48 protein-coding genes (2 of these 48 running past the window's edge) are annotated in these 57,503 nt (G+C 66.8%); 11 read left to right on the top strand and 37 right to left on the bottom strand.

Annotation, left to right across the window (positions count from 1 at the left end):
• The 12 genes in view from AC1DW0_RS02610 to AC1DW0_RS02555 are tightly spaced (at most 37 nt apart) and all read right to left on the bottom strand, a layout consistent with a single transcriptional unit that may run on beyond the window.
• Positions 1 to 1,631 carry the 5' portion of an acyltransferase family protein gene (locus AC1DW0_RS02610; protein WP_477944814.1) on the bottom strand. The gene continues 301 nt to the left of window position 1, outside the view, so only the first 1,631 of its 1,932 coding nucleotides appear in the window; its start codon is at positions 1,629 to 1,631; its stop codon lies off the left edge, out of view.
• A 10-nt stretch (positions 1,632 to 1,641) separates the two neighbouring features.
• Positions 1,642 to 2,739 (bottom strand): DegT/DnrJ/EryC1/StrS family aminotransferase, encoded by a 1,098-nt coding sequence (locus AC1DW0_RS02605; RefSeq protein ID WP_477944812.1) that lies wholly within the window; start codon positions 2,737 to 2,739, stop codon positions 1,642 to 1,644.
• Positions 2,739 to 3,320, bottom strand: coding sequence for an acyltransferase (locus AC1DW0_RS02600; protein ID WP_457324022.1), 582 nt, complete (start codon positions 3,318 to 3,320; stop codon positions 2,739 to 2,741). The genes AC1DW0_RS02605 and AC1DW0_RS02600 overlap by 1 nt, the downstream gene beginning before the upstream one ends.
• A gap of 1 nt (position 3,321) precedes the next feature.
• Positions 3,322 to 4,392, bottom strand: a complete 1,071-nt coding sequence (locus tag AC1DW0_RS02595; RefSeq protein WP_056195838.1) for a Gfo/Idh/MocA family protein — start codon at positions 4,390 to 4,392, stop codon at positions 3,322 to 3,324.
• Positions 4,393 to 4,429: 37 nt separating this feature from the next.
• Positions 4,430 to 5,902 carry a lipopolysaccharide biosynthesis protein gene (locus AC1DW0_RS02590; protein WP_056195836.1) on the bottom strand — a complete coding sequence of 491 codons (1,473 nt, stop codon included), beginning with the start codon at positions 5,900 to 5,902 and terminating at the stop codon, positions 4,430 to 4,432.
• The gene (locus tag AC1DW0_RS02585; protein ID WP_056195834.1) at positions 5,899 to 7,173 is read right to left on the bottom strand and encodes a glycosyltransferase; all 1,275 of its coding nucleotides are present in this window, start codon (positions 7,171 to 7,173) and stop codon (positions 5,899 to 5,901) included. Before AC1DW0_RS02585 ends, AC1DW0_RS02590 begins: the two co-directional genes overlap by 4 nt.
• Entirely contained in the window at positions 7,173 to 8,132 is a 960-nt protein-coding gene (locus AC1DW0_RS02580) for a polysaccharide deacetylase family protein (protein ID WP_477944809.1), read from the bottom strand. Before AC1DW0_RS02580 ends, AC1DW0_RS02585 begins: the two co-directional genes overlap by 1 nt.
• On the bottom strand, positions 8,129 to 9,445 hold the full coding sequence (locus tag AC1DW0_RS02575) for a putative O-glycosylation ligase, exosortase A system-associated (protein ID WP_056195828.1): 1,317 nt from the start codon (positions 9,443 to 9,445) through the stop codon (positions 8,129 to 8,131). The genes AC1DW0_RS02580 and AC1DW0_RS02575 overlap by 4 nt, the downstream gene beginning before the upstream one ends.
• Positions 9,438 to 10,634, bottom strand: coding sequence for a glycosyltransferase family 4 protein (locus AC1DW0_RS02570; RefSeq protein ID WP_082532640.1), 1,197 nt, complete (start codon positions 10,632 to 10,634; stop codon positions 9,438 to 9,440). Before AC1DW0_RS02570 ends, AC1DW0_RS02575 begins: the two co-directional genes overlap by 8 nt.
• Positions 10,635 to 10,639: 5 nt before the next feature.
• Positions 10,640 to 11,845, bottom strand: coding sequence for a glycosyltransferase family 4 protein (locus AC1DW0_RS02565; RefSeq protein ID WP_477944807.1), 1,206 nt, complete (start codon positions 11,843 to 11,845; stop codon positions 10,640 to 10,642).
• Positions 11,842 to 13,158, bottom strand: coding sequence for a nucleotide sugar dehydrogenase (locus AC1DW0_RS02560; RefSeq protein ID WP_477944805.1), 1,317 nt, complete (start codon positions 13,156 to 13,158; stop codon positions 11,842 to 11,844). Before AC1DW0_RS02560 ends, AC1DW0_RS02565 begins: the two co-directional genes overlap by 4 nt.
• A gap of 26 nt (positions 13,159 to 13,184) precedes the next feature.
• Entirely contained in the window at positions 13,185 to 15,104 is a 1,920-nt protein-coding gene (locus AC1DW0_RS02555) for an XrtA/PEP-CTERM system amidotransferase (protein ID WP_457445604.1), read from the bottom strand.
• Positions 15,105 to 15,353: 249 nt separating this feature from the next.
• Between AC1DW0_RS02555 and AC1DW0_RS02550 the strand changes: the two genes are divergently transcribed.
• The 3 genes from AC1DW0_RS02550 to AC1DW0_RS02540 are packed head-to-tail and all read left to right on the top strand — an operon-like array spanning position 15,354 to position 18,395.
• The gene (locus tag AC1DW0_RS02550) at positions 15,354 to 15,734 is read left to right on the top strand and encodes a GtrA family protein (RefSeq protein WP_457355975.1); all 381 of its coding nucleotides are present in this window, start codon (positions 15,354 to 15,356) and stop codon (positions 15,732 to 15,734) included.
• 13 nt (positions 15,735 to 15,747) lie between these two features.
• Positions 15,748 to 16,755 (top strand): glycosyltransferase family 2 protein, encoded by a 1,008-nt coding sequence (locus tag AC1DW0_RS02545; RefSeq protein WP_457355976.1) that lies wholly within the window; start codon positions 15,748 to 15,750, stop codon positions 16,753 to 16,755.
• Positions 16,752 to 18,395 (top strand): hypothetical protein, encoded by a 1,644-nt coding sequence (locus tag AC1DW0_RS02540; RefSeq protein ID WP_477944802.1) that lies wholly within the window; start codon positions 16,752 to 16,754, stop codon positions 18,393 to 18,395. The genes AC1DW0_RS02545 and AC1DW0_RS02540 overlap by 4 nt, the downstream gene beginning before the upstream one ends.
• Here the strand turns inward: AC1DW0_RS02540 and AC1DW0_RS02535 are convergent.
• The 12 genes from AC1DW0_RS02535 to AC1DW0_RS02480 form a co-directional block, all read right to left on the bottom strand.
• Complete coding sequence (locus AC1DW0_RS02535; RefSeq protein WP_235531935.1) at positions 18,350 to 19,462, bottom strand: TIGR03088 family PEP-CTERM/XrtA system glycosyltransferase; 1,113 nt, start codon at positions 19,460 to 19,462, stop codon at positions 18,350 to 18,352. The genes AC1DW0_RS02540 and AC1DW0_RS02535 overlap by 46 nt on opposite strands.
• Positions 19,463 to 19,572: 110 nt before the next feature.
• On the bottom strand, positions 19,573 to 20,853 hold the full coding sequence (locus AC1DW0_RS02530) for a nucleotide sugar dehydrogenase (RefSeq protein WP_457355979.1): 1,281 nt from the start codon (positions 20,851 to 20,853) through the stop codon (positions 19,573 to 19,575).
• 42 nt (positions 20,854 to 20,895) lie between these two features.
• Positions 20,896 to 22,455: an exosortase A gene (gene xrtA / locus AC1DW0_RS02525; protein WP_457392820.1), complete on the bottom strand. Its 1,560-nt coding sequence runs from the start codon at positions 22,453 to 22,455 to the stop codon at positions 20,896 to 20,898.
• Complete coding sequence (locus AC1DW0_RS02520; RefSeq protein ID WP_457322865.1) at positions 22,452 to 23,645, bottom strand: TIGR03087 family PEP-CTERM/XrtA system glycosyltransferase; 1,194 nt, start codon at positions 23,643 to 23,645, stop codon at positions 22,452 to 22,454. The genes xrtA and AC1DW0_RS02520 overlap by 4 nt, the downstream gene beginning before the upstream one ends.
• A gap of 10 nt (positions 23,646 to 23,655) precedes the next feature.
• On the bottom strand, positions 23,656 to 24,705 hold the full coding sequence (locus AC1DW0_RS02515; RefSeq protein WP_457322866.1) for a FemAB family XrtA/PEP-CTERM system-associated protein: 1,050 nt from the start codon (positions 24,703 to 24,705) through the stop codon (positions 23,656 to 23,658).
• Positions 24,706 to 25,599 (bottom strand): XrtA system polysaccharide deacetylase, encoded by an 894-nt coding sequence (locus tag AC1DW0_RS02510; RefSeq protein ID WP_457322867.1) that lies wholly within the window; start codon positions 25,597 to 25,599, stop codon positions 24,706 to 24,708.
• Between the two features lie 13 nt (positions 25,600 to 25,612).
• The gene (locus tag AC1DW0_RS02505) at positions 25,613 to 26,710 is read right to left on the bottom strand and encodes an XrtA/PEP-CTERM system-associated ATPase (RefSeq protein ID WP_056195797.1); all 1,098 of its coding nucleotides are present in this window, start codon (positions 26,708 to 26,710) and stop codon (positions 25,613 to 25,615) included.
• 1 nt (position 26,711) lies between these two features.
• Complete coding sequence (locus AC1DW0_RS02500; protein ID WP_477944799.1) at positions 26,712 to 28,259, bottom strand: TIGR03016 family PEP-CTERM system-associated outer membrane protein; 1,548 nt, start codon at positions 28,257 to 28,259, stop codon at positions 26,712 to 26,714.
• A complete protein-coding gene (locus tag AC1DW0_RS02495; RefSeq protein WP_056195792.1) occupies positions 28,240 to 29,229 on the bottom strand; it encodes an XrtA-associated tyrosine autokinase in 990 nt (329 codons plus the stop codon). The genes AC1DW0_RS02500 and AC1DW0_RS02495 overlap by 20 nt, the downstream gene beginning before the upstream one ends.
• Before the next feature lies 1 nt (position 29,230).
• Positions 29,231 to 30,820, bottom strand: coding sequence for an XrtA system polysaccharide chain length determinant (locus tag AC1DW0_RS02490; protein WP_056195789.1), 1,590 nt, complete (start codon positions 30,818 to 30,820; stop codon positions 29,231 to 29,233).
• 69 nt (positions 30,821 to 30,889) lie between these two features.
• Entirely contained in the window at positions 30,890 to 31,468 is a 579-nt protein-coding gene (locus AC1DW0_RS02485) for an XrtA/PEP-CTERM system exopolysaccharide export protein (RefSeq protein ID WP_235531973.1), read from the bottom strand.
• 297 nt (positions 31,469 to 31,765) lie between these two features.
• Entirely contained in the window at positions 31,766 to 33,301 is a 1,536-nt protein-coding gene (locus AC1DW0_RS02480; RefSeq protein WP_477944796.1) for an FAD-binding oxidoreductase, read from the bottom strand.
• A gap of 271 nt (positions 33,302 to 33,572) precedes the next feature.
• Here AC1DW0_RS02480 and AC1DW0_RS02475 point away from each other — a divergent pair, with 271 nt between their 5' ends.
• A complete protein-coding gene (locus AC1DW0_RS02475) occupies positions 33,573 to 34,307 on the top strand; it encodes a PEP-CTERM sorting domain-containing protein (protein WP_477944794.1) in 735 nt (244 codons plus the stop codon).
• Between the two features lie 117 nt (positions 34,308 to 34,424).
• On the opposite strand, the gene AC1DW0_RS02470 is transcribed toward AC1DW0_RS02475, so the two are convergent.
• The 10 genes from AC1DW0_RS02470 to AC1DW0_RS02425 all read right to left on the bottom strand — a co-directional run bounded on the left by AC1DW0_RS02470 (position 34,425) and on the right by AC1DW0_RS02425 (position 48,248).
• A complete protein-coding gene (locus AC1DW0_RS02470) occupies positions 34,425 to 35,204 on the bottom strand; it encodes a S1C family serine protease (RefSeq protein ID WP_457392811.1) in 780 nt (259 codons plus the stop codon).
• Complete coding sequence (locus AC1DW0_RS02465; RefSeq protein WP_457392809.1) at positions 35,201 to 36,484, bottom strand: PilZ domain-containing protein; 1,284 nt, start codon at positions 36,482 to 36,484, stop codon at positions 35,201 to 35,203. The genes AC1DW0_RS02470 and AC1DW0_RS02465 overlap by 4 nt, the downstream gene beginning before the upstream one ends.
• Positions 36,485 to 36,524: 40 nt before the next feature.
• Entirely contained in the window at positions 36,525 to 39,311 is a 2,787-nt protein-coding gene (gene prsT / locus AC1DW0_RS02460) for an XrtA/PEP-CTERM system TPR-repeat protein PrsT (protein WP_457355986.1), read from the bottom strand.
• Complete coding sequence (gene prsR / locus AC1DW0_RS02455; RefSeq protein WP_056197184.1) at positions 39,308 to 40,669, bottom strand: PEP-CTERM-box response regulator transcription factor; 1,362 nt, start codon at positions 40,667 to 40,669, stop codon at positions 39,308 to 39,310. Before prsR ends, prsT begins: the two co-directional genes overlap by 4 nt.
• Positions 40,670 to 40,814: 145 nt before the next feature.
• On the bottom strand, positions 40,815 to 42,899 hold the full coding sequence (gene prsK, locus AC1DW0_RS02450) for an XrtA/PEP-CTERM system histidine kinase PrsK (RefSeq protein ID WP_162247761.1): 2,085 nt from the start codon (positions 42,897 to 42,899) through the stop codon (positions 40,815 to 40,817).
• Positions 42,900 to 43,030: 131 nt separating this feature from the next.
• Complete coding sequence (locus tag AC1DW0_RS02445; protein ID WP_056197181.1) at positions 43,031 to 44,413, bottom strand: TIGR03013 family XrtA/PEP-CTERM system glycosyltransferase; 1,383 nt, start codon at positions 44,411 to 44,413, stop codon at positions 43,031 to 43,033.
• A gap of 270 nt (positions 44,414 to 44,683) precedes the next feature.
• Complete coding sequence (locus tag AC1DW0_RS02440; RefSeq protein WP_457324674.1) at positions 44,684 to 44,947, bottom strand: hypothetical protein; 264 nt, start codon at positions 44,945 to 44,947, stop codon at positions 44,684 to 44,686.
• Between the two features lie 154 nt (positions 44,948 to 45,101).
• Positions 45,102 to 46,244, bottom strand: coding sequence for a branched-chain amino acid ABC transporter substrate-binding protein (locus AC1DW0_RS02435; protein WP_056195771.1), 1,143 nt, complete (start codon positions 46,242 to 46,244; stop codon positions 45,102 to 45,104).
• 117 nt (positions 46,245 to 46,361) lie between these two features.
• Positions 46,362 to 46,784: a DNA polymerase III subunit chi gene (locus tag AC1DW0_RS02430; protein ID WP_056195768.1), complete on the bottom strand. Its 423-nt coding sequence runs from the start codon at positions 46,782 to 46,784 to the stop codon at positions 46,362 to 46,364.
• Positions 46,785 to 48,248, bottom strand: coding sequence for a leucyl aminopeptidase (locus tag AC1DW0_RS02425; RefSeq protein WP_477944789.1), 1,464 nt, complete (start codon positions 48,246 to 48,248; stop codon positions 46,785 to 46,787).
• Positions 48,249 to 48,278: 30 nt separating this feature from the next.
• On the opposite strand from AC1DW0_RS02425, the gene lptF reads away from it, so the two are divergent.
• From lptF to AC1DW0_RS02405, 4 genes are all read left to right on the top strand, one after another.
• Complete coding sequence (gene lptF, locus AC1DW0_RS02420; RefSeq protein ID WP_457355990.1) at positions 48,279 to 49,379, top strand: LPS export ABC transporter permease LptF; 1,101 nt, start codon at positions 48,279 to 48,281, stop codon at positions 49,377 to 49,379.
• Positions 49,376 to 50,503, top strand: a complete 1,128-nt coding sequence (gene lptG / locus AC1DW0_RS02415; RefSeq protein WP_457445615.1) for an LPS export ABC transporter permease LptG — start codon at positions 49,376 to 49,378, stop codon at positions 50,501 to 50,503. Before lptF ends, lptG begins: the two co-directional genes overlap by 4 nt.
• 64 nt (positions 50,504 to 50,567) lie before the next feature.
• Complete coding sequence (locus tag AC1DW0_RS02410) at positions 50,568 to 50,948, top strand: sirohydrochlorin chelatase (protein WP_327082878.1); 381 nt, start codon at positions 50,568 to 50,570, stop codon at positions 50,946 to 50,948.
• A complete protein-coding gene (locus tag AC1DW0_RS02405; protein WP_056195754.1) occupies positions 50,945 to 51,889 on the top strand; it encodes a CysB family HTH-type transcriptional regulator in 945 nt (314 codons plus the stop codon). Before AC1DW0_RS02410 ends, AC1DW0_RS02405 begins: the two co-directional genes overlap by 4 nt.
• Positions 51,890 to 51,901: 12 nt before the next feature.
• Here the strand turns inward: AC1DW0_RS02405 and AC1DW0_RS02400 are convergent, their stop codons facing one another.
• Entirely contained in the window at positions 51,902 to 53,608 is a 1,707-nt protein-coding gene (locus AC1DW0_RS02400; RefSeq protein WP_477944786.1) for a type IV pilus assembly protein FimV, read from the bottom strand.
• A gap of 126 nt (positions 53,609 to 53,734) precedes the next feature.
• Between AC1DW0_RS02400 and AC1DW0_RS02395 the strand changes: the two genes are divergently transcribed.
• Both AC1DW0_RS02395 and AC1DW0_RS02390 read left to right on the top strand, forming a co-directional pair.
• Positions 53,735 to 54,439: a Crp/Fnr family transcriptional regulator gene (locus AC1DW0_RS02395; protein ID WP_056195749.1), complete on the top strand. Its 705-nt coding sequence runs from the start codon at positions 53,735 to 53,737 to the stop codon at positions 54,437 to 54,439.
• A 76-nt stretch (positions 54,440 to 54,515) separates the two neighbouring features.
• On the top strand, positions 54,516 to 55,589 hold the full coding sequence (locus AC1DW0_RS02390; RefSeq protein ID WP_457355994.1) for a phosphotransferase: 1,074 nt from the start codon (positions 54,516 to 54,518) through the stop codon (positions 55,587 to 55,589).
• 14 nt (positions 55,590 to 55,603) lie between these two features.
• On the opposite strand, the gene AC1DW0_RS02385 is transcribed toward AC1DW0_RS02390, so the two are convergent.
• A complete protein-coding gene (locus AC1DW0_RS02385) occupies positions 55,604 to 56,341 on the bottom strand; it encodes a hypothetical protein (RefSeq protein WP_056195743.1) in 738 nt (245 codons plus the stop codon).
• A gap of 61 nt (positions 56,342 to 56,402) precedes the next feature.
• Here AC1DW0_RS02385 and AC1DW0_RS02380 point away from each other — a divergent pair, with 61 nt between their 5' ends.
• Entirely contained in the window at positions 56,403 to 57,095 is a 693-nt protein-coding gene (locus AC1DW0_RS02380; protein WP_457391588.1) for a glutathione binding-like protein, read from the top strand.
• A 9-nt stretch (positions 57,096 to 57,104) separates the two neighbouring features.
• On the opposite strand, the gene AC1DW0_RS02375 is transcribed toward AC1DW0_RS02380, so the two are convergent.
• Positions 57,105 to 57,503, bottom strand: the final stretch of a protein-coding gene (locus tag AC1DW0_RS02375) for a hypothetical protein (protein WP_477944783.1). Its footprint extends 399 nt past the window's final position; only the last 399 of its 798 coding nucleotides appear in the window; its start codon lies beyond the right edge, outside the window; the stop codon is at positions 57,105 to 57,107.

Genomic DNA, 57,503 nt, shown 5'->3' with positions numbered 1-57,503 from the left:
CGCATGGCGAGAGCCGCCGGCACCGGGTAGTGGTAGGTGGGCACCGGGTCCAGCAGCAACACCTGCTTGCCGGCAGCGTGCAGGCGCTGGATGCTTTGCACCAGGCCCGCCTCGAAGGCCGTCGCGCCGGGGCCGTCCAGATAGAACTCGTAGCGCGCCACCAGCAGCACGCTGTCGACGCTGGTGTCAGCCACCAGCCTTTCCAGCAGCGCGCTGTTGACGGCCGCACAGCGTGGCCGGCCGGGGGGCTCGAAGCCCAACGCCGGCGGGCAGGTCGAGCCCGTCAGCTGAGCCACACGCCGGTCCGTCGCCTGGTCGCCCAACGCACGGGCGATCTCGACGCCATGGCTGTCACCCCAGACCGCAAGCGTCTTCGTGGCCGAGCCCGGCCCGAACAGGCAGCGCGCGCCATAGTTCAGCCAGCGGTTGCCGCTGGAGTGGCAGCGCTTGCGGTCGAGGCTGAAGTCGCTCGCGCCGGCACGCAGCACCGCATCGCGGCCCGGCTGGGCGGCACGCTGGTCGGACACGGCCGTCAGCGCCCAGGCCGCGCCCAGGCTGGCCACGATGGTGGACGCCCCCGCCACGAGCATGACCGGCTGCGCCACCTTGGAGCGCCGCACCGGTGCCTCCACCCAGCGCAGCGAGGCCCAGGCCAGCGCGACGGACAAGGCCACGGCCAGCGCGGCCTGCACCGGCGAGGGCTGGTCCAGCACCAGATGCCGCGTCAGCACCAGCACCGGCCAGTGCCAGAGGTAGAGCGAAAACGAATGCGCGCCGATCCAGCGCAGCGGCGCGGCCGACAGCCAGCGCGTCGCGACCGCCCGTTGCGTGGCACCGACCCAGATCAACGCCGCCGTCGCGAGGCAGGGCCACAGCGCCATCGGCCCCGGGAAAGCGTGATCGGCCCGCATCAGCAACAGCGAGGCGACGAGGGCCGCGAGCGCCGTCCAGCCCAGCCCCGAGTCCACCCAGGCCGGGCGCGCGGGCGGTGAATCACTGCGGCTGGACCACCAGGCCAGGCCCGAGCCGATCATCAGCTCGAAGGTGCGCGCTGGTGCCGCGTAGAAGGCCAGCTCGGCGTCATAAGGCATCAACCGCAGGCACCAGGCCAGCGACACGAGGCCCACGCCCAGCAGCATGATGCCGATATGCCGGCGCGCGAAGCGCCACAACAGGGCCAGCAGCGGCGGAAAGACGATGTAGTACTGCTCCTCGACGGCCAGCGACCAGGTGTGCAGCAGGGGCTTGAGCTCGGCGGCTCCTTCGAAATACCCGGTCGTCCGGTACAGCTCGATGTTGGAGACGAACAGCCCCGTGGCCCCCAGCAGTCGCGCAAACTCGCGCAGCGCCTGCGGCTCCAGCAGCAGCAGGCAGGCCGGCGCGACCAAGGCCAGCATCGCGAACAGCGCCGGGAAGATGCGCCGGATGCGCGCCGCATAGAAGGAGGCGATGCTGTAGCTGCCAGCGGCCAGGCGCTGCAGCAGCAGCGTCGTGATCAGATAGCCCGAGATCACGAAGAAGATGTCCACCCCGACAAAGCCGCCGGGCATGGCCGCGGGCCAGGCGTGGAAGACCACGACGGGCACGATGGCCAGGGCCCGAAGTCCCTCGATGTCGGGCCGGAATTTCATCCGCGAATGGTCAGGCCAGTGCCGCGGCCAAAGCCCCGACGACCTGGTCTTGCTGCTCCTCGGTGAGGTCGGCGCTCATGGGCAGGCTCATGACGCGAGCCGCCGCGGCGATGCTGTGCGGGCAGGCGTCCGGCTGGCCGTATTTGGCATAGGCCGGCTGGTGATGCAGCGGGCGCGGGTAATGCACGGCGGTCGGCACGCCGGCGGCCTTGAGCTTGGCCTGCACGGCCTCGCGGTCGTCCACGAAGACGGTGTATTGCGCCCAGACGCAGTCGCGGTCGGGCCGGACTTCCAGCAGCTGCAGGCTCGGGATGGCCGCCTGCAGCTTGGCGCGGTAAGCCTCGCCGAGCTCGAGCCGGCGGCGGACCTCCCACTCGAAGCGATCCAGCTTGCCCAGCACGACCGCGCATTGCAGCGTGTCCATGCGGCCACCCACGCCGACGCGGGTGTGCAGATAGCGCTGGCTCTGGCCATGGATGCGGATCTCGCGGCAGGCCTGGGCCAGCGCGTCGTCGTTGGTGAAGATGGCACCACCGTCGCCATAGCAGCCCAGCGGCTTGCTCGGGAAGAAGCTGGTGCAGCCGAAGGTGGAGGTGTTGCAGCTCTTCTTGCCGTTGTACGACGCGCCGAAACTCTGCGCGGCGTCCTCGATGACGGCCAGGCCATGCTTGCCGGCAATGGCGTTGATCTCGTCCATGTCGGCCACCTGGCCGTACAGGCTGACCGGCATGATGGCCTTGGTCTTCGACGTGATCGCGGCTTCGATGAGCTTGGCGTCGATATTGGCCGTACCGGGCTCGATGTCGACGAAGACCGGCACGCCGCCGGCCAGCACGATCATCTCGGCCGTGGCCGCGAAGGTGAAGGGGCTGGTGATGACTTCATCGCCGGGCTGCAGGTCCAGGGCCATCAGGCAGATCAGCAGCGCCTCGGTGCCGCTGGCGACGCTAATGCAGTGCTTGGCGCCGGTGTAGGTGACGAGGGCCTGCTCCATCTCCTTGACCTCGGGGCCCAGGATGTACTGGCCGTGGTCCAGCACCTTCTGGATGCGGGCGTTGATGTTGTCGCGCAGGGCCGCGTACTGGCTCTTGAGGTCGATGAAGTCCATCAGATGATCTCCAGGCGGTTGCCGCTCAGACGGTAGCGGTCGCCGGTGTGGGGGCAGGTGGCGTCGACGGGCTGTTCGCTCGCGACGGGCAATTCCAGGCGCTCGCCGAAGCGGCTCATCCAGCCGATCTGCTTGGCGGGCACGCCCACCATCAACGCGAAATCGGGCACGTCACGGTTGATGACGGCGCCGGCGCCGATGAAGGCGAAGCGGCCGATGGTGGTGCCGCAGACGATCGTGCTGTTGGCGCCCAGCGTCGCACCCTGCTTCACGAGGGTGCGGCGGTATTCGTCCTTGCGCGTGACTGCCGAGCGCGGGTTGTAGACGTTGGTGAACACCATGCTGGGGCCGCAGAAGACGTCGTCCTCCAGCGTCACGGCGTCGTAGACGGAGACGTTGTTCTGGATCTTGACGTTGTCGCCGATGGCCACGTCGTTGCCGACATAGACGTTCTGGCCGAAGGAGCACTTGCTGCCGATGCGGGCGCCGGCGCTGATGTGCACGAAGTGCCAGACGCGGCAATCGGCGCCCAGCTGGGCGCCTTCGTCGACGATGGCGCTTGGGTGGATGGTGGTGGCCATTTCAGTAGGCCAGCGGCAGGTTGATGCGCTTGCCGTCGCGGGAGCTCATGTACAGCGCGATCAGCAGCTCCAGCGACTTCAGGCCTTCGCGACCGTCGGTCTCGGGGTGGGCCTCGCCGCGCAGCGTCTGGATGACGTTGTCGTAGTAGAGCGGGTGGCCGAAGCCGTAGACCGAGGTGGTCTGGTAGCTCGCGTCCTTGATCAGCGCGTCCATCTCATGGGGGGCATCGAATTCCCAATGCTGGATCTCGTTGACCGCCAGGCCGCCGACGCGCACCGAGCCCTTCTCGCCCAGCAGGGTGATGGAGCCTTCGAGGTTCTTGGGATAGGTCAGCATGCTGACGTTGACAGTGCCCATGGCGCCGCTGCGCCACTTCAGCGCCGCCGCGCCGCTGTCCTCGACCTCGATGTTGCGGGCCAGCGTGCCGGTGTAGGCCATGACACTCTCCACGGGGCCGCAGACCCAGTCGAGCAGGTCGATGTAATGGCTGGCCTGGTTCATGAACGCGCCGCCGTCGAACTCCCACGTGCCGCGCCACTCGGCGCTGTCGTAATAGGCCTGGGGGCGGGTCCAGAAGACGTTGACGGCGACGTTGTAGAGCCGCCCGAAGCGGCCCTCGCTCATCGCGCGCTTGAGCAGTTGCAGCGTGGGGTTGCGGCGGTTCTGTTTAACGACGAAGAGGCGCACGCCGGCGTCGTCGCAGGCCTTGACCATGGCCAGGCCGTCCTGCCAGCGCGTGGCCATGGGCTTCTCGGTCATCACGTCGATGCCGGCGCGGGCCACCTCGATGGCCTGGCGGGGATGCAGGCCGCTGGGCGTGGTCAGCACGACGCAGTCGATGCCGAGTTCGGCCTTGGCAGCCAGCAGCTCGGTCAACGACGCAAAGCCGCGGCCCCCCGTCTTGGCGACGGCGGCCGCCAAGGCCGCGGGGTCGGTGTCGCACACCGCCACGAGCTCGGCGCGCTCGGCGTGCTTCTTGATCGCCTCCATATGGTTCTGGGCGATGCGGCCGCAGCCGATCAGCGCGAAACGGACCAGGCGGCCGATGACGGGAGGGCGGGACTGTTGCATAGGGTTCACCTGTGAGGGTTCGGTCTGTCTTGTCGGTCTAGGCGGCATTGTCGGCAGCTCGCCGCCAGAACCGCGTCAGTCTTGCAAAGGCCGGATCGGCGGCCAGCGGGTGGCGGCACCAGCCCAGCGCCAGCAGCCACGAAACGCAGCAGCTGAGGATGGCCAGCACGAACCAGAGGATAGGCATGGTCTGGCCAGGCTCGCGCGGGTGAAGCACCAGCAGCAGCGCGGGCGGCGCCAGCGCGATCAGCGCCACGGCCATGCTGCGCACGAGCTGGCCACGCAGCACGCGCCAGTCGTTGGGCAGGAACTTGCCCTTCACGACATAGACCAGCGGCAGCTGCAGCAGCATGGCCAGCGCCAGCCCGGCCGCGCAGGCCCAGGGCTCGCGCCAATACGCCGCCGCCGCGACGATGAGCGCCGCTCGCGCCGGCTGGAAGACCACCTCCATGCGCGTCAGCAGGTCCATGCGGCCCATGGCCACCATCAGGTTGCCGATCAGGCTGATCGCCGCGGCCAGCGCGCCGGCCAGGCAGAAGATGGGCACCAGCGGCGCCGCCGCGTCCCACTGCGGGCCGAACAGCAGCCGCAAGGTCTCCAGCCCGTAGAGGGCGACGAAGCCGTAGAAGGGCCAGGCCACCACGCAGACATAGGTGACGCTGGCGATGTAGAGCGGCTCCATGGCCTGCTGCTCGCGCACGGCCTTTGCGAAAGCGGGATAGGCCACGTTGCGCACGGCGCCCATCAGGTCGCGATGGAAGAGGTTCATCAGGCCCTGGGCGCGGCTCAGCAGCGCGACGGGCGTGAAGCCCATCAGCTTGCCCACGGCCAGGTCGTTGATGTCCATGGACACCGACGTGACGACGCCCACGACCGAGCTCTGGGCGCCGAACTTGAACAGGCTGCGCCATTGCGACAGCCCCGGCCGCAGCAACCGCCGCTCGCCCTGGGCCCACCAGGCGGCGAAGCCCGTGGTCGCACTGACGACCAGCGTGCCGGCCACGAGGCCGATGGGCCCCCAGCCGGCCCAGGACAGGCTGACGCTGGTGATGGCACCGGCCAGCGTCGCCACCAGGTTCGCGACGGCCAGGGCCTTGAAGGCGAGGCGGCGGCGCAGCAGCGCCAGCGAGATCGTCGAGAACGGCAGCAGCAGAAAGTTCATGGAGGCCAGCCACAGCAGGTCGCGCATGCGCGGCTCGCGATAGAAGTCGGCCACCCAGGGTGCCACGGCAAAGACGATGAAGCCCAGACCGATGCCGATGATCAGCGTGACACCCAGCGCCGTGCGGATGTGATCGTCGGTGAGGTCCTTCTCCTGGATCAGGTAGCTGGCGACGCCGAAGTCGCGCAGCACCTGGGCGATGCTCATGACAGCCAGCGTCACCGAGTAGACGCCAATCTGGTCCGGCGTCAGCAGCCGGGCAATGATCAGGTTGCTCGCCAGGTTGATGACGATCAGCGCATACCGCTCCGCGAAGGAGAACAGCAGCGCACTGCGTACGCCGCTCATCTCAGTGGCTCCAGGCGCCGGCCGTCGGCGGCCGCGTCCAGCACACCGGCCAGACGCCGTGCTGTCGCCGCGCGGCTGTAGCGCTCGATATCGCGCGGCGTGTCCACGCTGGCCTCGCCACGCAGCCAGCGCTGCAGCGTCTGGGCCAGACCCGCCACGTCACCCGGCTCGACGCGCACGCCGCCGCCGGTGCCGTTGAGCACCTGAGCCACCTCGCTGGCCTCGGGCACGACGGCCAGGATGGGGCGGCCGCAGCCCAGGTATTCGAACAGCTTGCCCGGCAGCGACGCGGTGGCGTAGTAGCCCGTCGGCACCGGCAGATAGAGCAGGTCGGCCTGCTTCATCAGCGTGACGGCCTGGCCGTGCGGCACGGGGCCCAGCTCCGTCACCCATGCGGTGACTCCAGCCTCAGCCGCCGGGCCTGGTTTGAAGCCAGCGGCCTGCACGCGCAGCCGCGAAAGCTCCGGGCAGCCTTGGGCCTGAAGCAAGGCGATGGCCGCATACAGGTCCTGCAAACCGTAGCCAGGGCGCCAGACGCCGGTGTAGGCGATGCGCAGCAGGCCATCAGCGACGGGCGAGGCCTCGCCAGCGAAGTCGGCCGGCTCGAAGCCGTTGGTGATCAGGTGCAGGTCGCCGCGGCCGCAGTCGCGGCCGATGCTGTCCACCAGTGCGTGGGTCACGGTGACGACGGCCGCCGCGTCGCGCGCCGCCAGCCGCTCCAGCGCCGGGTTCTCGCGAGCCTGCTCGGCCGACACCTGCTCCCAGGCCATGTCGCCGCTGGGCGTCCACTGGTCGCGATAGTCGAGCACATAGGGTTTGCCGGTGCGGCGCGACACCTCGCGGGCGATGAGGAAACCGGTCCAGGGCCAGCCGCTGGCGTAGATGGCGTCAAAACCCACGCTGTCGCGCAGGGACAGGGCCCGCTCGACGGCGGGCTTGAGCCAGCCCGCGGCCTGGTCGGGCACTTCGGACCGCGCACGCAGCCGCCAGGCCAGCGCCGCGACGGCGCGCTCACGCAGGCGCCCGGGCAGCCAGCCGGCCCAGCGGCGGGCCAGCACGCGGCTCTGCAGCGGCACGCGCTCGACCCGCGTGCCAGGCCTGACCTCACTCAGCAGCTCCGAGTCGACGTGGGAGCGCGGGTCGGGCTCCAGGCTCAGCACCAGCGGCTCCCAGCCCAGATCGGGCAGATGGTTGGCGAAAGCGAGGCTGCGCCGCGTGCCGGAGTTGGTGATCGGCGGGAACAGATAGGCGATGAAGAGGACGCGGCGCATCAGCTGAGCAGGTTGCGCGCCAGCCGCAGGCCGAACTTCAGCCGGTCGCGATCCCAGGGCGTGAAGCGCGGGATCTGGAACACGTCGTCGCCGCGCCGCGCCGCGGCCCAGCGCGTGGACACGGCCGCATCGAAGCCGAGTTCGCGCACGAGGGCGGGATGCACCTCGGGCAGGTAATCCGTCCCCGGCTTGCCGTTGGGATAGGCGAACAGGCCGACCTTCTCGCCCAGCAGCTGCTGCAGCACATCGCGGCTGCGGCCGATCTCGTCGGCGGCCTGGCTGGCGTCGAGCGTGGCCAGGATGGGATGGCTGACCGTGTGAGCACCGATCTGCATGCCGGCACGACGAAGGCTGCGCACCTGCTCGCTGCTCATCATCAGGTCGTCCGGCGGGTTGACCTCGGCGCGCGCCGCGATGGCATTGACGCAGGCCAGCCGCGGCTCGGGAGGCAGGTATTTCACGCGTTCGATGAGCTTGCCCAGCATCGCGCGGCGGCCAGCGGTATCGCCCAGTGCCAGTTGCCCCAGGTCCTCGCCGCGACCGTCCTGCAGGCCGCGCAGGTCCAGCATGGACTTGGCGCTGAGCCGCACCGATTCGATCAGCGTGTCGTTCCACATGCGGCCGCCATCCAGAAAGCCGGTGGCGACAAAGAAGCTGCACGGCAGGCCGTGCTTCTGCAGCAGCGGCAGGGCGACGTCATGGTTGTCGGCATAGCCGTCGTCGAAGCTCAGCGCGGCAGCCCGTGCCGGCAGGCTGCCATCGTGAAGCTGCCGGATCGCCGTGTCCAGCGGCAGCACGTTGAACCAGGACTTGGCCCAGCCCAGCAGTTCATCGAAGCGGGCCGCGTCGACCTCGTCGGGGAACAGCGGGTCGGGCTCGCGCAGCACGCGGTGGAAGATCAACACGGTCAGGCGCGCACGCGCGCCGGCCGGGGACAGCAGGCTGAACAAAGGCTTCATGGCAGGGGGATGCTTTTCTTCTTCTCGAAGCGCTTCTTCAGGAACTCGGGCCAGTAGATGACCGGCTCCTCCTTCTCCCGCAGCCACTCCTTGCGCTCCAGCCAGCGCCGGCCGACGACGGCCAGCACCAGCACGTTGTACGGCAGGTCCCAGTAGCTCAGGCTCAGGAAGGCGCCGCCCACGGCATAGCCGGCCAGGCTCACCTGCAGCATGCCGCCGAGGTCCGACAGCCATTGCGTCTCGGGCTTGCCGCGCGCCTTCGTGCGCAAGGTGCCGGCCGTGAACCAGCCCATGGTGAACAGCGCCAGGAAGATGAACAGGCCGACGAAGCCCTGTTCGCCCAGCACCATGAAATAGATGCTGTGGGCCGCGTGCACGTCGTTGGGGTCCGGGCCATAGACGGCAAAGATGACCCCCGTCCAGATCATGAAGCCGCCACCGAAGAAGTTGGACTTCGCCAGATTCCAGGCCATGCCCCAGGCATTGATGCGGCCCATGGCCGACTCGTCCTGCTGGTAGGTCTTGATGGTGTTCATGCGTTCCCACCATTCAGCCGGCATCAGCGACAGCAGGGCCACCGCGACGACGACCATCGTGACCGCACCCACCATCTTGTTCTTGCCGCGCCACCACAGCACCAGCGCCATCGCGGCAATGGCCAGCAAAGCGCCGCGCGAATGGCTGCCCAGGGCCGCCATCGCCATCAGCACCATGCAGATGGTCATCGTCGTCTTGGCCCATTTGGCCTTCATCTGCATCTGCAGGAAGCGCATCAGCGGGATGACGATGACGATGGCCAGCGCGATCTCGTTGTTGCCCTCGATATAGGTGTTCTCGGGCCCCCAGACTTTGTAGCTGCCGCCGGTCAGGACCGTGAAGGCGCCCCCCTTGACACCGAAGAAACCGATAGAGGCGACCAGCACCCAGGTCAGCAGCATCATGTGGCGCTTGCTGTGCAGCAACACCATGGTGACCAGGATCATCAGATCGATCTTCATGACCCGGCTCCACAACTCGAAGCTCTGATCAAAGATCATCGAGAACGGCAAGGTGATGCACATCCACAGCATGAAGACCATCAGCGTGACGTTCTCGCGGTTCAACGAATAGTCACGTCTGTCCTTCGTGATGAAGAGGCCGATCAGCGTCGCTCCGCCGATGGCGGCGGCGAAGGGCATTGTCTTCAGCGCCCAGGACAGCTGGTGGGGATTCATGATGCTCAGCCAAGTCCAGCCGAGGATGCCAATCCAAGGCCGCCTGAACGCCTGCAAGAAGATCCAGCCCAGGATCACCAGCAATGTCAGATCACGCATGCGCGGCCACTCCGGCGATGGACTTGAACAAAGCGATCTGACCGTCCGTCGTGGCCTGCCAGCTGAAGCTTTCGGCATAGCGGCGCGTGGCCGCGCGGTCTATACCCTTGGCCAGCAACGCCCCGATGGCCGCGGCGAACGCGCTGCCCGTGCGTTCGCTCACCAGCCCACCCGCCTCGGGTGCGGCAACAACCTCGGGCGTGCCCCAGATATCGGTGGCGGCAACCGGCGTGCCACAGGCCATGGACTCGAGCAGCACATTGGCCCAGCCCTCGCGGCTGGAACACAGCAGCAGCACGTCGGCGGCGCTGTACCACTTCAGCAGCTCGGTGTTGGGCAGCGAGCCCGTCAGGCGCACCTTGTCGGCGACGCCCAGACGCGCTGCCAGCGCCGTCAGTGCCGCCCTCTCCTCGCCCTCGCCGATGACGACGAGGCGGGCTCCGGGCCGTTGCTTCGCCAGCTCTGCCAGCGCCTCGATAGCGATGTGATGGCCCTTGCGTTCGATCAGGTGCCCCACGGACAGCAGCAGCGGCTCGCCGGACACACCGAGCTCCGCGCGCATGTCGGCCTGCGGCAGGGGGCGGAAGCGCTCCAGGTCTACGCCATTGCGCAAGGTATTCAGCTTCGCCGGGTCATGGCCCCAGCCGCGCAGCACGTCCATCAAGGCGGCGCAGACGCCGATGGAGCCTGATGCGCGCCCGGCCGCCCACTCGATCATGCGTTTGGGCAGGGCGTACTGGGGAATGAGGTTCAGGTCGGTGCCGCGCGCGGTGATGGTCAGCGGCTTGTTGAACCACTTGGACAGCAGCGCGGCGGCAACGCCGTCGGGATAGTAGTAATGGGCGTCGATGAGGTCGAAATCGAAGCCCTCGTCGATCAGTTTCTGCACCGCGCCACGCGCGCCCAAAGCCAGCGTCAGCGGCGCCAACGTCATGCCCACTTTGGGCAGCAACAGATAGCGCGGGTGCAGCACATCCAGGCCGTTGCGCTGCTCACGCGCCGGCGTGGCGGCGAACCTGGCGTAGTCGCCCCAGCGAGGGCTGGTGGACGGGAACCAGGGCACGGGGGCCACGACGCGAGATTCGACCTCGCCGCTCTTCATCAGCTCGCGCAGCCGCGTCTCCACGAAGATGCCGTGGCTGGGCCGAACACTGCTCGGGAACAGCGTCGAGAAGGTGAGGACCTTCAGCTTTCTCACGCGACGGCCTCCACGGCTTCGATCAGGATGCGGCCGAAGACTTCGGCGGCCACGCGGTGACCGAATTGGGCCTCGACCAACCGACGCGCCGCCTGTGACAGCTGCAGGCGCAGGGCGCCGTCATGGATGAGCCTGAGCGTCGCCTCGGCCAGCGCCTCGGCGCCGTCGGCGCGCAGAAAGTGGGTGCCGTCGTCAACGTCCAGGCCCTCGATGCCGATGCTGGTGGACACCACCGGCAGGCCCATGGCCATGGCCTCGAAGGCCTTGATGCGGGTGCCGCCGCCGACACGCAGCGGGATGACGAAGGCCTGGGCGTCGCGGGCATGGTCGCGCACGTCGTCGACGAAACCCGTGAAGCTGACGCCGGGGACATTGCGCTGCACCAACGACGCCGGCGGATTCTTGCCGACGACGCGCAGCTGTGCGTTCGGTACCTGGGCGCGCACACGCGGCCACACCTCTTCGATGTAGAAACGGATGCCGTCGACATTGGCTTCCCAGTCCATCGAACCGGTGAAGACGACGGTTGGGCTGCCGTTAGCCGGTGCCTGCCAGGAGAAGAAGTCCAGGTCCACGCCGGTGGGGATGGCGCGGGCCGTCTTCAGCCCGTCGTTTTTCTCGAACATCTTGGCGTCGCGCTCGGACACAGCCACCACCCGCGTGAAGCGGGCCAGCGCCTCGCGCTCGAAACGGCGCATCTTGGCCGCCTGCGAGGCCCACAGCCAGCGCAGCGGCGCTCTCGCCGCCGTCTTGGCATGGCGCTCGAAGATCTCGGCCTCGACGTTGTGCGTGAAGCAGACCGTCGCGCCTTTCAGCTTCTCTGGACGCAGCACGGCGGCGTGGACGAAGTCGAAGACGACCACGTCGAAGTGCTCGGCTGCCAGCGCCTGCTCGACCGCGGCCACCGCGGCCGGCGTGCGGTCGTTGACCACGTTGATCGGTAGCGAAGACAGCAGGTCGGGTGCGCGTTGCCAACGGGGCCGTGCCTCGCTCGGCTGCCAGCCGATGAAGCGTTCGCACAGACGGTCGAGTTCGCCCTGCCATTCGCGCTGCTGCTCAGGCGTGGCCGGCGACAGCAGCGTGACATCGAACCGGTCGCTCTCCTTCAAGCCGCGCAGGATGTTGCCCGTGCGGATCTTGCCGCCGGCATCGGCCGGGAACAGGAAGACCGGCGAGACGAACGCGACCCGAAGTCGGTTCACCAGCAGATGCCCTCGTACTGTGCGAATCCAGCGTCGCGCAGGTCGGCGTAGCCGTTCAGGTCGACAACGCGCGCGCGCTTGCCCAGCGCGATGATGCGCTGGCGGGTCTCGGCGTCGGCATGGCCGACGACGATGATCTCGGCGCGCGCCAGCACGGCGTCGGGCGTCTCCTGCAGCAGCTTGTCGAGGTGGGGAATCTCGCGGTCGATGTATTCCTTGTTCTTGCCCAGCAGGCGCGCGATCTTGACGAACTTGTCGTAGATCGTCAGATCGAAGCCCTTGCCCAGCAGCTTCTCGGCCAGCACCACCAGCGGCGAGTCGCGCAGGTCGTCGGTACCGGGCTTGAAGGCCAGGCCGAACAGGGCCACGGGCTTGCGGCCGTTGGCGGCGATCAGCTCATAGGCGCGGCCGATGTGGGCGTCATTGCTGTCCAGCAGCGCGCCGAGCACGGGGATGTTCACGCCGCGCTCGCGGGCGATGGTCAGGAAGCCCTTGACCTCCTTGGGCAGGCAGGAGCCGCCGAAGGCAAAGCCAGGGCGCAGATAAGCCTTGGAGATGTTGAGCTGGGTGTCGCGGCAGAAGAGCTCGAGCACGTCGCGCGAGTCCAGGCCGGTTTCCTTCAGCACGGCGCCGGCTTCGTTGGCGAAGACGATCTTCAGCGCGTGGAAGACGTTGCACAGGTATTTGACCGACTCGGCCACGCCCACGTCGGCCGCGACGAAGTTGCCCGGCACGCCGGCATACAGGCGCTTCATGACCTCCACGCCAGCGTCATCCAGGCTGCCGACGATGGTCTGCGGCGGGTTGTGGAAGTCGGAGACCGACGAGCCTTCGCGCAGAAACTCGGGGTTGAAGACCAGCGACAGCCGATCACCGATCTTGCGGCCGGCGGCCTTCTCCAGCAGCGGCGCGATGCGGGCGCGCGTGGTGCCCGGGGCGACCGTGCTGCGGATCACCAGTGTGTGCTGGCCGTCCTTCTTGGCGATCTCGGCGCCGATCTGGCCGACGACGGCGTCCAGCGCGGTCAGGTCGGGCATGTAGTTAGGCAGTGAGGGCGTGGCCACCGAAATCAGCGAGATCTCGGTGTCGCGCACCGCGGCGGCCACATCGCGCGTGGCCGTCAACTTGCCGGCCTTCACGGCGGCGCCAATCAGCTCCTCGATGCCTTCCTCGACGACCGGCGACTGCCCGGAAGCGATCAGCTCGACCTTGAGCGGGTTGATGTCCACGCCCACCACTTCGTGGCCGAGTTCGGGCAGGCAGGCGCAGGAGACCGCACCGACGTAGCCGAGACCGAAAACCGAAACCTTCATGTCGTCCCTTTATCTCTTGAAATCGTTCAGGCCGCGGCGCGCGCGGTTGCGGCGCCCAGGCCTGCATTGCGCAGGAAGGCATCGAACATCAGCAGCACCCACAGCGGCTGGGCGTGGTCCATCACGCCGCGCTCATGCTGGTCCAGCAGGCGGCCGATGACGGTTGGGTTGAACCAGCCCGTCTGGGCCAGCGCGCCCTGCTGCAGGGCCTGGCGAGTCTGCTCGCGCAGCGGACCGCGCAGCCAGCGCGCCAGCGGCACTGCGAAGCCCATCTTGGGCCGGTACAGCACGTCATGCGGCAGCATGGGCTCCAGCGCCTTCTTGAACAGGTATTTGCCTTCCTGGCCGCGCAGCTTGAGGTCAGAAGGCAGCGAGGCGACCCATTCGACCAGTTGGTGGTCCATCAGGGGCTCGCGCACCTCCAGGCTGTGGGCCATGCTGGCGCGGTCGACCTTGGTGTTGATGTCGCCCGGCAGATAGGTGTGGATGTCCAGGTACTGGATCAGCGCCAGCGGGTCGTCGGTGTTGGCGCGCTGGGCGTGATGGTGGAAGACCTCGCTGGCATGCCAGCCCTGCAGGTCGCGCTTGAAGGCGTCGCTGAACAGCTCCTGGCGCAGCGGGTCGCGCACCAGGCCCATGGTGTTGAAGTAGGCGTCGACCGAGTTGCGGGCGATGGCCTGGAAGGTGGTCTTGGCGCGGAAGACGCGCGGCGCCCAGTCGGCCTTGGGGTAGAGCTTGGCCAGCGGGCCGAACACGCCCTTGCGCAGGGCCAGCGGGAAGGCGCTGCGCATGCGCTCTTCCATCATGTGCATCTTGTAGCGACGGTAGCCGCCCAGGCTCTCGTCGCCGCCGTCGCCGGACAGCGCCACCGTGACGTGCTTGCGCGCCAGCTCACAGACGCGGTAAGTGGGAATGGCCGACGAGTCAGCGTAGGGCTCGTCGTAGAGGTGGGCCAGCAGGTCGACGAGGCCGAAGTCGTCGCTGCTGACGACCTCGACGCGGTGGTTGGTGCGATAGCGGTCCGCCACCTGCTGGGCGAACTCGGTCTCGTTGAACTTGGGGTCGTCGAAGCCGATGGAGCAGGTGTTGACGGGTTGGTCGTCCAGCTGGGCCATGGCCGCGACGACGGCGCTGGAGTCCACGCCACCGGACAGGAAGGCGCCCAGCGGCACCTCGGCCTTCAAGCGCAGCTTGACCGACTCGGACAGGCGCCGGCGCAGTTCCTCGGCGGCCTCTTCCTCACCGATCTTGGCGTCGAGCGTGAACTTGACGTCCCAATAGCGCTGCGGCGTGCCGATGGGCTGGCCGCGCTTGACGAGCAGGCGGTGGCCGGGGGCGAGCTTCTGCGCGTGGCGGTAGATGGTCCAGGGGTCGGGCACATAGCCCAGCGCGAAATAGGCCTCGACGGCGCGCGGGTCGATCTCCTGGCGCAGGCCGCCGTGGGCCATCAGGCTCTTCAGCTCGGAGCCGAACAGCAGCCAGCCGTCCTCGGTCATCGCGTAGTGCAGCGGCTTCACGCCCAGGCGGTCGCGGGCCATGAACAGGCAGTCGCGCTTTCGGTCGTGGATCATGAAGGCGAACATGCCGCGCAGGTGGTGCACGCAGTCCTCGCCCCAGTGCTCCCAGGCGCGCACGATGGCTTCGGAGTCGCTCTTGGTGCGGAACACATAGCCGTGGCCGCGCAGCTCGTCCATCAACTCCAGGTAGTTGTAGACCTCGCCGTTGAAGACCAGGGCCACCGTCTTGTCGTCGTTGAAGATGGGCTGCTGGCCGGTCGCGATGTCGATGACCGACAGGCGCCGGTGGCCGAAGCCCACGCCGGGCTCGATGTGCAGGTCGCCTTCATCCGGCCCGCGGTGATGCTGGGACTCGTTCATCCGGTGCAGACGCTCGCGCTCGGGGAGGCGCTGGCCGCGGGTATCGAACAGACCGGTGATGCCGCACATGGGTTGGACCTGGTTCAGCCAATCATTGGGTAAAGCCGCGCCTGCCGAAACGGCAAGGCACGGGGAAAGGCGGATTCTTACCGAGCTTGGTGACCGCGCCGGGCGTTCGCTGTCCCTGGTGTGATGTCAGGCACGGGTTATCCCCCTGTCCGGGGGATGCTTGACCCGCGGGCAACGGGGGCTGCGGCCTGCCGGCAACGCCGATACTTCGGCGCCCTCCACCGCCCTGCTCCCAAAGCGCCGGCCATCTTGATCGCTCAGCTGTTCTCCTTCCTGTCCGTCGGCGTGCTCGCCACGGGCCTGCAGTACGTGCTGACGGCCGGCCTCGTGCTGGCGGGCTGGCTGCCGCTGGTGCCGGCATCCACCGTGGGTTTCCTGGTCAGCGCGACGTTCAATTACTGGGCCAATGCACGCCTGACCTTCGCCGCCCAGGGCAGCGCTGCGCGCAATCGCCCCCAGCAGTTGCGCTTCATCGCCATGGTGGCCCTGGGCTGCGCGCTGAATGCCGGCCTGCTGCGCATCGCCGTGTCGCTGGGCCTGCACCCCGTCTTGAGCCAGCTCATCGCCACCGCCGGCGTGCTGGCCAGCAATTTCACGCTCAGCCGCCTCTGGGTGTTCCGCAAACCTTGACTGCCATCCCGCCATGGAACTGATCGACCCCGCCCAATTCCACCGTGCCAGCTGGGCCGGCGCCCAAGCGCCGGTCGTCAACTTCGTGCTGCCCTGCTACAACGAAGAGGCCGTGTTGCGCGAGACGGCCAGCCGCTTGGGGCTTTTGCTGAACGAGCTCAAAGCCGAAGGCCTGATCGCCGCGGCCAGCTCGGCCTACTACATCGACGACGGCAGCCGCGACGGCACCTGGGCCCTCATCGAGACGCTGGGCCGCGAGCGCGATGACGCCTGTGGCATCAAGCTCAGCCGCAACCGCGGCCACCAGAACGCGCTGCTGTGCGGGCTGATGACGGTGAGCGGCGACGCACTGATCAGCCTTGACGCCGACCTGCAGGACGACCTGTCCATCATCCCGGACATGATCCGCGCCTTCCGCAATGGCGACGAACTGGTCTACGCCGTGCGCCGCCGCCGCGACACCGACACCTTCTTCAAGCGTTTCACGGCGGAGGGCTACTACAAGGTCCTGGCCATGATGGGCGTCGAGGTCGTCTTCAACCACGCCGACTACCGGCTGATGGGGCGCCGCCCGCTGGAGGCGCTGCGCAACTATGAGGAAACCCACCTCTTCCTGCGCGGCATGATTCCCCAACTCGGCTACCCCAGCAGCGTCGTCAGCTTCGACCGCGCCGAGCGCTTTGCCGGCGAATCCAAATACCCGTTATCCAAGATGCTCAGCCTGGCCTGGCGGGGCGTCACATCGTTCTCCGCCGCACCACTGCGGGCCATCACGGGCCTGGGCGCCATGGTGTCACTCGTCAGCGTGGCCTTCGGTCTTTGGGCGTTGTTCATCAGGCTGTTCACCGAGGTCGCCCTGCCCGGCTGGGCGTCCACGGTAATCCCGATGTATCTGCTCGGCGGCATCCAGTTGCTCAGCCTGGGCGTCATCGGCGAGTACCTCGCCAAGGTCTACGAGGCCAGCAAGCAGCGCCCGCGCTTCCATGTGGAGGCCATTTCGGGCCACTGGGGCCAGAAGTGAGCGGCACGGCGCAACGCGCCCGCCCGCTACAGCTGCTGGGCGTCGGCCTGGCGGTCGCGCTGGCCTACGCCTGGCTGTGCTCGGCGCTGAAGGTCGATGACGTCGACCGCTACTGGCACGAACTGGGTGCCAACAGCTTCTTCTGGGACCTGGGGCACCTGTGGATGCAGCCGCTGGCCATGCTGCTGTACCGCGCCAGCGGCGGCGTGCTCGGCGTGAACCACACGCTCGAGGCCATCAATGTCCTCTCGGTGGCTTGGGGCTGCGCGGTGTTCTTCGCGACGCTGCGGGAGGCCGGCCATTCGATGCTGAAGAGCGTCGCCGCCGTCGTCTTCGTCGCGGTCAGCTTCAATCTCCTGACCCTCGGCCCCACGGCGCACATCAAGCTGATGGTGTTCCCGCCGCTGGCGCTGGCCCTGCACCATGCGCTGCGCTGGGAACGCGCCGAGGCCGCCGGCCAGCCCGGCACGCGCGACATGATCGCAAGCGCGGCCTGGTCGGGCGTGGGCGTGAACCTGCTCGTCAGCGTACTGCCCCAGGCCCTGCTGCTGGCCCTCTTCATGCTGATCCGCGGTGCACGCCGCCGGGGCTTCATGGTGGCACTTCGCCAGACCCTGCCTTATGCGATCACACTGGCCGTCGTGGGCTTTGCGCTGCTGCTGGCCGCCTATGTGATGGCACGCCAGACCGGCACGACGCAGGCGCAGGACCTGCTGGGCTTCACGCTGGGTGGCCTGAAGGAGAAGCAGGCCTTGCAGAACTGGCTGGTCTCCTGGAAGGAGATGCCGGTCCGCTTCGCCTTCAGCCTCATCAACAACTTCGCCTTCCTGCCGTCCCTCGGTACGCTGGGCCGGGCCTATATGTGGGGCTGGCTGCCCGATGTGCATGCGGTGCTGCCATCGTTGCTGGGCCAGGCTTTGCTGGCGGCGCTGGTGGGGCTGCTGCTGGCAGCCATCGCCGTCGTGGGTGCCCGCCAGGCGCTGCGCAGCGCCGAGCCCGGCCTGCTGTCACCCTGGGCCTTTGTGCTGGGCGCGGCGGCCTTCTCGTACTACTACAACCTCAACGACCCGGAGCACTGGTTCCAGTTCACGATGCCGGTCGCGGTGCTGGCGCTGCAGTTGCGCCGGCGCTGGCTGGACGTGTGGCTGCTGGGCGTCGCGATGCCGGCGCTGCTGGTCGTCAACCTCATCGGCTACGGCATCCCCAAGGCGCGCTTCGCGCTGGCTGAGCGCCAGCAGGCGCTGCAGGCGGCGCTGGGGCCGCAGGGCTTGTACGTGGGTTTTGCCGCCTACCCGGGTGAGCCGGACAGCAGCCTCTTCGACACGCCGGGCGTCGAGCGCTTCAACATCGACCTCGTGCAGATGAACGACACCAAGGCCGATACGGCGGCGCTGCTGGCACGCCTGGATGCGCAGGTCGATGCCGCGCTGGCACGCGGCGGTCGCGTGCTGGTGTTCCGTGCGCTGGACGAGCAGGACTGGCGCGGCCCGGTCATGCAGGTGGCGCTGGCCGGCTTGCCGCGCGCCAAGCTGCGCGAACACCTGGCGGCGCGCTATGCGATCAGCGGCCCGGTTGATGCCGGCGGGTTCCCCGCCTACGAGCTTCGGCCGCGCGCCGCCGACGCGTACAAGGCCCCATAGGCGGCGATCATGCCGTCCAGGCTGAACTGCGCCCGTACGCGGGCCAGCGACGCCTCGGCCAGACGCTGGCGCAGCGCCGCATCGTTGACGAGCCGGGCCAGCGCCGCGGCGAGCGCAGCGCTGTCCTGCACCGGCACGAGCAGGCCGTTCGCGTCGTTCTCCACCAGTTCGGGGTTGCCCCCCACGTCCGTCGCGACCGGCGCGCAGCCGCAGGCCATGGCCTCCAGCAGCGTATTGCTGATGCCTTCGGCCTGCGACGGCAGCGCAAAGATGTCGAAGTTCGGCAGCAGGGCCGCGACATCGCTGCGGTCGCCGGGCAGCCAGGCCTGATCGGCTGCGCTCCGTTCGGCCAGCCGCGCGCGCGCCGCGTCGAACAGTGGGCCGCCGCCGAGCATCACCAGGCGCAAGCGCGGCCAGTCGGCCGGGCAAAGCTCGCGCAGGCTCAGGAAGGCGTTGACGAGGTTGAGCGGGTCCTTCACGGCCTGCATCCGTCCCACCGCGCCGATGACAAGATGCTCGCCGCGGCGATAGGGCCAGGCCTCGGGCGGGACGGCCGCGGGCATGAACCGCTGCGTATCCACGCCGTTGCAGATGCGCTGCACGCGCTCGGCCGCAAAGCCGACCGGGCCGGTCAGATAGGTTTCGATGGCCTTGGACAAGGCCACGAAGCGATGCACGCCAGAACCGTAGACACGGCGCAGGCGCTGGTTGGTGCGGCTGACGCCGCCGAGATCGTTGACGTCCCAGCCGTGCTCGCTGTGAACCCGCAGCGGCACACGGGCGGCCCAGGCCGGCAGCTGAAACTCCATCGCGCCGAGGTTGCGCGTGTGCACGACGGCGGGGCGCAGCTCGCGCAGCAGCCGGTAGACACGCGGATAGAGCCAGAAGCCCTGCCCTGGCGGCTTGTTCAATGCGATGAACTGCGTGCCGGGCGCTTTCACCCGCTCCTTGAACGCAGTGATCTCGGTCACCGCCACCACCGCGTGCCGGAACGCCGGCAGGTGGTTGATGACGTTGACGACGCCGTTCTCCAGCCCGCCGGTGTCGAAGCGGTGCAGTAGGTGCACGACCAGGGGTCGCAGGTCCGCTTGCACAGGTCAGCGCCGCCCGGCCGCCCGTAGGCGCTGACGCGCCCCCTCGGGGGGCAGCGTGCGAAGCACGCGTGGGGGCTCCATCCTTACAGGCGCCAGAGGCGGAAGCCCGCGTCCACCAGCGCCTTGGCGTCGAAGGCGGCCTTCACGTCGATGAAGGCGCCGCCCTTGACGAGCTTCTTGCCAATGTCCGCGGCGCTGAGGCCGGCGTACTCGCGGTGCGACACGGCGGCCACGATGGCATCGGCCTGCGGCAGGTCCTCGAAGGGCATCAGGCGCACACCGTACTCGTGCATGGCCTCATCGGCCTCCGCCTGGGCGTCGGTCACGAAGATCTCGACGCCGTAGGTCTTGAGCTCGTTGATGATGTCGATGACCTTGGAGTTGCGCAGGTCGCCGCAGTTCTCCTTGAAGGTCAGGCCCAGCACGTTGATGCGCGCGCCTTTCACCGGGCTGCCGCTGGCGATCATCTGCTTGATGGTCTGCTCGGCGATGAACTTGCCCATGCCGTCGTTGATGCGACGGCCAGCCAGGATGACCTGCGGGTGGTAGCCCAGCATGTCGGCCTTGTGCGTCAGGTAGTAGGGGTCCACGCCGATGCAGTGGCCGCCGACCAGCCCCGGCTTGAACTTCAGGAAGTTCCACTTCGTGCCGGCCGCCTCCAACACCTCGGAGGTGTCGATGCCGAGCTTGTCGAAGATGATGGACAGCTCGTTCATCAGCGCGATGTTGAGGTCGCGCTGCGTGTTCTCGATGACCTTGGCGGCCTCGGCGGCCTTGATGCTGGACGCGCGGTGCACGCCGGGCTCGACGATCATCTCGTAGACCTTGGCGACCGTGTCGAGGGTCTCGGGCGTGTCGCCGGACACGATCTTCAGGATCTTGGTGAGCGTGTGCTCCTTGTCGCCCGGGTTGATGCGCTCGGGGCTGTAGCCGACGAAGAAGTCCTGCTTCCATTTCAGGCCCGATTCGCGCTCCAGCACGGGGATGCAGACCTCCTCGGTGGCGCCGGGGTAGACCGTGCTCTCGTAGACGACGATGGCGCCCTTCTTCATGTGGCGGCCGACGCTGGTGGAGGAGCCGATCAGCGGGCGGAAATCGGGGATGTGGGCCTCGTCAACCGGCGTGGGCACGGCGACGATGATGACGTCGGCCTCGGCCAGCATCTTGGGATCGTCGGTGTAGACGGCGTGCTTGGCCGCCTGGACTTCCTCGTCCGTCAGCTCGCGGCTCGGGTCGGTGCCGCGTTGGCAGGCTTCCACCTTGTTCTTGGCGATATCGAAGCCGATGGTGCGCACCTGCTTGCCGAACTCCACCACCAGGGGCAGGCCCACGTAGCCCAGGCCGATGACTGCGAGCGTATTCATGGATCGTTTCTCGTTGCTGTGATTTTTGAAGGCGCGTGATTGTCACTGCTGGCGCGCGGCGTCGCGGTCGCGCACCCCGCGCAAAGCGGTGTCCAGACTGCCCCAGTGCGCGTGCAGGAATTCGCGCAGCAGGGCGTCATCAGCGCCGGCGACGGTCTTGTCGGCATAGACCAGGATGACCGCCGCATCGTCGCCGTGGCCCAGCAGACTCTGCCAGGCGCCATAAAGCTTGGCCTGCCAGTCGCTGGTGAAGGGCCGGCCGTTGATCCAGTAGATCTGCCAGACGCGCAGCCGCGGCGCCATGTTGCCGCCGCCGCTGACCTGGTTCAGGGCCTGGCCGCGCAGCTCCCCGGTGCGCCAGGTCAGGCCGTCCAGCTGTGCCTGGCCGGCGCCCGTGCGCGACCATTCCTTGTCGTCCTCGTCATTGACGAGGTCGTTGACTGAGGTGACGAGCTGGCGACCATAACGCTGGTCGCGGTAATAGCCGACATAGACCCCCACCGGCGCGTCGCCAGTGGCGGGCGCGAACCGGCCACGCAGGACCGCTCTGGGGTTCTTGAAATGGGGGTTCCAGTTGGTCAGCGCTTCGGGCGACCAGGTCCAGCCCGCCAGTTGAGGCGCTGCAAGGCTGGGCTCGCCATGGGCACCCGAGTGCGCGGCCTGGGCCCGCATGCCCGAAGGCAGGGCCGCCAGCAGCAGCGCCGCCACCAGGACCGTCGCGAAGCGCGTAGGCGACAGCCCCAGTCCGGCCGCATCCGGCGAGGCCAGCACGGGCTCGGGGTCGGGGTCCGACCAGCGCGCCCCGATCATGAACATCGCCAGCATGATGAGTCCGAAGAAGACCCAGCCGTAGATGATGTGGTCTACGCCCACGGCGAGCTTGTTGCCCGAAAGATGGCCCAGCATGACGATCATGTAGGCGCGCAACCAGTTGGCCACCAGCGGCGTAACAATGGCCACGCCCACAAAGGCCCACCGCTTGCCGGTCGTGCGGTAATTCAAGTAGGCGAACAGCGTGCCCACCATGACCGAGGCCATCAGGTAGCGGATGCCGCTGCAGGCTTGCACCACGGACCACGAGCCCGACGGAATGACGAACTGCAGCGCCTCGCGGAACACCGGGATGCCGGTGGCGCGCAGGGCAACGATGGTGAAGTCGGCCGTGCGCTCCATCAGCCAAGGCGTCAGGAAGTCGCCGAAAGGCACGGCGAAGAACAGGAAGCCCAACGGGAAGGCAATGCGCCCGGCGGCCTGCGTGCCGATCAGCGCAGGCACCAGGGCCACGGCCATGCCGAGCAACGCGAATTGAGTTGCGGCATTGGCGGCGGCAAGGTCACCGATCAGCCACAGCAGGCCCAGGGGCAGCAAGGCCAGCAACCACCAGGGCGCTGGCCGCGGCGTGATCGACGCCAGCTCGGCGCGCCGACGCCAGACCAGCCAGGCCGAGATTGGCGGCACCACCCAGGCATGGGCAAAGGTCTCGGAACGGTTCCAGATCTCGACCATGGCGGCGCCGGTCGCGAAATACAGGATCGCGAGCAGCCCCCAGGCCAGGGCCAGGCCGAGCAGGGGCAGTCGCCAGGGCTTGGGCAGGGTGATCAAGCAACCTCCAGGTAGCGGTCCAGGCCAGCCAGATGGGCGTCCCAGCTGTAGGCGCCGAGCACGAAGTCGCGCGCCGTACGGCCGGCCGCATTGGCAGCCTCGTGATTGGAAAGCAGCGCGCCGAGGCGTTCGGCGTAGTCCGCTTCGGTATCGGCCGGCTGCAGCCCAGGCTGCACACCCGCCGCGATCGCACGCACGCAGGTACTGGCTGCGACAACCGGACGTGCCATGGCCATCGCCTCCAGCACCTTGTTCTGAATGCCACGTGCCAGCCGCAGCGGCGCAACAACCGCGGCCGCGTATTGCAGATACGGTCGCACGTCGGGCACAGTGCCGGTCACGTTGATGGTGTCGCCAGCGAGCGCCTGCACGGCGGGCGCCGGGCTGCGACCGACGATGTGAAAGCGCAGTGCCGGAAAGCGCTCGCGCAGCGCGGGCAGGATGTCGCTGGCGAACCAGGTCACCGCGTCGACGTTGGGCCAATAGTCCATGGCGCCAGTGAACACCAGCGGCAGCTCGCCGGACGCAAACGGGTTGGTGCGCGCCGCGTCCGGCGTGAAGAAATCGGCATCGACGCCGTTGCCCAGGGCCGCGAGGCGTAGCTTATGGCCGGGGCTCAACGCGCGGAACAGCGCGACTTCGTTGTCGGTGACGAAGAAGCTGCAGGCGGCGCCTTCTGCCACGCGCTGCTCGAAGCCAAGCAGCTTGGCGAACTCGCGGCGGTAGAGCCAGGACATCGGCCAGGCATGCTCGGGTGCGTAATCGCGCCACTTGGCGGAGTCGACGTCGACGAAGTCCACCAGCGTCTTCACGCCCTTCAGGCCGTGCGTGTATTGCGCCATCACGCCGCTGAAGACGACGACGGCATCGAAGCCGACACGGGCCGCGGCGTCGTCCACCCAGGCCTGCAGGCCGGCGTCGCGGTAGTACGGCAGGCTCAGCGCCTCGCCGCTGAGCAGGCCGCGCAGGCTCAGCAGCTTGGCCGAGCGCGGGTTCAGGCGCGCCACATGCACGTTCTTGCACAGCGCGCGCACGCGCGGCAGGTGCTGCTCGTCATCGGGGTCGTCGAGGAAGGTGCCGAGATGGACCTCGTGCCTCGCCGCCAGGTGCTTGAGCAGATGGTAGGAGCGCACCTTGTCGCCCTTGTTGGGCGGGTAAGGCAGGCGGTGGACGAGGTAGAGGATCTTCATGATCCGACGTTCACCCGAGGTTCTTCACGATGAAGGGCCCGAGCCAGTTCGCAAAGCCGATGGGCAGCTTGCGCCAGGCCTTGATCATCAGCTGGTACTTGGGGTTGTTCGGGTTGTTCTGGGGAATCGCGTCGCGCTTGAACAGCCGGTACTCGTAGCTCAGCGGCTGCGGCTCGAAGCCCCAGTTCTTCTTGAACGCATAGGGGCCGGTGCCCTGCTTGCTGCGGCCGTAATCGAAGACCTTGAGGCCCCGGGCGCAGGCCCGGCGCATCAGCTCCCAATACTTGAAATCGTTCGCCGCCAGGTCGCGTGCCGCTTCATCGTCACCGGCGTAATAGGGCAGGCATTCGTCGCGGAAGTAGAACGTCAGCACGGTCGACAGCGGCTTGCCGCTGGGGCTCGTGACGGTCAGCACCTCGGCATCCGCGCCAAATTCGTCCAGCAAGGCCTGGAAGTACTTCTTGGGCATGGCCGGCGTGCCGTGGCGGTGCACGTTGTCGGCGTAGAGGTCGAAGAAGCGATCGACATTCGCGTCGATCTCGGCCTTGAGCTCGTTCTTGATGCCCTTGCGCACCATCGCTCGTTGCTTGCGAGGGATGGCCAGCATGTTGGCCTCCTCCTCCGCAAGGATCTCCTTGCGGAAGGTCACGTAGAGATCCTGGCGCGGCCAGTCGGCGTGGCGCGTGGGGCCGAGGTTGCGGTATTCGAGGTGCTCGGCGCCCTGCCCTCGCGCGATCTTCTCGGCCTCGGCCTCCAGCGCTGCGGTGGCCTCGTCGTTCAACGCGGCCACGCCGCCATAGACGCCGAACGGCAGGCTCGTGACCGAGTGGCCGAACAGCCGGCTCTTGACCTCGGCCAGCGGCAGCACGCCCTCGATGACACCGTCTCGCTCGGCGTAGAGGAAGAATCCCTTGTGGCCAAACACCGACTGGATGATGCGCAGCCAGCCGCTGCGGTGGAAGAAGGTCGCTTGCGGGTGGGCGAAGACGAAGGCGTCCCAGCGCGCGGACAAGGCTTTGTCTTGCGCGGCCAGGCGCGCAATGCGAAGGGGGGAGTTCATTCAGGCCGGGCTCAGCGAGGGCGCCGAAGCGCGCGGGCTGGCCTCACGGCCGAGGAAGATCTCGTCCATCCGGCCCCAGCGGAAATCGCCGAGCAGCCGCGCGATCCGGTCGTGGGTGCGCGGGATGTTGACGTAATGGCGGAAGCGCGTCTTGGCGTTGATGCCGGGGATGCGCGGCTGCTCGCTGTCGATCTCCCACGGATGGAAGTAGAAGACCGCAGGCTCGCCGTCAATCTCGTTGACGCGGCGGATCATCCAGCGTGACAGCGCATAGGGCAGCAGCCGGAAATAGCCACCGCCGCTGCTGGGCAGGTTGCGCGAGCCCATGCGCAGGGTGGTCACCGGGATCTCGAGCAGGCCCTCGCGCACCGGGTAGGCGAAGCGGGGCGAGTCGGGCATGCCGTAGTGGTCGTGGGCGATGGGGTAGACGCTGCTGGAGTAGCGGTAGCCGGCATCGCGCAGCACGTCGAAGGCCCAGAGGTTGGCCTTGCCGATGGAGAAGCTCGGCGCACGGTAGCCGATGACGGGCACGCCGCCCAGGTCCTCGAGCATTTTCTTGGCACGGCTGATGTCGTCCAGGAAGGCCGTCGGGCTGAGGTCGCTGGCACGCTCGTGGCCATAGCCATGGCTGGCCAGTTCGTGCCCGCCGGCCACGATGGCCTTCACCACCTGCGGGTAGCGCTCGGCGATCCAGCCCAGCGTGAAGAACGTGGCCTTGACCTGCTTGGCGGCCAGCAGCGCGAGGATGCGCTCGATATTGCGCTCGACGCGGCATTCCAGGCCGTTCCAGTCCTCGCGCTTGATGTAGGGCGCGAAGGCGGAGACCTGGAAGTAGTCCTCCACGTCAATGCTCATCGCATTGCGCAGGGCCGGGGTCTTGGTGGGCATCAGCATGATCGGAACTCCATCAGTGCTGCTTCACGGCGTCCACCAGCTTCTGCAGCAGCGCCAGCGTCTGGAGATTGATGCGCTCCAGCCGCATCATGCTGCGCTCCAGGCGCTGCAGGCGGTCGGTGTGGTGATCGGCGCTGAGGGCCGCGATCTCGCTGGACAGGCCATCGACCTCGGCGACGCTCAACTTCAGCCTCGACACGTCCAGTGCGCCAGGTGCACTGTCCAGCGCACCGGGGCGGCTGTCGGGCAGTTTGGCTGGCGTGCTGTCCAGCGGGCTGACGTCGCTGTGGCGCGGGATCTCGCTCTCCTGGGCGATGTCGCGCAGCACTTCCTTCACGTCCGCCAGCGTCAGATGGCTGCGGCCCTGCATGAAGCCCAGCAGCAGCAGGCGGTCGCACAGGCGGTTGATGCGGCGCGGGATGCCGTTGCTGGCCTTGTGGATGGCCGGGAAGGCGTCGTGGTCGAAGGTCGGCTTGCCGGCGGAGCCCGCGCACTTCAGGCGGTGCTCCATGTAGCGCTGGGTCTCGTCCTCGTCCAGCGGGCCGATGTGGCAGGTCGCCGCGACGCGCTGGCGGAACTGCTCCATCTCGGGCTTCTGCAGGATGCCGCGGAACTCGGGCTGGCCGACGAGGAAGGTCTGCAGCAGCGACTGGTTGGCAAACTGGAAGTTGGACAGCATGCGCAACTCCTCGACCGCGCGGGCCGTCAGGTTCTGCGCCTCATCGACGATGAGCAGGCAGCGCTTGCCCTGGGTGACCTGGTTGACGAAGAAGGCTTCCAGCGTCATCAGCAGCTCGGACTTGGGCGCATCCTTGACGCGCACGCCGAAGGCCGCGCCCACCATGCGCAGGGTGTCCTCGGCATCGAGCTGGGTCGTCACGACGTTGCCGATGACGACGTTGCTGCGGTTCAGGCTGTCCAGCAGGCCGCGCAGCAGCGTGGTCTTGCCGGCACCGATCTCGCCGGTGATGACGATGAAGCCGTCATTGCGCAGCACGCCATAGTCCAGGTACGCCTTGGCCCGGCGATGCTGCTTGCTGCCGTAGTAGAAGTTCGGGTCCGGGCTGAGCTGGAAGGGCTTGCTGCTCAGGCCATAGAAGGCTTCGTACATGTCAGAACTGTTGCGTCAGGTTGGCGTAGGCCGCATTCTCGGAATAGGGCCTGACACCTTCGAAGCGGCTGTGGCGCGCACCAAGCTGAATGCTGATGCGCGAACCCAGGCGGCTGTTCCAGTTGGCCACTAGGCTGGTCAGCTGGGTGCGGCGATTGCTGGAGTCGCCGATGGTCTCCTGGCGCGAAGCCGTCAACGACACCCCCGACACCGGCGTGAGCTGGTAGCTGCCCGACAACGAATAGGAGCGCTGGTCGATGCGCGAGTTGTTGGCCAGATCGCCCTGGTTCAGATTGTCCCCCAGGCGGCTGGTGACGGAACGGCTGACCGTGGCCGTCACGTTGCTGCGCACGCCCTGGAGGGCAAAGCTGAGCATCTGGTTGCGCAGCTGGCTCGGCCCGGTGGACAGGAAGCCCACCGCGGCCTGCGCATCGGGCGACAAGCCCTGTGACAGCAGATAGGCACGCACCAGGGTGTCGCGCTTGATCGGGTCCGGCTCCAGCGATGCGAACAACAGGAAGTACAGGTCGTAGTTGGTCCGCACGCCGCCCGTGGCGCCAGCGTTGCCCAGCGTGACGTTGCGGGAGTCCGAGAAGCGCCAGACCGAGTTGCGCATGCGGTGTTCGAAGCTCAGGCCGTGGCTGTTGCCATAGCTGTGACGCTGCCAGTTGCCATTGACGCGCGTACGCGGCGTGGGCGTCCAATCGGCGGTCAGGCCGCCCGTGAGCCCGCTCTGCTCGCCGCCGCTGCGGCTGAGGTAATCATTGCGCTCCTGGCCCGCATTGACGCTGAAGAGCCAGTCGGGGTTGGGGTGGTAGTTCAGGCCCGCCGTCGCCGAGCTGGTGCGGTTGGAGAACGCAGCCTTGGGCCGTACCTGCTGTGTGTTCGCCTGAAGGAACCAACTCAGCACGCCAGCGCTGAGCTGTGCGATGCGCATGGAACCACCGCTGCCGTGACTGTCGCCCAGGGCGCTACCGCGCACCTCGGTAACCGAAAGATTGCCACGCAGATCCACGCTGGCCAATCCACCCAGCTGACCGTGCAGCAACGGTGAGACGTTCAAGGTGCCCGTCTCGCGCCGGTTGGGGTTGTCCAAAGCGGACACCGAGCCTTGCGAGCCCAGCGTGGGTGCCGCCTGTGAGCCGAAGGCCGTCGCGTTCTGCTGCCCGATGCTGGCCTGCGCATCGACAAGGAAGGTACGAGGAATGATCTCGGCCTGGGCGTTTGCCGTCAGCGCGTTCTGCAGCTGGGACTTGTAGGTCGTCTTCAGGTAAGTGACGCCGTTCAGCGAGTAGTCCAGGCTGCCGCGCAGCGCACCCGTATTGCGCACGATGCTGACGCCGGGGGACACCGTCGCAATCACCGCCGCATCCTTTTCTTGATCGTCGAGGCGCAGGTTGTCGGTCCAGCTCAGTGACACGCCGATGCGAGGCTGGATGGCGCCACCGCCGGCACCAGCAGCAGCGTCTCCCTGCTGGGCGTGAGCCGCGATCGCACAAAGGGCGAGGGCCAGAGGCAGATGGCGCGGCTCAGGTCTGAGCCGAGTCATTGCTGCCATATCCGTAGCCGTAGCCGTATCCGTAACCGTAGCCATACCCGTAGCCGTAACCACCGGCAGCGTTGGGGCTGGCCTGGTTGAGCAGCATCATCTTGACCGGGCAGGTTTCGATGGCGGCGAGGGCCTGCTGGACGGCGCTCTGCGCCGTCTTCTCGGCATGGACGACGATGACGATCTGGCCCATGTGCGAAGCCAGTACGCGTGACTCCGTCGTCAGCAGCAGCGGCGGCGAATCGAAAATGATGATGCGGTCGGGATAGCGCTTGGCCATGTTGTCCAGCAGATGGCGCATGGCGTCGCTGGCCAGCAGTTCGGTCGCACGCGGGTGGGGTGTGCCGCTGGGCAGGATGGTCAGCTTCTCGACATTGGTGCGCAGCAGCACCTCGGACATCTCGACACGCTCTTCCAGCACGTCGAGCAGGCCGGGGCCTTGCGGCAGGCCCAGCATGCGCAACACCGACGGGCGGGCCACGTCGGCGTCGACCAGCATGACCGTGTTGTCCAGTTCGGCCGCGATGCTCAGCGCGAGGTTGATGGACGTGAAGCTCTTGCCTTCACCGGCCAACGCACTGGTCACCATCATCAGGTTGGCGTGGTTGATCGTCGCGGCGCCCTTGCCCATCGCGTTCTTGATCAAGGGGCGCTTGATGACCCGGTACTGGTCGCCCGTTTGCGAACGCGGCGTGTGGGGCATCAGGAAGCCCTGCGCGGCCAGCGCCACGACGTCCAGCTCCACGCGTTTGGACGACGGATGGAGCCCATCGTCCAGGACCGAGATGCCCACATGGGGCCGAGGCTCTGCCTGCGGCTGCGCAGGCAAAGCGGCGGCGGGCGCGGCCAAGGGCGCGACGACCGGCGGCTGCGCCGCCGCTGGCTGCGCCTGCTCGTCGCCGGGCAGCACAACGCCGGCCTGGCGCAGTTGCTCGAGCCGCTTGGCGGCTTGTTCAATCAGGCTCGTCATGTCAAACCACCTGCCGGCTCAGTTGCACAGCCAAGACCGTCAATGCGACGGCGAACATCGCCAGCAGCCCTCCGGCCCCCGCTGAGAAACGAATCAGGTCGACGCGCTGGCGGGCACGATCAGCATCCGTCACAAGCCGCGTCACGACACCCAGGATGGGCAATTCCACGCGGGTGCGCAGGTCGTTCGCGTCATGGAAGACGGGGCGCAGCTGGCTGGCGGCAAAGGTCGTGAACAGGCCGACGCCCAGGGCCGCCGCCATTGCACCGGCGAGCAGCAGCAGGCGGTTCGGCGCGACCGGCTTGGGATTGGCGCGCGGCGGGTCGATGACGCGGAAGTCCGCCACGCCGGACGCCACATCAAGCTCGCCGGAGATCGACGCCTGTTCGCGGCGCTGCACCAGATCCTCGTAGTTCTTCTTGTGAATCGCGTAGTCGCGGTTCAGCTGGGCAGCCTCGGCCTCAACCTGAGGCGCCGTCTTCAGCGCCACCAGGGCCTGAGAGTAGCGCCCCGAGTATTCGTCGACGCGGGCGCGCAGGGCCGCGACCTGGACTTCGGTCGTCACCAGGACGCGCACCAGTTCCTGCGTGGCCAGGCTGCCGCTGTTCTGGCCCACGGAAGCCGTCGGGACATTCATGGCGGCCTTGCGCAGCTCGGCGAGCTCGCGCTTTCTCTGCTCCTCGAGATCCTTGATGAGCTTGCGCGTGGCGATGATGTCGGGGTGCTGGTCGGTGTAGCGCTGCAGCAAGGCGTCGAGGCTGCGGCGATGCTCCGCCAGGCGGGCATCGAGTTCAGGCGTGCTGACGTTGGCGTTGGATTCCTGAATCAGGCTCTGGGCCGTCGTCTGGGCGCCGCCGCGGGCCTTCTCGGCCTCCAGCTGGGCCTTGGCGGCATCGCGCGCATTGACAGCTTCGCGGAACTCCAGGCGGGCGCGCTCCAGCTGGCCACTCAACTCCGCGATATGAGCCGCGGAGTCCTTCCCATCGCCCGACATATTGGACAGGTTCTTGAGCCGGAATTCCTTGAGCCGTGTTTCGGCCTCTTCCAGCTTGGCCTCATAGGACTTGATCTGCTCGTTGATGAAGGTCGTTGCCGTCGAGGTGCCCACGCGCGTCTGGCCCAGGCTGGATTCGACAAAGATCGACACCAGCGCCTGCACGACACGCTTGGCCGTTTCCGGATCGCTGTCGCGGTAGCCGAGGATGTAGAGGTTGTCCCGCCCGCTGCTCTGGATGGACAGATTGCTCGTCACCGTCTCGATGGTGGATTCCTGCTGGGCCTTGGACTGGTTCTTCAAGTCCAGGTCGGCCATGCGGACCAGCTTTTCGACATTGGGCCGGCTGATCAGCGTGCGGCTCAGCATCATCACCTGCTGCTCGACATTGGGCTGCACGGCCAGGCCGGACATCAGTGGCTTCAGGATGGACTGGGTGTCCACGTAGATGCGGGCGCTGGCCTCGTAGCGGTCAGGCAGCACGAACACCACCACGGCGCCGACCAGCCCGGCCACCCAGGCCACGACCAGGCCGACCCAGCGGTATTTCCACATCCGCCGGACGATGATCAGAAGCTGACCAATCAGCAATTCCATGGGGAACAGTCTCGGTTAAAGCTATGGCTAGGAGAGGCCGGCAGCGAACGCAGGTCCTCTCCCTTCAATTCAGAACAGGCTCTGCGGAATGATGAGGATGTCGCCCGGCCGCATTTCGACATTGGCCGACACGTCACCGCGCTTGATCAGGTCCTTCAGGCGCACCGAGTACTGCTTGTTGCCCTCGGCCGTGCGCAGGATGGTGGCGCTGTTGCCGGATGCAAAGTCCGTCAGGCCGCCGACGGCGATCATCACGTCCAGCACCGTCATCTTCTGCTTGTAGGGCAGGAATTGCGGCTTGGCCGCCTCGCCGACGACGCGGATCTGCTCGCTGTAGGGGCCAATGAAGCTCGTGACGATGACAGTGACGACCGGGTCGCGCACGTATTTGCCGAGCTGCTTCTCGACTTCACGGGCCACCTGCACCGAGGTCTTGCCCTGCACGACCATCTCGTCCACCAGCGGGGCGGCGATCTTGCCGTCCGGGCGAACCGGCACCGACATCGACAGCTCCGGATTGCGCCAGACCTGGATATTGAGGTTGTCACCCGCGCCGATGATGTAGCTGTAGTCATCGTTGGCCACTGCCGCCGGCGCTGGCGGGAAGCTGGTGCTGGCGCAGCCGGCCAGCACGCCGATGGCAAGCATTGCCAGGGCCCGGCCCCACCACGCGCCGGCTGCCTTTGCCGCCCTCTGCGAGCCTCTTGCCGACGTCATTTGCGCATCACGGTTGTTGGAAGCGTTCAAGGCGAGTCCTCTGTGGGTCTGTTCATCGAAGGCCCCCGCAAACCGTTGCAGTCGAGAGGGAACGGCAAAACCTGCCGTCACCCAGGGCCAAAGCCTTGGAATGATGCCATAGCCCCACCCCATGTCTGGCAACCTAAATCGGGGGCTTCCCCCGGGCAACGCGGACTTTCACACGCGCGCGGCGACCGCGAAATCCGCTCAGGCGTCGGGCGCCCGAGCCAGGTTGTAGCGCCCCGGCGCAATCAGATTGTCCGGGTCGAACACGGATTTCAGCGCCCAGGCGGTGCGCCAGAACGAATCCTGGGGGTCGACCACGTCCTCCATCATGTCCGCCCGCGCCCGGTACACCTCCAGGCCGCAACTGCGTAAATATTCCCACAGCGCCCGCGCGCAGGCTCGGGCGTTTGCAACCGCAGCCGCGTCGCCGCGGTCAAACAACAGATTGGCCACCGCCACCAGCGAGGTGGTCGTCTCGATATTCAGCGTCACATAGAGCTCATGGCCGAATCCGGCGGCGACCGCTTTCATGGCATCGACGACCTTCGCCACCGCCCCGCCTGCCATGGGCAGCGCCGGGTTGATGAAGATCAGGCCACAACCGGAAGCGTCCAGTTCCCGCGCCGGCAGCTGCGGCTGGCCATATCGCCATAACAGGTTGGTGATGGCGGCATCGGTCGGCCGGCCATCCGCCAAACCCTGCAAGGGCCGGATGGCCGAAATAGCCGCCGCATTGGCGCGCGCCCAGGGCCACAGGTTTCGCAAGGGATTCAGCAGCCGAAAACCGGCCGCCAGCTTGGCATCGTCCACCACGGTCAGCTTGGCCATGCCGCCCAGGACCCGCCTGACCTCGGCAATCGCGGCCTTTACCTGGGCGGCGCTACCGGCGACGCCGCCCAGGCTGGTCCATTCATAGGGCGCCACCGTCGCCAGCGCCCGATCCGCCTCGGCCGCCAGGTCGCGCTCCGCAACACCGCAGGAAATACGCAGGTATTCACTGATGCCCGACATCATGCTGGCCCGCGTGCGCGCCTGATTGCCGACATGGGTCACGCCACTCATGACGCCCAGCCGCTTCAGCAGCGCCAGGCCATCCAGGAAGTCCCCTAACTTCGAGACATCACGCAGGGCCAGCGACACGGCAACCGAGCGGGCCGGCCGCGGCAGCAGTTTCAGGCAGGCGCTGGTGACGATGCCGTAATTACCCTGGAAGAACAGGCCATCCAGCATCGGCCCGAGGCCATAAGGGTGGGCATGCGCAAGCGGCGAATCCTCGCCCAGGCGGCGAAACCCGGTCCGCAGCAACTCCCCTCGGCCGGTCACCACCTCAAGCCCGAAAACATCCTCGCGGCGCGGCCCCAGATATCCCACGCCCCGGTCCAGCGCATTGCCGAGGATGCTGGTGTCCACCGACGAACCCGTCACGTTGAAGCTCAGGCCCGGGCAGGACTCGCTCAGGAATTCGTGCAACTGCCGCTGCGTCACCCCAGGTTCGATGACCGCGACAGGATTCGCTTGCGAGATCTCTGCCGCATTGCGTATGCGGTTCATGCCGCTCAGATCCAGCAGCACGGCGTCTGCCTGGGGCGGCGCAGCCGAGCCATACCCCCAGTTCAAGCCGGTCGATAGCGGGTAGAGCGAAATCCCCCGGCGGCGCGCCTCGTCCACGCAAGCCTTCACCTCATCGACAGTCGTGGCCCGCCAGCAGTCCAGCGCCCCGCGGTCCCAGCCGGTCACATTGCCAGAGTTCCGCCGCGTCACTCCATGTTCGCCTGACAGTCCGTCCACACCATCTCCCTGCCCGCCTGCCTGAGACGGGTGTCGGAGGACTTTACAGCGACCATCAACCAGCCCTCAAAACACCGGCAATACGTCATCCAAGAGCACGGCAACTCGTTGTTTTAAAAGGGAAAGCAGGCGGCACCTTCAAAGCTGGCACGCGACCTGCTTATTACCCAGCGTCCGGGGCCGCGCCCCAACTTCTAGCAAGTGAATCAAGGAGATTCAAATGAGCAAGACCCTGAAGACGCTGGTTGCTGCAGCGGCCCTCGCAGTGGCCACTGCCGCATCCGCCACCCCCATCGTCGGCAAGACGAGTGTCAGCCTGGGCCAAGTGATCGTGTCCTTCGGCACCGTCAACTGGGTTCCGGATCCCGCTCCCGATGCTTACCAGACCGCTGGCAAGACCTACGGCCAGTTCGCCACCAAGCAACTGGGCGGCACCGGTTCCTTCAATGACCCGGCGTTCGGCACGATCTTCGCTCCGACCGCTGGCTGGGTGCAAGACATGACCCAAGGCGCGGGTCCGAACAATGTGCCTATCGGCGTGAACGGCACGCCGATCCCCAACTTCCTGCACTTCGATGCCAAGCCGAACTGGCTGTTCAGCGAAACCTACCTGGCTCCCGGCCAGTTCGGTTCGCCCTTCATCTTCACCGACAACGCCGGCAATACGTCGGTCACGATGAGCATCCTGGGCCGTGCGTGTGATGACACCAACGCCAACAAGAGCTGCGACATCGGCGAAGACGAAACCAAGTGGACGGGCATCTTCTCGGCGCAGTACACGAACACCTCGACTGCAGCCCTGGTTGCCATCATCCTGGGTGGCGGCACCCTGGATCAGAACGACTGGTCTGCCACCATCGAAGCCACCAAGCTGCCTGAGCCCGCCACGGTGGGTCTGGTGGGTCTGGCTCTCGCTGGCCTGGGCTTCGCCGGCCGCCGTCGTCAAGCCAAGTGATGTGAACAGCGACGCCAGTCGTCGCTGCTCCGCACTCAGAGAACCCCGCCACGGCGGGGTTTTTTATTGGCCGCGCGATTTGTCTCGCTTGGACGGACAGTCGCCCGTCGACGCTGGTCAGCGGTCGATGTACTTCAGCATGGGCGCTGCATCGCGGATCAGCACGGCGTAGCTGATGCCCGTGGGGGCGCTGAGCGCGGCCTCCCGGGTTCCCTTGATGGCCCCGCCCTGCAGGACGCCGATCACTTCGCCGGTCTCGATGTCCAGCACCGGCCCGCCACTGTTGCCCGGGAAGGCCAGGACATCCAGCTGCAACACCTCGAAGGCACCGGCACGCAGTTGCCGCACCGCGCGTTCGGTCAGGCCCGAGGGCGCGGCGGCGGGCGGCACGATGGCCGTGCGCGCCGACACGATGCCTCTGTGCGTCACGTGCACGTCATAGCCCAACGCATTGCCGATCGGAAATCCGATCAGGGCGATGGAGGTGCCCTCCGGCGCCTCCCTGGCGGCTAGGCGCAGCGCGGGCGCGGGTGGTCCGTCCATCTGCAGCAATGCAAGGTCATGCGCACGATCCAGGCTGATGAGCTTGGCGCTTCGCATCACCCACTGCGCGTCGGGCGTCCAGATCTTGACCGCGATGCTGCGATCGACTCGATCGGGCGTTTCCGTCGGCACCACGTGCGCATTGGTCAGCACGTGCAGGCCGTCCGCGACAACAAAGCCTGCCGCCTTGAACCCGAAGCGGGGGTTGTCCATCAACCCCCAGCTGCCCACGACAACGACCGAGCGCTTGGCCCGCGCAATCAGTTCCGGCAGAGTTTCCGCACCGGCTGCGGTGCCGATGCATGCCAGTGCGGCCGCAAGGGCCAGCAGGCGACGTCGGCCGGGGCTGTTCACAGCTCGCCTGCAACGTACTCGGTTTCCAGCGCACTGACGGCGCGGCGCCAGACATCGTCGGGCTCATCCACGCGAAAGCCATAGAACTCGCCGGTGTCGGTGTGGTGGTGTCGCATCACCTTCACGTCCAGCGTGGCCTTGTCCTGCACGCCCAATTCCACCCGGACCGCACCATCAGCCCCGATCGGTATGTCGAGCTTGGACTGCGCCTGGAAGCCCGACAGGGAAATTTCGATGACGGTCATCACGATGGAGCGCTCATCGCCGTCGAGCCGCACACGCAGCTCGGCCGGGCAGCGCAACGAGAAGCGCTGATGCCGGCGCATCGGATGAAAGCCCGTGTCCGATCCACTCATCATCGGCAGAACGGCCCGGAACTCGGGCTGGTCGTAGATGGACCACAACAGCGCCTTGCGGCGGTCGTCCAGTTCCGCGAAGACCTGGCTGCGCTGATTGAAGAAGTGGTCGAGGATGTCCGGCGTCAACACCGGATCATTGGTCGTGAAATAGCGGCGCTTGGGCAGCTTGATGTTGGGCAGGCTCAGCTGGACGAAGTAGTTATAGAGGTTCTTGCGTTCCCTGCGCTTGCCGTAGACGCGCCGGAATATCTCTTTCGCTACCGGCAGGTCCAGCGTGGCGCCGACGGCTGGCGCACCATTGGCGAAGTCGTAGTTGGCAACGACGTTTTCCTGCAGCCGCTCAAAAAACAGCAGCGACTCGTAGAGCTCGATCTTGTCCGGATTGACCGCGATGACGAGGTGGCGCGTGTCGAAGTACTTGGTGCAGTACTCGTACATGAACTTCATCAGCGGGAACAGGATGGCGCCACCCGTCTGGCGGAAGTCCGGATGCACGGCCAACGCTGAAATCTCGGCGATCTGGCCCTGCTTGGCGCGCACCTCACTGAGGTCGAAGACCGACTGCAGCGGAAAGCCGAACACGCCCTCGCGGATCATGGACATGGTACCGACAACGCGGCCGTCGTACTTGGCGCACAGCGTGGTTGTCGTCGGCAGCGCGTGATACATGGTGACGCGCAGGCCTGAGGGCGACGGCTTCATGAAGCCGCTGGCCACGTAGGCATCATGCAGGATGCGGAAGCAGTCCTCGAGCTCCTCGCGGGTCTCGGCGACCTTGAGCTCCAGCCTTGGATCCGGCGCCGGGTCGCAGTCGATCATGCCGCGATAGATGGCATGCCGTGTGTCGCGCGGCAGTCGGCCGAAGCCCCGCCGCATCAACTGGTGCAAGCGTTTTCTGAAGCTGGCTTGTTTGATCTTCATGACGCTGCCCGGTCGATCCGAGGGTTAGTTGAGCAACAGATTACAGCTCCGCCAGCAACTTCTGCACATCCGCAGTCCTGGCAAAACTCTTGCCCAGTTCGTTCAGCTTCTGCAACTCGATCTTGGCTTCGGCCTTCTGGTTGCTCTTGATCAGGTATTCGGCGAGATGAAGGCGGTGCAAGGGCTGCTCGGGATCCAGCTGAACCGCACGCCTTTGCAGCACCAGGGCCTTGTCCACGTGACCCGCACCCGCCTGGATTTCCGCCGCAGTGTCGGTGAGGGAAGGTGAATTCGGCGCCAGGCTGAGCGCCTTCTCGATCATTTCCAGTGCGCCGGGCCGGCCAGCACGATGCAGCAACCAGGCCAGATTGTTCAGCGCCACCGCATTGTTGGGCCGCACGGCAATCACCCTTCGGAAATGCCGTTCTGCCCGGTCGAACTCACCGCGTGCCAGCGCCTGGTCGCCCAGCAGGTAGTCGAGCGCCGGCGAATCCGGGTACTTGGTCAGCCAGTCGGCAGCCAGCTTGTCGGCCTCCGCCTGCGCTCCCGCGCTGGCCTGTGTCAGATAAAGCTTGATGACCGTCTCTTCCAGCGGACGCTTGGACAGGCTGGTACGGAATGCCACCACCGCCGCCGGCCAGTTGCGCTTCGCGGCCTGCACATCGCCTTCAAAAGACCAGCCCTGCGGCTCGTTGGGCGCCTGGGCCTGCACGGACTTGGCGATGGCGAGGGCCTCATCCATCTTGCCGGCGCGCCCCAGCAGCGTGATCAGCCGCATCTGCGCTTGCAGATGGTCGGGCTTGATGGCCAGCACCTTGCGCAGCTGGCTCATCGCCGCTGGCGCATCCTTGCGCGCGTCGTACAGGTCGACCATACGCATCATGGGCAGCACCGAGTTCGGCTGCAGCGTCGTCATCTTGTTGAACGCCTGGGCGGCCTGATTCAGGTTGCCGACTGCCATCTCGGCCAGGCCCACCGCCTCGTACACCTTGGGGCTGTCGGTGAAACGGCTGGCGGTCTCATTGGCGATCTGGCTCGCCAGCTTGTTCTCTCCAATTTCCATCAAATAAGAAACCAGCGCGAGGCGGGGCAACTGATGGTCCGGGAAGCGCCTGATGGCAGCGTCCAGCTGGCTGCGGATGTCCTCCGCGCGTGCGCCAGCCCGGGTCTTCGCCGAGATCAATGCGACGGTGCCGTCAATTGACTGCGGATCTGCCGCGACGACCTTTTCGAAGCGGCCGACCGCGGCTGCCGGCTTGCCATCCTCGTAGTCCATGGCCGCCAGCACGGTGGCGGCAGCCATATAGGACGGCAAGCGCCGCAAAGCCTCTTCGTAATGTGCGCGAGCCTTGTCGCGATTGCCGCGCAACTGCTCGGTACGTCCGCGCAACAAGGGTGCCACCGGCGTGCCGGGCTGCTTCTTTTCCACTGCATCGATGATCGCAGCGACGTCGTCCAGGCGATTGCGGCGGTACAGCGACATCGCCATCGCCACTTCGGCCTCGACACCGGGATCCTTGGCGGCGACGGACTTGAGCTCTTCCATGGCCTGCTCGGTCTGGCCCGCCGTCATTTCAGCCACGGCCAGGGCAGTACGGCCGCGCGTGTTGCCAGGATTGAGCTTGACGGCCTGGGCGTACATGCGCTTGGCCGCCTCACCGTTCCCCATCTGCAGATGGGCATCGGCGGCCACCGAATAGGCTTCGGAGCTGGCCAGCTTCTCGTCATCGAGCAGCGGCAGCACGAACCCCAGCGCCTTTCGCGCATCGCCGGCGCGGAGCTGCGCACGCGCCATCAGGACGCGCACGGGGCCTGGCGCCGGCGAATTCGGCAGCGCCTTGCCGAGGTGGGCCACGGCCTGGAGGTAGCCGCCTCGCTCGTATTCGATCGTGCCAGCCAGGTACAGGAAGGACGGGTTCTGCGGCGCCATCTTCAGCAGTTGCTGGGACAACTCGGCGGCCTTCTTCAGGTCACGCTTCTCGAAGGCCAGCGTGGCCGAGTAATACAGCACCAGGGGATTGTTCGGCTGCACCTTGCGCAGTGCGGCCAACTGCTTGTCGACGCCATCGAAGTCACGCTGCGCCATCAGCAGCCGCATCACGCCGACGTGGGCCTGCAGCTCGTCACCGTTGCGCTTGAGCGCTTCGCGATAGGCCAGCATCACCTGGGCGGGGTCGGCACCGTTGCTTTGCAGTAGCTCGGCCTTGGACACCCACGGCCGCGCCGATTCAGGATGGGCCTTGAGCGACTTTTCCACCTGCTCCATCGCACCGACCCGGTCGCCGGCGACGAACATCAGCTGGGAAACGGCGAGTTGCGCGACGATGTTGTTGGGATCAGCCTGCAGGGCGGCGTCTGCCGCGGCGCGCGCCTGCACATACTTGCCCTTGGAGCCATAGGCCGTGGCCAGCGCGGCCTTCAGCTCCGCCTGGCGCTTGGGGTCGGTGAGCTGGACATCCGCATATTCGGCGATGAACTTGGTGGACTCGCCGCGCAGGATCATCGCTGCGGCCATCAAAGGCACGAGCTCGTCCTTGCTGTAGCCACCTTCGCGCGCCTTCGACAACTCGACCCAGGCGCCGTTCGCATCGCCGGTCTCCAGCAGGGCCTTGCCAAGCCAGAAGCGGGCATCGACGAGCGACGCATCCTTCTGCAACGCGTTCTTGAACTCGATGACGGCCGCCTTGTATTCAGCCTTCTGCATGCGGGCCTTGCCCGACTCGACCATCTGCGGCGCCGACGGACCCCAGCAACCGGTCAGAAGCACCGAGGCCACGAGCACGGCACCGGCGAACCGCGCGGGTGTGGAATGCATCTTGTTGTTCATTTGATCTGCAACCGGTTCATCATGTCGTAGAGGGTTGGGCGGCTGATGCCTAACAGTTCGGACGCACGGACGATGTTGCCATCGGTGCGGGCGAGCGCCGTGATGAGGGCCTGGCGTTCGGCGTTTTCGCGCACGGTGCGCAGGTCCAGCGTCACGTTGTCATCGGCCGGTGCCGACGCCGGCCGCAGACCGAGGTCCACCGCCGCGATGCGGTCCTCCTCGGCCATGATGACGGCACGCTTGAGCATGTTCTGCAGTTCGCGCACATTGCCCGGCCAGCGATGCGCTTCCAGCGCTCGCACGGCATCGTCGGCCAGTGTGGGTACCGGGCGGCGCATTTCGGTCGCGAAGCGTCGCGCAAAGGCATGCGAAAGCAGCACCGGGTCGCCCACACGGTCACGCAGCGGCGGTATCTCGACGACGATCTCTGCCAGGCGGTAGTACAGGTCTTCACGAAAGCGACCGTCGACGATCCGGGCCTTGAGATCCTGGTGGGTCGCGCCGACGACGCGCACGTCGATCGGAATCTCCTGGCGGCCGCCGACACGCTCGATGACCCGCTCCTGCAGGAAGCGCAGCAGCTTGGCCTGCAAGGGCATGGGCAGGTCGCCGATCTCGTCGAGCATCAGCGTGCCGCCGTTGGCGGTCTCGATCTTGCCCAGCGTCGACTTGTTGGCACCGGTGAAGGCCCCCTTCTCGTAGCCGAAGAGTTCGCTCTCCAGCAGCGTCTCGGGGATGGCCGCACAGTTGATGGCGACGAAGCGGCCCTTGCGCTTGGAGGCGTCATGCAGGCCCTGGGCGAGCACTTCCTTGCCGGTGCCGCTTTCGCCAAGCAGCAGCACGGTGGCGTCGCTGGGGGCCACCTTCTCGATCATGCGGCAGACGCGCTGCATGCCGGGGTCGCGCGTGATGAGGCCCGAGAAGACGTCGCTGCTTTGCTGCGTCTGCAGGCGGCGGTTCTCCTGCTGCAGCTCATAGAGCCGGTAGGCGCGCTCGACGGTCAGGCTGAGCACGTCGGGATCGACGGGCTTGGCGAGGAAGTCGTAGGCACCCATGCGGATGGCGCGCAGCGCGTTGCCTTGGTCGTTCTGGCCGGTCAGCACGATGACCTTCACGCCGGGGTCGAGCTCCAGCAGCTTCTCCAGGCATCTGAAGCCCTCGGACACCGAGTCCCGATCGGGCGGCAGGCCGAGATCCATCGTGACCACCGCCGGGTTGTGACGGCGGAACTGCAGCACCGCGCTGGGGACGTCATCGGCCGTGACCGATTCGAAGCGGTCCAGCGACCACTTGAGCTGCTTCTGCAGGGCCAGATCGTCTTCGACGATCAACAGCGGCGCATGGCGAGGCGTGTTCATAGGTGCACCCTTCGGCCTGCGGCCTTGCCTGACCGACAGCGCGGCCAGGCGTTCGCCAGGCACGGGATGCCCACAGGGCATCCCATGTCCGGGCTCACTCCCGCCAGGCGGGAGCGAGCTTGCTTGGGACGGCCCGGCGCGGCGCTCATTGAACGTCCAACGCCGTCAAGGGTGCGTCCGCCTGCGCATGGAACAGCGGGAGTAGCAGGGTCACGGTGGTGCCCCGGTTCAATTCACTCTGCACGCTGATCTTGCCTCCCAGTTCCTGTATGTATTGATAGCTCTCGTGGGCGCCTATGCCCATGCCGCTGGCCTTGGTGGTCTGGAACGGCTTGAAGAGGCGATTCTGAATGAAATCCTCGCTCATGCCGCAGCCGCTGTCCTCCACGCGAACGCGCGCCTGGCTGCCCTGGGCATCCAGGGTCAGGCAGACCCGGCCGCTCGCGGGCGTGGCATCGAAGGCGTTCTGCACGACATGGCCAAGCACGCGCTCCACGCGCTCCGCATGCCCACGCGTGCTGACACCGCCCTGCAGCGTCAATTCCAGTACCCTGCCCTTGCTGGAAGCCGCAGCCGCAAGGCGCTTGGCGATCTGCTCCAGGTCGACACCGCTGGTCACGCCATGCGGCTTGTCGCCCTCGCGCAGCTGGAGCATCAACTGGCGCATCTTCTCCAGCGAGTTCTCCACCGTATCGAGCATGTCCTGCTGGAATTCAGGGTTGTCGCGCAGGCGCTTGGCGTTCTTCATCATCAGCGAGAGCTGGGTGACGATGTTCTTCAGGTCGTGCACGACGAAGGCCGACATGCGGTTGAAGGCATCGAATTTGCGCGCCTCCAGCAACGCCTCCGTGGCCTGGGCCTGGTCCAGATAGCCTGACGCCTGGCTGGCGGCCGTGCGCAGCAGGTCGCGCACCTCCCAGTTCACCTCGACAACCACACGCGGCCGCCCCAATACCGCAAAGCCGATCAAGGCTTCGCGCACCAGCAGGGGCACCAGCAGCCAGCAACGTGGCTCCTCGGCCAGCCAGGCCGGCAATTCGAGGCCGGGGTAGGCCTCAGGGCGTTCACGACACTCATCCACGTCGACGATCCAGGCGCGCTCGCGCCAGAACGTCGCCAGCGGGCCATCGTGCGCCTCGCTGCCCAGTTCGGCGGGCAGGTTCCAGCGGGCGGCCTGCACGAAGTCGCCACCCGCGGCACGCGGCAACCACAGCATGCCGCTCGGGCTTTCGACCAGGTTGGCGAGGGCGCGCACCACGGTTTCGGCCGTGTGCTGGGGTTCTGCGCTGCCGGACAAGAGCTGGGTGAACCGCAGCCACTCCTCGCGGTAGTCGTAGCGATAGCTGAAGAAGTTCTTGCTGATGTAGACACGCAGGCGCGAACGCATCGACCCGGAGGCCATCAGCAGCGTCAGTGCCACCAGCGCGACGAAAACCAGGGCCACGGACAGCGCCCGCCCCCACTCGCCGCCGGTGTAGCGCACGTAGTAGCCCACGCCGGCCACCATCAGCAGGTAGACGCCGACGAGCAGCAGCGTCGCCGAATGGAAGACCGCCGCCCGCGACACATGCAGCCTGCCGAGCCAGTCGGCATAGCGGCGGGACGCCACATAGAGCAGCGGCACCGCCGCGGCATGGACCAGCGAGCGAACGCTGATCGCGTCACCGTCAAAACGCTGGAACAGCGCGGCCTGCGACCCGATGAAGAGGTCGAAGACAAAGATGGCACCCAGCCCCAGGCAGACCGGCTTGGCATTCCATCGCGCGTCGCCGGTCGCATTGCGCAGCATCTGCTCGACCATCACAAGGCCCAGCACTGCCAAGCCCAAGGCGGCGAAGGCCTGGGGACGAGCCAGGCTCTCCGCCGGTACGCTCTCGCCGACCAGGAGCAACACCAGACGCGCCAGCACCGCGACGACCGCGAGGGGACGCAACCAACCCAGGCCACCGCCCCGCCGCGGTGGCGGGAGCAGCATCAGCATGAAGGCAAACCAGAAGCTGATGCGCAGCAGGTCAAGGCCCGGAACGACCCAGGTCGGCAAGCGGTCGGACCAATGCCTCAGTTCATCCATCAGCGCCAGGCCGGCCCAGATCGAACTGGCTGTCAGCGCCGCCAGGAACACCATGGCGAGCACGGAGACGGGCATGCTGCCCCGCAGCAGCCGCTGCGCGAAGTAGAGCGCGAACAGCCCGTAGGCCGCACAGCAGATCAGATCGCCAAGGCTGCTCAAGGAGAGGAAGGGAGCCAGCGCCTCAATCATGGCGCCCGGGGCAGAGTCCAAATCGGCGACAAGAGACATGCATCATTCAAGCATGCCCCTGGCGTTCGGGCATCGGCGCTTACGCCGAAGCGCCGCCGCGCTCAGCGAGCGCCCTTGCCAGTCAGCACCACGGCCACCGTCTCCAGCATGATCAGCAGATCAAGGAAGAGGGAGTGGTTCTTGACGTAGTACAGGTCGTACTGCAGCTTCTCGACCGAGTCTTCGATGGTCGAGCCGTACTCATAGCGCACCTGGGCCCAACCCGTGACGCCCGGCTTCACGCTGTGGCGCACAGCGTAATAGGGGATCTTGCTGATGAGTTCGTCGACGAAGAACTGGCGCTCCGGGCGCGGGCCGACCATGCTCATCTCGCCCCACAGCACATTGAAGAGCTGGGGCAGTTCGTCGATGCGAACCTTGCGGATGAAGCGACCAATACGCGTCACGCGGTCGTCGTTCTTGGTGGCCCAACGCGGCTTGCCGTCCTTTTCAGCATCGGTGCGCATGCTGCGGAACTTGATGACGTTGAAGGGCACACCATTCAGCCCCACCCGCTCCTGACGGTAGAGCATCGGCCCACGCGATTCGAAGCGGATGGCCAGGGCCGTGATCAGCATGATGGGCCAGGTCACCGCCAGAATCAGCGCGGCGAAGACGATGTCGCACACGCGCTTGATCGCGGCGCGCAGCATGCCCTGGCTGAAGCCGTCACCAAACACCAGCCAACCGGCATTGACATGCTTGATGTTGATCTGGGCCAGTGTCTTCTCGAAGTGGGTGGCGATATCCACCACGCGCACGCCGGACAGCTTGCAATCCAGCAGTTGCCGCAACGGCATGCTGCCGCCGCGGCGCTCGCTGAGGGCCACGACGATCTCGTCGACGTTGTGCTTGAGCGCAGCTTCGGTCAGGTTGGCGCCGTCATTGATGATCTCGGCGCGCGGCACTTCGGGCTGGTCCTCGTTGGGGCCGGCGTAGAAACCGACGATCTGCGCATGCGGATCGGAGGCGCGCAAGGTATTGCCGACGGAGCGGGCCGCAATGCCGGTGCCGAAGATCAGGATGCGGCTGCGCATGCGTGCCTGAGTACCCGAATGGGCCGCATAGACACGATGCACCATGACTGCGGCGACAGCGCTCATGGCAACCAGGGTCAGCATGTCGCGGTGGCTGGTGTTCGAAGGCACCAGGCTGAAGATGGCATAGGCCAGCGGCAGGCCAAACAGCAGCCCGAACAGGGCCCGGGCGCAGGACTCCGTGATCGAGCGGTTGTGCACATGCTGGTAGAAGCCCGTAGCCGAATTGATCACGAACATGCAACCGGCCAGTGACAGGCCGTGCGACGCCGCGAACGGCAGCACCATCTGCGCCGACTCACCTTGGCTGAGCACGACCGCAATGACGGCGAAAACTATCAGGCCGAGATCGAAGAAGACCTGAAGCAAGGTCTGCTTATGCAGGTAATGGTTGAATATTCGAATCATTTGCATTCCCCGATCATTACTACTGGCGTTCCCGCATCTGCAATCCGATCAATGGAATTCGAATCAATATCGATATTCCATTCACCCTAGCGCGGAGACCGCCTGCCGTATCGCCACCTCGATGACAACCTCGACTGCGCAGACCTCCTCGGAGACCGCCCGGCCGGCTCTGAATGCCCGTTTCGGCCACACGCCGCAACGGACATATCCGACCAACCCTTGATCGCGCCGGCATCATGCCTCTGGCCCCCTGGCTTGAAAGCCCCCCGTTTAGAGGGTGCTTGCCCCTTGAATCCGCGTCGTGCCGCAGCCCGCGAGGTCTCCGCCGCGGTCATTTTCACAACGGGCCGCAGTAGAACCGAAAGCGGGCGACAACACCATGACAGGGATGGCGCCAGCCGCTGCAAAACGTGCGAAACGCACAGGCGTCACATTGAAATCCGACGAAACCCGATTCATGCGCTCTTGCGGCGGCGAGGTCCGGTTTTCGAGCAAATCAAATATTGCCCCGCTTATTTTCTGGGCAGTATTCACGATCGACCGTAAGGCTTGTCGCAACGAGCACTCCTTTGTCGTCCTTGAATCTGATCGATCCCATTTCGGAGCTCCTCAAAGCGACGAACCCGCCAAGGGCGGGCTCGTCATGAAAAACGCCCGCCGAGGCGGGCGTTCTGGACGCGAATCCGAATCAGCGCACGACCGCGATCTGCTCGCGGGCGCCGCCCTTGTAGGTGAACAGCGTCAGGGCGCCGTTCTTGATGTCGCCCTTCTCGTCGAAGGCGATGGTGCCGGTCACACCCTTGTAGCCGGCCGTCTTGGCCAGCACAGGCAGGTACTTGGCCGGGTCAGCCGAACCGGCCTTGACCATGGCAGCCGCCATCACATTGACGGCGTCATAGACGTACGGCGCGTAGATCTGCACATCGACGTTGAACTTGGCCTTGAACTTGGCCTTGAAGTCGTCCATCGACTTCTTGGCTTCGCCCTCGACACCACCGGCTTCGGCGCAGACGACCTGGCCATCGGCCATCGTGCCAGCGGCCAGCTTGGGCAGTTCGCCCGAGCAGATGCCGTCGCCGCCCATGAACTTGGCTTCGATGCCAAGCTGCTTCATCTGGCGCAGCATCGGGCCGGCCACGGCGTCCATGCCGCCGAAGAAGACGACGTCGGGCTTCTTGCCCTTCAGGGAGGTCAGGATGGCGGTGAAGTCCGTGGCCTTGTCGTTGGTGAATTCGCGGCCGACGATCTTCCCGCCCGCGCCCTTGACACCCTTTTCGAACTCGTCGGCAACGCCCTGGCCATAGGCCGTGCGGTCATCGATGACGGCAATGGACTTGCCCTTCAGGTCCTTGGCGGCGTAGCGGCCCAGCGTGCCACCCAGGTGCACGTCGTCAGCCACGACGCGGAAGGTCGTCTTGTAGCCGTTGCGGGTGAACTTGGGATTGGTGGCCGACGGCGAAATCTGCGGAATGCCGGCGTCGCTGTAGACCTTGGAGGCCGGGATGGAAGTGCCCGAGTTCAAGTGACCCACGACGCCGTTGACCTTGGAGTCGACCAGCTTTTGCGCAGCGGCGGTGCCTTGCTTCGGATCGCCGGCGTCGTCTTCAGCCAGCAACTCGAACTTGGCCTTCTTGCCGCCGATCATGACGCCCTTGGCGTTCAGGTCCTCGATGGCGAGGCGGGCACCCAGTTCGTTGTCCTTGCCCAGGTGGGCAATCGCGCCACTGGTCGGTGCGACGTGGCCGATCTTGACGACCAGGTCCTGCGACATGGCAGCGCCGCTGAGCAGTGCTGCGACTGCACCCACCACGATATTCAACTTGATTTGCATGGATCAACTCCAGTTTGAAAGAGAGAGGAACAAACAGAGAACCGTTGATTTTTCAACCAATTGAACATACCCCAAATCCGGGGGGCTCTCATTCGGGAAAGCGTGGACGCAGCGTTGTCAACCCGCCGCGGAAAAGTGGTCCAGCTTGGCTCCCGACTGCTGGTAGACGCGATAGCGCGCACGCCCAGCTTGAACGCGCTCGGGGGCCTGTCCGATGACCTCCAGCACGCGTTCAAATGCAAGCGCATCCGAAGGCATGCCGTCGCGCAGGTTCAACAGCAATCCGCGGTGTGGCAGACGCGCCGCGTCATCAACCAAGAGGACCTCGCCCGGCGCGGGTGCCGTGGCGCCGTCCCAACGCCGATGCGGGATGAAATCCGCCGCGTCGAAGCTCCACAGCAACTCGTCTAGACGAGTTGCCTGCGCCGCCCCCACGCAGACACCCACCGGCTTGCCCGACGCGAGGGCGCGACGGATCAAGCGGCAGGCAAAGTGCAGCGGGTCCGCCGCGTCGCTGTAGAAACTGACCTGCAGGGTCACTTACTTCGCGTGACTCAACACGAAGTGCGTCAACAGGCCCACCGGCCGGCCGGTCGAGCCCTTGGCAGCGCCGCCCTTCCATGCCGTGCCGGCGATGTCGAGATGGCCCCAGCGGTACTTGCTGGTGAAACGCTGCAGGAACTTGGCCGCCGTGATCGAGCCGCCCGCGCGGCCGGCGATATTGGGCACGTCGGCGAAGTTGCTCTTCAGGCCTTCGGCGTACTCGTCGTCCAGCGGCATGCGCCAGCAAGGGTCGAGGGCCGCGTCGCCCGCTGCGGTCAGCGAAGCGGCGAGTTCGTCGTCGCTGGCGTACATGCCGCTGCGCACGCCGCCCAGCGCGATGACGCAGGCGCCGGTCAGCGTCGCCACGTCCACGACGACCGCGGGCTTGAAACGCTCCGCATAGGTCAGCGCATCGCACAGGATGAGGCGGCCTTCGGCGTCGGTGTTCAGGATCTCGATGGTCTGGCCGGACATCGACGTGACGACGTCGCCCGGCTTGATCGCGCGGCCGCTGGGCATGTTCTCGCAGGCAGCGACGATCATGACCAGATTGAGCTTGGGCTTGAGTTCGGCGATGGCGCGCAGCGTGCCGATGACGCTGGCCGCGCCGCCCATGTCGAACTTCATCTCGTCCATCTCGGCACCGGGCTTGAGCGAGATGCCGCCGGTGTCGAAGGTGATGCCCTTGCCCACCAGCACGACGGGCGCCACCGTCTTGGCCGCGCCGTCATAGCGGGCAACGATGAAGCGCAGCGGCTCGTCCGAACCCTGGGCGACGGACAGGAAGCTGCCCATGCCGAGTTTCTCGACGGCCTTCTTGTCCAGCACCTCGACCTTCAGGCCATGGGCCTTGCCCAGGCCCTGCACGACCTCACCGAGATAGGTCGGCGTCGCGAAGTTGGCCGGGCGGTTGGCGCATTCGCGCGCCAGTTCGACGCCGGCGGCAATGGCTTCGCCACGAGCCAGGCCGGCCTTGGCCGTCTTGATGTCAGCCTTGCCGACCAGCAGGGCAAGCCTGGCCAGCTTGGGGGCTGCCGGCGCACTGGGCTTGGTGTGGCGGTAGACATAGACCGCATCCGTGGCCGCGAGGGCGGTCTGTTCGGCCAGCGATTCGACGTTGCCGACGTCGAAACCCACAAACGCGACAGCCGCGCTGACCACGCCACGGGATTTGATCTGCGCCAGGCCTGCAGCCAATGCGGCGCGCCCGGCAGCCAACGTCGTCTTGCCGCTGGCGACGAGGACAAGGCGAGGCGCCTTGACCCCTTCGGCGTGGGTCAGCGTGAGTGCCTGGCCACCTTTCAGCGCGAAGTCGCCGAGCTTGATGGCCGCCTGCGCATGACGGGCAACCACTGCATCCAGGCCCTTGGGCAGCGCCTCACCGCCGAGCACGACGACCAGGGCGTCGGCACCGGCGCCCGCGAGCCCATCGAGCTCAGCGGTTTGAATCTTGAAGTCCATAATGACCAGAAGTAGGTAGAAGTACTTTTGATGTTATTCGATTCATCCACGCGATCCGAGCTGGCCAAGAGCTTCGGCGTCACGCTGGTGGTCATCCTGACCATCATGTTGACGTCGACGCTGATCCGCACGCTGGGCCAGGCCGCGGGGGGCAATGTGGCGCCTCAGGACGTCGTGCTGTTGATGGGCTACGCGACCATCGCCCACCTCGCGACCATGCTCATCCTGTCGCTGTTCGTTGCCGTCGTCATCACGCTCAGCCGCTCCTATCGCGAGTCGGAAATGACGATCTGGTTTGCCAGCGGCGTGCCGCTGTCGCGCTTCGTGCGCCCGGTGCTGCGCATGGCCTGGCCGGTGCTGCTCGGCGTCATCGTGCTCGAGCTGCTGGTCTGGCCCTGGGGCAATCAGAACAGCGCCGAATTGCGGGACCGTTATCAGAAGCGCGGCGACCTCTCGCGCGTGGCGCCGGGCCAGTTCCAGACCTCGCGCGACGGCAGCCGGGTCTTCTTCATCGAACGCGACGGCGACAACGCCGCCACCGGCCGCAATGTCTTCATCCTCGCCAACCAGAACGAACGCGAGTCGGTGACGACCTCGGCCCGCGGCCATCTCGAGATGGAAGGCGATGACCGCTTCCTCGTGCTGGATCACGGCCAGCGCAACGAGAGCCAGCTCAAGACCGGCGAGAAAAGCCTGGCACGCTTCGAGCAGTACAAGGTGATGACCGACCCGCAGGTGCTGGCCAATGCCAACCAGCTGCCGCCCAAGGCCATGGCGACGTTGGACCTGCTGCGCCTGCCCACGCCCAAGAACCAGGGCGAGCTGGCCTGGCGCTTCGGCATGATCCTCGCCGGCTTCAACATGGCCCTGCTCGGCGTCGGCCTGTCGGCATCCAACCCGCGCCGCGCCAGCAACTGGAATCTGCTGTTTGCGCTACTGGCCTTCGTCATCTACTTCAATCTCATCAACCTGTCGCAGTCCTGGGTAGGCAACGGTCGCACCAGCCTGCCCCGCGGCCTGCTGACCGTGCATGGCAGTGCCCTGTTCCTGGCCCTGGCCGTCATCTGGCTGCGCGACAACGCCAACCGCTTCTGCCTGCGCCGCCGCGTAAGCAAAGAGGCGATGGCATGAGGACCGTCCGCGCCCTGCTCTACAAGGACATCGCCGGTTCGGTGCTGATGGTCGCGCTGGCCTTCCTGTCGCTGTTCTTCTTTATCGACTTCGTCGACGAGATCGAGCGCATGACCCGCGTCGGCGCGGGTGCGGGCAAGGCCGCCGTGCTCGCAGCGATGGAGCTGCCTGGCCACTTCTACGAGCTATTCCCCATCGCCGTGCTGATCGGCGCCATCGTCGCCCTGGCCCGACTGGCGCAGAGCAGCGAGTTCACCATCCTGCGCACTGGTGGCCTCGGTCCCGCGCGGGCCCTGGCCCTGCTGGCCGGCCTGGCCGCCGCGTTCGCGGCGCTCACCTTCTTCGTCGGCGACTACGTGGCGCCGCGCTTCGAACGCGAGGGGGACGAGATGCGCGCCCGCTTCGTGCACGACAGCAACCCGGCCAAGCGCGGCGCCTGGCTGAAGGACCACCAGAATATCGATGGTCGGGAGCGCAGCTATTCAGTCAAGGTTGGCCGCGTTGGCGGCGGCGGCGAACTGGAGGATGTGCGCATCTTCGAGTTCGACGCCGAAGGCCGGCTGATGTCGCGCACCGAAGCGGAAAAGGTCGACGTCGACGCTCAGGGCATGTGGCATCTGCAGGCGGTCAAGCGCACGGTCTGGAACCCCGGCACGGCGACGGCCAGCGGTAGCGTCGGCGACGTCGTCATCAGCGAGCAGCAGCTCGACAAGCTCGACTGGCAGAGTTCCCTGCACGCCGGCGTCATCGCCGCGGCCGTGCTGCCGGCCATGTCCATGTCGACGCTGGAGCTCTACCGCTACACCAAGCATCTGTCGGCCCAGGAGCAGTCGGCCCAGGCGCACAACATCCAGTTCTGGCGCAAGGCCTTCTATCCGTTTGCCTGCTTCGTCATGGTGGCCCTGGCCCTGCCTTTTGCCTACCTGCATGGGCGCTCGGGCGGCATCAGCATCAAGGTCTTCGGCGGCATCATGCTGGGTATCAGCTTCGTGCTGCTGAACAACGTGACCGGCCATCTGGGCCTGCTGAAGAACTGGACACCCTGGGTGGTCGCGGCAACGCCCAGCCTGGCCTACCTCGGGTTGTCGATGGCGGCCTTCACCTGGCTCGTCAGATACCGCTGATGAAGCCCCCACGGTCACTTCGTGCCCTGCCCCCCGAGGGGGCGCCAGCGTCCTTCGGGCGGCCGTGCGGACGCTGATGGAAGGCCTGCTGCTCTTCGCCCATGGCGCCCGCGACCCAGCCTGGGCGCGGCCCTTCGAGACCATTGCCGAACGGCTGCGCGCCGCGCGTCCCGGCACGCCGTTGGCGATGGCTTACCTTGAGTTCATGTCGCCCGGCATCGAGGAAGCGGCCGAGCAGCTGGCCGCGGCCGGCTGCACACGCGTCCATGTGCTGCCGCTCTTCCTCGGCACCGGTGGCCATGTGCGCCGTGACATCCCGCCCCTGCTCGACCGCCTGCGCGAGCGCCATGGCGACGCCATTCAATGGCTGCTCCATGCGCCGCTGGGTGAACAGGAAGCCGTGCTCAACGCCATCAGCCTGGCCTGCCTGGCAATACTCGAATGAACCTGCATCAATTCCGCTTCGTCCAGGAAGCGGCCCGCCGCAACCTCAACCTGACCGAGACAGCCAAGGCGCTGTTCACCTCCCAGCCGGGCGTGTCCAAGGCCATCCTCGAGCTCGAGGAGGAGTTAGGCGTGGACATCTTCTCGCGCCACGGCAAGCGGCTGCGCCGCATCACCGAACCGGGCCAGCAGGTGCTGGCCTGCATCGAGATCATCCTGCGCGAAGTCGGCAATCTGAAGCGCATCGGCGAGGAGTATTCGCGCCAGGACAGCGGCACCTTCTCCATCGCGACGACCCACACCCAGGCCCGCTATGTGCTGCCCGCGCCGGTGGCCCAGCTGCGCAAGAACCTGCCACAGCTGCGCATCAGCCTGCACCAGGGCAGCCCGGACCAGGTCGCCAAGATGCTGCTCGACGAGACCGCCGACCTGGGACTGGCCACCGAGTCCCTGGCCCAGTACCCGGAGCTTGTCACCCTGCCCTGCTATGAGTGGCAGCACGTCATGGTCGTGCCGCGCGACCATCCACTGGCCAGCGTCGAGCGCGTCAGCCTGGAACAGCTCGCTGGCGAGCCGCTGGTGTCCTACCACCCCAGCTTCACGGGCCGCACCCGCGTCGACAAGGCCTTCGCCTCGCGTCATCTGACGCCCAATGTGGTGCTGGAGGCCATCGACTCCGACGTCATCAAGACTTATGTGCGCCTGGGCATGGGCGTGGGCATCGTGGCCGAAATGGCCATGCGTGAGGAGCCCGCCAACAGCGACCTGGTCGCGCGGCCACTGGGCACGCTGCTGGGCAGCAACGTGACGCGCATCGCCTTCAAGCGCGGCGCCTATCTGCGCAACTACGTGTACGCCTTTGCCGAACTGCTGTCCGAACGACTGTCACGCAAGCTCATCGAGAAGGCCATGAACGGCGACTCGACCGACTTTGGGATCTAAGGGCACGCCCTCTCAGGACTCCCGGCCGAAGCTGGAGTCGATCGGCAGCATCAGGTCCACCTCCTCACCGCGCAGGCCGGCCTCGAAGAGATCGCGCGCCACGCTGTAGAGGGTCAGCAGATCGCGGTAGGCGGGCAGCTCGAAGCTCGGCACGCCCGGTCCGCCGCCGCGGGCGAGCAGGTCCTGCAGCATCTGCAAAGCGGTGCCCGGTTCAGGCCAGACGACCTGCAGATGAGCGATGACGCTGGGGCTGGCATCCAGGCTGCGGCCACGCGCCAGGCTCTGCGACCACTGCGGCGCCAGCACCCGGAAACGCTGCTCGAACTGCTTGACTAGCTCAGCGAATACCTCGGGCTCACCGCGCTGCTGGCAGAGCTCCATCAGCATCAGATAGGGCATGGCGCCGGCATTGCCACGCGCCAACCGCGTGGCCAGCAGGTCGGCCGCCGCTTCTTGCTGGCCGAGCAGCTGCAGGAAATCGACCTGTTGCTGCAGGTCCAGCAGCTCGTCCGCCACGGTCAGCTCGTTGGACAGCACCGGCGCGGCCGCGGCCTGGACCGGCAGACGCATGGTCGCCTGCATGTCCATCGCGGGCGATGCGACAGCGGGTGGTGGCGGTGATGCAATGGGCGCCGGCGGCCACGCCATCGGTCGAGGCTGTGGCCGCGTGACCTGGTGCTGGCCTTCGTCCGGCAGCGCCGCGGCTTGGCCGACGACAGGCGGCGCCATGCCCGGCGAGTGTTGTGGCAGCACCGCCGGCAGGCCGGCCCCTTCGGCGGCATGCAGGGCACGCCAATAGGCAAGCTCGCGGCGGGCCCGTTGATCGCGCCAGCGGCTGAAATAGAAAGCCGCCGAGCCCGCCAGCAGGCTCAGCCCCAACGTCAGCACCCAGGTCATGGGGTCGCGATAGGGCGAGGCATGTGCGCTGCGCACCGCCACGGGCGGCGGTGCCACGGCCGGTGCGGAGGCCGGCGGTATGGCCACCGCCGAGGCCGCGGCGGCTTCGGCCTGCAGCCGTGCTTCCAGGTCGGCGCGCAGCTGGGCCACGGTCTGCTCAAGCTGAGCGATCTGGGCTTCCAGCTCGGGCGTGAGCTCCATCTCGGGCGCGCTGGCGGCAGGCTGGACGGGCCGCGGCGCTTCGGCCACCAGCACCTCAGGCCGTTCCAGCACCAGACGTGGGCCACTGGCGCGCGGCTTGGAGCGGGTTCTTTGCCGTACCACCGGGCCTGGCGCCGGTGCGGGCGATGCCTCGGCCATCACGCTCGTCGGCGGGGCGACCACCGGCGGCGCCGCAGGTGCGGGCGGTGCCGGCACTGTGGCAGCATCGGCCGCAGGGTCGACGAAAGCATTGAACTCGCGCGTCAGCCGCAGCGGGCAGCCCAGAGCCAGCGTGATGCGCAGGGCCGGTTCGTCGATGCGCGCCAGGCTCTGCAGGCGAATACGTTGCTGGCCGGGTTCACCCTCGATACGCATTTGCAACAGCCCAGCCGGCACCCGTGCGTCGCCAGCAGAGACCTCGGCGCGCACGCAGGAATCGGTCAGTCGTTCACCATCCGCCAGCGTCAGCGGGATGCTGGCGTCCAGCGGTTTACCGAGGGCAGAATGAATTTGCGGCCGTCCCAGTCCCAGAGCCTGGGCGTCTGGCGCCAGGCCAAGCAGCAGTGCCAAAGTGGGTGTGAGAGCACCCAGCAAGGTCGGGCGCAAGGCCGTGAAGGGCATTGACTGCGGGCGGCTAGCTATCGGTTGAACGAGGGGGTGAAGACGGCGCGGATCACTCTAGCATGGGGCCACCTCGCCAATGGCCCCATTCCCAGGGAACCGCGGGCGGCACAATGCCCCCAGACCATGAACGCACTCAGCCTCACCCCCGCCGAACGCCAGCAGATCGATCAGGGCGCCTGGTTCTCCAAGCTCTCCGAGACCCTGCGCAACGACATCCTGCAGCGCGCCTTCGTGCGCCGCCTGCCCGACGAGACCATGCTGTCCCACCGCGGCGAGCCTGCCGAGGAGTGGTCGGCCGTGGCCAAGGGCGCCGTGCGCGTCAGCTCGGTGTCCCTGGCCGGCAAGCAGATCTCGCTGACCTATGTCGAGCCAGGCACCTGGTTCGGCGACATCGCCCTCTTCGACGGCCTGCCCCGCACCCACGACGCCTATGCGCACGGCGAGACGACGCTGCTGTGCGTGCGCAAGTCCGATTTCCGCGCGCTGTTGCAGGCCCACTCCGAGCTCTATGACGCCTTGCTGCGGCTGAACTGCCGCCGGCTGCGGCTGATGTTCGACATGATCGAGGACCTCAACACGCGCCCACTGGCCGCCCGCCTGGCCAAGCAGGTGCTGCTGCTGGCGCGCTCCTATGGCGTGCAGGAGGGCGACGAGATCCGCATCGGTTTGCAACTGGCCCAGGAAGACCTCGCCCAGTTGCTCGGCGCCTCGCGCCAGCGCGTCAACCAGGAGCTCAAGGCTTTCGAACGCGAAGGCGCGGTGCGCGTCGAGCCGACCCGCCTGGTCGTGCTCAGCCGCGAGAAGCTGCTAGCAGCCGCATCCCGATAAGGCTGGCGCCGAGGAGACACGGCAGCCGGGCTTCGACTCGCAGAATGGACAGTTGGCGTTCTCTACCCAGACATCCATGGAAGCATTCACCGGCACCCGTCCCCTTGCCCAAGCCCTGGACACCACGGCTCTCGAAGCCTGGCTGGCCGCGCACGTTGACGGCTTTGTCGGGCCCCTGGCCATCGAGCAGTTCAAGGGCGGCCAGTCCAACCCGACCTATCTGCTGAAGACGCCGGGGGCGCAATACGTGATGCGCAGCAAGCCCGCCCCCGTGGCCAAGCTGCTGCCGTCGGCCCATGCCATCGAGCGTGAATTCCAGGTCATGGGGGCTCTTGCCGGCACCGACGTGCCCGTGCCCGCCATGTACGCGCTATGCGAGGACGAGGCCGTCATCGGCCGCGCCTTCTACGTCATGTCCTTCATGCCCGGCCGCGTGCTGTGGGACCAGAGCCTGCCCGGCATGACCAATGCCGAGCGCGCCGCCCATTACGACGAGATGAACCGGGTCATCGCGGCCCTGCACCAGGTCGACTTCAAGGCCGTGGGCCTCGCGGCCTACGGCAAGCCGGGGAATTACTTCGAGCGTCAGATCGGCCGCTGGAGCAAGCAATACCTGGCCTCCGTCACCGAGCCCAACCCGGCGATGGATTCGCTGCTGGCCTGGCTGCCGGCCCACATCCCGGCCTCGGCCCGCGACGAGAGCGAGGTGGCCATCGTCCATGGCGACTACCGCATGGACAACGTCGTCTTCCACCCCAGCGAGCCTCGCATCATCGCCGTGCTGGACTGGGAGCTTTCGACGCTCGGCCATCCGCTGGCCGACTTCAGCTACCACTGCATGAGCTGGCACATCCAGACCTCGGGCGCCGCGCGCGGCCTGGGCGGCAAGGATCTGGTTGCACTGGGCATTCCGAGCGAGCGCGAGTATGTGCAGCGCTACTGTGAGCGCACCGGCCGTGGGGACGCCGGCACCGTCATGGCCGACTGGAACTTCTACATGGCCTACAACATGTTCCGCATCGCGGCCATCGTGCAGGGCATTGCCAAACGCGTGGTGGACGGCACGGCCTCCAGCGCCCAGGCCAGGGAGACGGCCAAAAGCGCCCGACCGCTAGCGGATCTAGCTTGGAGCTTCGCGCAGAAGGCCTGAGACCTTGGACGGCCTCAGGTCACATCCCCCGGGCGCGTCGAGGGCGTCCAGGCGATCGACGTCGTCGTCGGCCAAGCGCCGCTGTCTGACAGCCGCCCGTTCACGCGCTGCGCCTCACGCGCTGCGACTTCCAGCAGCTTCACCAGGGCCTGCAGCCTGGGCAGGTCGGCCTCACTCATTTCCGTGCGCAGATAGAGGTTGCCGCGCATCGCCATCAGCACGAAGGGATGGCCTTCGGGCAGCAGGTCCTGGCTGGCCTGAACCAGGGCTTCGCTGAGTTCGCCCTCGATCCACGCGCCGGTCAGATCCTTGGTCACGCCGACGATCCCATAGCGTTGGCGCAGCATCTGCGAGGCGGCGTTGTTGAACTTGGGGAACATCACCAGCCAGCGCATCTCTTCCGGCGTGTCGGTATCGACGCGGGTCTTGAGCGTGTCGGTGTAGGCCTCGAAGACAGCACGCTCAAGGTTCTCCATCAGCGCCCGGCACAGCACCATCATCTGCAGATCATGGTGCAGGCCCATCTCACAGCGCATGCGCAGCTCAAAGCCGGGCAGATAGCTGCGCTGCGACACACCCCATTCGATGCGCAGCGGCCCCGGCGACGCCTTGGGCTGCTCGACGAGGAAGCCCAACCCGTCCCGCGTCTGCGTGAATCCGGCCCCGCGTGCCTCGGCCCAGTCCTCGATCGGACGCCAGCGCGACGCGTTGGCGCGCGTCACGAGCCAGTGCTTGACTTGCTTTACCACCATGAGTCGTGAGGAAGTCTGAGAATGGGGCCTGCTTGCTAGGCACACCGCATGGAGGCGACGAATGATTGAAGTGTATTCATGGCCCACGCCCAACGGCCACAAGGTGCACATCATGCTGGAGGAGTGCCGCCTCGCCTACCGGGTGCATCCCGTGGACATCGGCGCCGGTGAGCAGTTCGCACCCGACTTCCTCGCCATCAGTCCCAACAACAAAATCCCCGCGATCACCGACCCCGACGGCCCCGGCGGCCAGCCCATCTCGCTGTTCGAGAGCGGTGCCATCCTGCTCTACCTGGCTGGCAAGACGGGCAAGCTCCTGCCCGCCGACGTGCGTGGCAAATACGAGGTGCTGCAGTGGCTGATGTTCCAGATGGGCGGCGTCGGCCCCATGCTGGGCCAGGCGCATCACTTCCGCATCTACGCGCCCGAGAAGATCGACTACGCCATCGATCGCTACACCAACGAGGCCAAGCGCCTGTACAGCGTCATCAACAAGCGCCTGGCCCATGCCACCTATCTCGGTGGGCCGGACTACAGCATTGCCGACATCGCCGTCTTCCCGTGGCTGCGCTCCTGGAAGAACCAGGGCGTGGAGATGGGCGACTACCCGCATCTGAAAGGCTGGTTCGACGAGATCGCCAAGCGCCCGGCCGTGCAGCGTGGCGTGGAGGTGCTGGCCGGTGCGCGCAAGCCGCTGACCGACGACAAGGCGCGCGAGGTGCTGTTCGGCAAGCGCCAGCTGGAACAGCGCTGAAGCGCGGCGTCAGACAGGCACCAGGCGCAGCTCGCGATGCGCGGGCGGCAGGCCATGACTGGCGAGGATGAGGGGCTCGTGCGCCGCCACGACGCCCGGCACAAAAGCCGCCTGCCCTTCGACGTCGGCCAGCGCGACCACCGCCGGCTGGTCGGCGAAGGCCATCACATCGGGCGCGCCCAAGCCCATTGAAGCCAAGCCCAGCGCCGGATCGGCGAAGACCTGCAGCACTGTCGCTCCGACGCCGCCCGGGCGAGGCGGCGGCAGATGCAAGGCCAGCCTGCCCTCAGCATCGCTCGCGCCTTCGTGCACACGGCCTTCGCCATCGATCAGGCACACGCGGGCCCAGGCCGCCGGCTCGCCGTCGCCCTGCCAGGTGAGCAGACCGTAGACGCTGCAGACACCCGG

Source organism: Roseateles sp. P4_D2, from assembly GCF_056401875.1.
This window is presented reverse-complemented; position numbering and strand designations above follow the sequence as displayed.

Excerpts from the sequence above, each read along its gene's own strand:
- AC1DW0_RS02505 (WP_056195797.1), bottom strand. The coding sequence starts at position 26,710 with ATGTACGAAGCCTTCTATGGCCTGAGCAGCAAGCCCTTCCAGCTCAGC.
- lptF (WP_457355990.1), top strand. The coding sequence starts at position 48,279 with ATGTTATTCGATTCATCCACGCGATCCGAGCTGGCCAAGAGCTTCGGC.
- AC1DW0_RS02545 (WP_457355976.1), top strand. The coding sequence starts at position 15,748 with ATGGAACTGATCGACCCCGCCCAATTCCACCGTGCCAGCTGGGCCGGC.
- AC1DW0_RS02520 (WP_457322865.1), bottom strand. The coding sequence starts at position 23,645 with ATGAAGATCCTCTACCTCGTCCACCGCCTGCCTTACCCGCCCAACAAG.
- AC1DW0_RS02435 (WP_056195771.1), bottom strand. The coding sequence starts at position 46,244 with ATGCAAATCAAGTTGAATATCGTGGTGGGTGCAGTCGCAGCACTGCTC.
- AC1DW0_RS02530 (WP_457355979.1), bottom strand. The coding sequence starts at position 20,853 with ATGAATACGCTCGCAGTCATCGGCCTGGGCTACGTGGGCCTGCCCCTG.
- AC1DW0_RS02510 (WP_457322867.1), bottom strand. The coding sequence starts at position 25,599 with ATGCTGATGCCCACCAAGACCCCGGCCCTGCGCAATGCGATGAGCATT.
- AC1DW0_RS02405 (WP_056195754.1), top strand. The coding sequence starts at position 50,945 with ATGAACCTGCATCAATTCCGCTTCGTCCAGGAAGCGGCCCGCCGCAAC.
- AC1DW0_RS02500 (WP_477944799.1), bottom strand. The coding sequence starts at position 28,259 with ATGACTCGGCTCAGACCTGAGCCGCGCCATCTGCCTCTGGCCCTCGCC.
- AC1DW0_RS02475 (WP_477944794.1), top strand. The coding sequence starts at position 33,573 with ATGAGCAAGACCCTGAAGACGCTGGTTGCTGCAGCGGCCCTCGCAGTG.
- AC1DW0_RS02515 (WP_457322866.1), bottom strand. The coding sequence starts at position 24,705 with ATGAACTCCCCCCTTCGCATTGCGCGCCTGGCCGCGCAAGACAAAGCC.
- AC1DW0_RS02395 (WP_056195749.1), top strand. The coding sequence starts at position 53,735 with ATGAACGCACTCAGCCTCACCCCCGCCGAACGCCAGCAGATCGATCAG.
- AC1DW0_RS02425 (WP_477944789.1), bottom strand. The coding sequence starts at position 48,248 with ATGGACTTCAAGATTCAAACCGCTGAGCTCGATGGGCTCGCGGGCGCC.
- lptG (WP_457445615.1), top strand. The coding sequence starts at position 49,376 with ATGAGGACCGTCCGCGCCCTGCTCTACAAGGACATCGCCGGTTCGGTG.
- AC1DW0_RS02380 (WP_457391588.1), top strand. The coding sequence starts at position 56,403 with ATGATTGAAGTGTATTCATGGCCCACGCCCAACGGCCACAAGGTGCAC.
- AC1DW0_RS02490 (WP_056195789.1), bottom strand. The coding sequence starts at position 30,820 with ATGGAATTGCTGATTGGTCAGCTTCTGATCATCGTCCGGCGGATGTGG.
- AC1DW0_RS02575 (WP_056195828.1), bottom strand. The coding sequence starts at position 9,445 with ATGCGTGATCTGACATTGCTGGTGATCCTGGGCTGGATCTTCTTGCAG.
- AC1DW0_RS02445 (WP_056197181.1), bottom strand. The coding sequence starts at position 44,413 with ATGATTCGAATATTCAACCATTACCTGCATAAGCAGACCTTGCTTCAG.
- AC1DW0_RS02495 (WP_056195792.1), bottom strand. The coding sequence starts at position 29,229 with ATGACGAGCCTGATTGAACAAGCCGCCAAGCGGCTCGAGCAACTGCGC.
- AC1DW0_RS02600 (WP_457324022.1), bottom strand. The coding sequence starts at position 3,320 with ATGGCCACCACCATCCACCCAAGCGCCATCGTCGACGAAGGCGCCCAG.
- AC1DW0_RS02400 (WP_477944786.1), bottom strand. The coding sequence starts at position 53,608 with ATGCCCTTCACGGCCTTGCGCCCGACCTTGCTGGGTGCTCTCACACCC.
- AC1DW0_RS02605 (WP_477944812.1), bottom strand. The coding sequence starts at position 2,739 with ATGGACTTCATCGACCTCAAGAGCCAGTACGCGGCCCTGCGCGACAAC.
- AC1DW0_RS02590 (WP_056195836.1), bottom strand. The coding sequence starts at position 5,902 with ATGAGCGGCGTACGCAGTGCGCTGCTGTTCTCCTTCGCGGAGCGGTAT.
- AC1DW0_RS02555 (WP_457445604.1), bottom strand. The coding sequence starts at position 15,104 with ATGTGCGGCATCACCGGTCTGTTCGATACCCGCGGCCAGCGCCTCCCC.
- AC1DW0_RS02585 (WP_056195834.1), bottom strand. The coding sequence starts at position 7,173 with ATGCGCCGCGTCCTCTTCATCGCCTATCTGTTCCCGCCGATCACCAAC.
- AC1DW0_RS02385 (WP_056195743.1), bottom strand. The coding sequence starts at position 56,341 with ATGGTGGTAAAGCAAGTCAAGCACTGGCTCGTGACGCGCGCCAACGCG.
- AC1DW0_RS02390 (WP_457355994.1), top strand. The coding sequence starts at position 54,516 with ATGGAAGCATTCACCGGCACCCGTCCCCTTGCCCAAGCCCTGGACACC.
- AC1DW0_RS02595 (WP_056195838.1), bottom strand. The coding sequence starts at position 4,392 with ATGCAACAGTCCCGCCCTCCCGTCATCGGCCGCCTGGTCCGTTTCGCG.
- AC1DW0_RS02485 (WP_235531973.1), bottom strand. The coding sequence starts at position 31,468 with ATGCTTGCCATCGGCGTGCTGGCCGGCTGCGCCAGCACCAGCTTCCCG.
- AC1DW0_RS02560 (WP_477944805.1), bottom strand. The coding sequence starts at position 13,158 with ATGAAGGTTTCGGTTTTCGGTCTCGGCTACGTCGGTGCGGTCTCCTGC.
- prsR (WP_056197184.1), bottom strand. The coding sequence starts at position 40,669 with ATGAACACGCCTCGCCATGCGCCGCTGTTGATCGTCGAAGACGATCTG.
- AC1DW0_RS02465 (WP_457392809.1), bottom strand. The coding sequence starts at position 36,484 with ATGAAGATCAAACAAGCCAGCTTCAGAAAACGCTTGCACCAGTTGATG.
- prsT (WP_457355986.1), bottom strand. The coding sequence starts at position 39,311 with ATGAACAACAAGATGCATTCCACACCCGCGCGGTTCGCCGGTGCCGTG.
- AC1DW0_RS02580 (WP_477944809.1), bottom strand. The coding sequence starts at position 8,132 with ATGAAGCCTTTGTTCAGCCTGCTGTCCCCGGCCGGCGCGCGTGCGCGC.